50 protein-coding genes, 3 tRNA genes and 1 riboswitch (2 of these 54 only partly in view) are annotated in these 57,671 nt (G+C 57.9%); of the genes, 21 read left to right on the top strand and 32 right to left on the bottom strand.

The window, feature by feature from the left end; all coding sequences use genetic code 11:
• The 7 genes in view from ACRDT3_RS07525 to pknB are tightly spaced (at most 3 nt apart) and all read left to right on the top strand, a layout consistent with a single transcriptional unit that may run on beyond the window.
• Nucleotides 1-332, top strand: partial view of an FhaA domain-containing protein gene (locus ACRDT3_RS07525; RefSeq protein ID WP_431492388.1) — the 3' portion only. The gene continues 484 nt to the left of window position 1, outside the view; 332 of the gene's 816 nt are visible here — the last part of the coding sequence; its start codon lies off the left edge, out of view; its stop codon occupies nt 330-332.
• Complete coding sequence (locus tag ACRDT3_RS07530) at nt 329-808, top strand: FHA domain-containing protein FhaB/FipA (protein WP_105658670.1); 480 nt, start codon at nt 329-331, stop codon at nt 806-808. Before ACRDT3_RS07525 ends, ACRDT3_RS07530 begins: the two co-directional genes overlap by 4 nt.
• A 3-nt stretch (nt 809-811) precedes the next feature.
• Entirely contained in the window at nt 812-2,206 is a 1,395-nt protein-coding gene (locus ACRDT3_RS07535; RefSeq protein WP_431492389.1) for a PP2C family protein-serine/threonine phosphatase, read from the top strand.
• Complete coding sequence (locus ACRDT3_RS07540; RefSeq protein WP_431492390.1) at nt 2,203-3,600, top strand: FtsW/RodA/SpoVE family cell cycle protein; 1,398 nt, start codon at nt 2,203-2,205, stop codon at nt 3,598-3,600. The genes ACRDT3_RS07535 and ACRDT3_RS07540 overlap by 4 nt, the downstream gene beginning before the upstream one ends.
• Nucleotides 3,597-5,060: a peptidoglycan D,D-transpeptidase FtsI family protein gene (locus tag ACRDT3_RS07545; RefSeq protein ID WP_431492391.1), complete on the top strand. Its 1,464-nt coding sequence runs from the start codon at nt 3,597-3,599 to the stop codon at nt 5,058-5,060. The genes ACRDT3_RS07540 and ACRDT3_RS07545 overlap by 4 nt, the downstream gene beginning before the upstream one ends.
• Nucleotides 5,057-6,865, top strand: a complete 1,809-nt coding sequence (locus tag ACRDT3_RS07550) for a protein kinase domain-containing protein (RefSeq protein WP_431492392.1) — start codon at nt 5,057-5,059, stop codon at nt 6,863-6,865. The genes ACRDT3_RS07545 and ACRDT3_RS07550 overlap by 4 nt, the downstream gene beginning before the upstream one ends.
• Nucleotides 6,862-8,790, top strand: coding sequence for a Stk1 family PASTA domain-containing Ser/Thr kinase (gene pknB / locus ACRDT3_RS07555; protein WP_431492393.1), 1,929 nt, complete (start codon nt 6,862-6,864; stop codon nt 8,788-8,790). Before ACRDT3_RS07550 ends, pknB begins: the two co-directional genes overlap by 4 nt.
• Before the next feature lie 9 nt (nt 8,791-8,799).
• Here the strand turns inward: pknB and ACRDT3_RS07560 are convergent, their stop codons facing one another.
• Genes ACRDT3_RS07560 through ACRDT3_RS07570 form a run of 3 tightly spaced genes read right to left on the bottom strand, consistent with a single transcriptional unit; the run spans nt 8,800 to nt 10,393 of the window.
• Complete coding sequence (locus tag ACRDT3_RS07560) at nt 8,800-9,444, bottom strand: anthranilate synthase component II (RefSeq protein WP_431492394.1); 645 nt, start codon at nt 9,442-9,444, stop codon at nt 8,800-8,802.
• Nucleotides 9,441-9,611 (bottom strand): hypothetical protein, encoded by a 171-nt coding sequence (locus ACRDT3_RS07565; RefSeq protein WP_013347422.1) that lies wholly within the window; start codon nt 9,609-9,611, stop codon nt 9,441-9,443. The genes ACRDT3_RS07560 and ACRDT3_RS07565 overlap by 4 nt, the downstream gene beginning before the upstream one ends.
• An 8-nt stretch (nt 9,612-9,619) precedes the next feature.
• Complete coding sequence (locus ACRDT3_RS07570; protein WP_431492395.1) at nt 9,620-10,393, bottom strand: class E sortase; 774 nt, start codon at nt 10,391-10,393, stop codon at nt 9,620-9,622.
• Between the two features lie 221 nt (nt 10,394-10,614).
• On the opposite strand from ACRDT3_RS07570, the gene ACRDT3_RS07575 reads away from it, so the two are divergent.
• Nucleotides 10,615-10,872 (top strand): cell division protein CrgA, encoded by a 258-nt coding sequence (locus ACRDT3_RS07575; RefSeq protein ID WP_431492396.1) that lies wholly within the window; start codon nt 10,615-10,617, stop codon nt 10,870-10,872.
• Between the two features lie 61 nt (nt 10,873-10,933).
• On the opposite strand, the gene ACRDT3_RS07580 is transcribed toward ACRDT3_RS07575, so the two are convergent.
• Nucleotides 10,934-11,251: a DMT family transporter gene (locus tag ACRDT3_RS07580; RefSeq protein WP_431492397.1), complete on the bottom strand. Its 318-nt coding sequence runs from the start codon at nt 11,249-11,251 to the stop codon at nt 10,934-10,936.
• Between the two features lie 11 nt (nt 11,252-11,262).
• Nucleotides 11,263-11,328: riboswitch (guanidine-III (ykkC-III) riboswitch) on the bottom strand.
• Between the two features lie 5 nt (nt 11,329-11,333).
• Nucleotides 11,334-12,206, bottom strand: coding sequence for an ArgP/LysG family DNA-binding transcriptional regulator (locus tag ACRDT3_RS07585; protein ID WP_431492398.1), 873 nt, complete (start codon nt 12,204-12,206; stop codon nt 11,334-11,336).
• 97 nt (nt 12,207-12,303) lie between these two features.
• Here ACRDT3_RS07585 and ACRDT3_RS07590 point away from each other — a divergent pair, with 97 nt between their 5' ends.
• The gene (locus tag ACRDT3_RS07590) at nt 12,304-12,906 is read left to right on the top strand and encodes a LysE/ArgO family amino acid transporter (RefSeq protein WP_431492399.1); all 603 of its coding nucleotides are present in this window, start codon (nt 12,304-12,306) and stop codon (nt 12,904-12,906) included.
• Nucleotides 12,907-13,388: 482 nt separating this feature from the next.
• On the opposite strand, the gene ACRDT3_RS07595 is transcribed toward ACRDT3_RS07590, so the two are convergent.
• Together ACRDT3_RS07595 and ACRDT3_RS07600 are read right to left on the bottom strand one after the other, a co-directional pair.
• The gene (locus ACRDT3_RS07595) at nt 13,389-14,108 is read right to left on the bottom strand and encodes a rhomboid family intramembrane serine protease (protein WP_431492400.1); all 720 of its coding nucleotides are present in this window, start codon (nt 14,106-14,108) and stop codon (nt 13,389-13,391) included.
• A gap of 237 nt (nt 14,109-14,345) precedes the next feature.
• Nucleotides 14,346-14,891: a peptidylprolyl isomerase gene (locus tag ACRDT3_RS07600; RefSeq protein WP_105658683.1), complete on the bottom strand. Its 546-nt coding sequence runs from the start codon at nt 14,889-14,891 to the stop codon at nt 14,346-14,348.
• 170 nt (nt 14,892-15,061) lie between these two features.
• Between ACRDT3_RS07600 and ACRDT3_RS07605 the strand changes: the two genes are divergently transcribed.
• Entirely contained in the window at nt 15,062-15,268 is a 207-nt protein-coding gene (locus ACRDT3_RS07605) for a hypothetical protein (protein ID WP_431492401.1), read from the top strand.
• Nucleotides 15,269-15,274: 6 nt separating this feature from the next.
• Here ACRDT3_RS07605 and ACRDT3_RS07610 read toward each other — a convergent pair whose 3' ends face one another.
• Nucleotides 15,275-16,144, bottom strand: coding sequence for a DMT family transporter (locus tag ACRDT3_RS07610; protein ID WP_431492402.1), 870 nt, complete (start codon nt 16,142-16,144; stop codon nt 15,275-15,277).
• Nucleotides 16,145-16,274: 130 nt separating this feature from the next.
• Nucleotides 16,275-17,246 (bottom strand): bile acid:sodium symporter family protein, encoded by a 972-nt coding sequence (locus tag ACRDT3_RS07615; protein ID WP_431492403.1) that lies wholly within the window; start codon nt 17,244-17,246, stop codon nt 16,275-16,277.
• Between the two features lie 109 nt (nt 17,247-17,355).
• Between ACRDT3_RS07615 and ACRDT3_RS07620 the strand changes: the two genes are divergently transcribed.
• On the top strand, nt 17,356-18,498 hold the full coding sequence (locus ACRDT3_RS07620) for a glycosyltransferase family 4 protein (RefSeq protein WP_431492404.1): 1,143 nt from the start codon (nt 17,356-17,358) through the stop codon (nt 18,496-18,498).
• 68 nt (nt 18,499-18,566) lie between these two features.
• Here ACRDT3_RS07620 and ACRDT3_RS07625 read toward each other — a convergent pair.
• The 11 genes from ACRDT3_RS07625 to dnaA form a co-directional block, all read right to left on the bottom strand.
• A tRNA-Ala gene (locus ACRDT3_RS07625) sits at nt 18,567-18,639 on the bottom strand.
• 95 nt (nt 18,640-18,734) lie between these two features.
• Nucleotides 18,735-18,807: transfer RNA gene (locus ACRDT3_RS07630), tRNA-Ala, on the bottom strand.
• A 7-nt stretch (nt 18,808-18,814) separates the two neighbouring features.
• Nucleotides 18,815-18,934 carry a DLW-39 family protein gene (locus ACRDT3_RS07635; protein WP_211286071.1) on the bottom strand — a complete coding sequence of 40 codons (120 nt, stop codon included), beginning with the start codon at nt 18,932-18,934 and terminating at the stop codon, nt 18,815-18,817.
• A 31-nt stretch (nt 18,935-18,965) separates the two neighbouring features.
• Nucleotides 18,966-19,039: transfer RNA gene (locus tag ACRDT3_RS07640), tRNA-Ile, on the bottom strand.
• Between the two features lie 122 nt (nt 19,040-19,161).
• A complete protein-coding gene (locus tag ACRDT3_RS07645) occupies nt 19,162-19,770 on the bottom strand; it encodes a DUF3566 domain-containing protein (RefSeq protein WP_431492405.1) in 609 nt (202 codons plus the stop codon).
• Nucleotides 19,767-22,394: a DNA gyrase subunit A gene (gyrA, locus tag ACRDT3_RS07650; protein ID WP_431492406.1), complete on the bottom strand. Its 2,628-nt coding sequence runs from the start codon at nt 22,392-22,394 to the stop codon at nt 19,767-19,769. The genes ACRDT3_RS07645 and gyrA overlap by 4 nt, the downstream gene beginning before the upstream one ends.
• A 58-nt stretch (nt 22,395-22,452) precedes the next feature.
• Nucleotides 22,453-24,456 carry a DNA topoisomerase (ATP-hydrolyzing) subunit B gene (gyrB, locus tag ACRDT3_RS07655; RefSeq protein WP_431492431.1) on the bottom strand — a complete coding sequence of 668 codons (2,004 nt, stop codon included), beginning with the start codon at nt 24,454-24,456 and terminating at the stop codon, nt 22,453-22,455.
• Nucleotides 24,457-24,799: 343 nt separating this feature from the next.
• A complete protein-coding gene (locus ACRDT3_RS07660; protein WP_431492407.1) occupies nt 24,800-25,357 on the bottom strand; it encodes a DUF721 domain-containing protein in 558 nt (185 codons plus the stop codon).
• Entirely contained in the window at nt 25,350-26,513 is a 1,164-nt protein-coding gene (gene recF / locus ACRDT3_RS07665) for a DNA replication/repair protein RecF (RefSeq protein WP_431492432.1), read from the bottom strand. The genes ACRDT3_RS07660 and recF overlap by 8 nt, the downstream gene beginning before the upstream one ends.
• A gap of 58 nt (nt 26,514-26,571) precedes the next feature.
• Entirely contained in the window at nt 26,572-27,699 is a 1,128-nt protein-coding gene (gene dnaN, locus ACRDT3_RS07670) for a DNA polymerase III subunit beta (protein WP_431492408.1), read from the bottom strand.
• Between the two features lie 466 nt (nt 27,700-28,165).
• Complete coding sequence (gene dnaA, locus ACRDT3_RS07675) at nt 28,166-29,602, bottom strand: chromosomal replication initiator protein DnaA (protein ID WP_431492409.1); 1,437 nt, start codon at nt 29,600-29,602, stop codon at nt 28,166-28,168.
• A gap of 516 nt (nt 29,603-30,118) precedes the next feature.
• Here dnaA and rpmH point away from each other — a divergent pair.
• From rpmH to ACRDT3_RS07715, 8 genes are all read left to right on the top strand, one after another.
• Complete coding sequence (gene rpmH, locus ACRDT3_RS07680) at nt 30,119-30,256, top strand: 50S ribosomal protein L34 (protein WP_075972541.1); 138 nt, start codon at nt 30,119-30,121, stop codon at nt 30,254-30,256.
• 64 nt (nt 30,257-30,320) lie between these two features.
• Entirely contained in the window at nt 30,321-30,674 is a 354-nt protein-coding gene (gene rnpA, locus ACRDT3_RS07685; RefSeq protein WP_431492410.1) for a ribonuclease P protein component, read from the top strand.
• Entirely contained in the window at nt 30,674-31,051 is a 378-nt protein-coding gene (yidD, locus tag ACRDT3_RS07690) for a membrane protein insertion efficiency factor YidD (RefSeq protein WP_431492411.1), read from the top strand. The genes rnpA and yidD overlap by 1 nt, the downstream gene beginning before the upstream one ends.
• Nucleotides 31,051-32,025, top strand: a complete 975-nt coding sequence (yidC, locus tag ACRDT3_RS07695) for a membrane protein insertase YidC (protein ID WP_431492412.1) — start codon at nt 31,051-31,053, stop codon at nt 32,023-32,025. The genes yidD and yidC overlap by 1 nt, the downstream gene beginning before the upstream one ends.
• Nucleotides 32,026-32,027: 2 nt before the next feature.
• Nucleotides 32,028-32,555 (top strand): protein jag, encoded by a 528-nt coding sequence (locus tag ACRDT3_RS07700; RefSeq protein WP_431492413.1) that lies wholly within the window; start codon nt 32,028-32,030, stop codon nt 32,553-32,555.
• A gap of 46 nt (nt 32,556-32,601) precedes the next feature.
• Nucleotides 32,602-33,243, top strand: coding sequence for a 16S rRNA (guanine(527)-N(7))-methyltransferase RsmG (gene rsmG / locus ACRDT3_RS07705; RefSeq protein WP_431492414.1), 642 nt, complete (start codon nt 32,602-32,604; stop codon nt 33,241-33,243).
• A 177-nt stretch (nt 33,244-33,420) separates the two neighbouring features.
• Nucleotides 33,421-34,344, top strand: a complete 924-nt coding sequence (locus tag ACRDT3_RS07710; RefSeq protein WP_431492415.1) for a ParA family protein — start codon at nt 33,421-33,423, stop codon at nt 34,342-34,344.
• 198 nt (nt 34,345-34,542) lie between these two features.
• On the top strand, nt 34,543-35,736 hold the full coding sequence (locus tag ACRDT3_RS07715; protein ID WP_431492416.1) for a ParB/RepB/Spo0J family partition protein: 1,194 nt from the start codon (nt 34,543-34,545) through the stop codon (nt 35,734-35,736).
• 6,720 nt (nt 35,737-42,456) lie between these two features.
• Here ACRDT3_RS07715 and trxA read toward each other — a convergent pair.
• The 5 genes from trxA to ACRDT3_RS07740 all read right to left on the bottom strand — a co-directional run bounded on the left by trxA (nt 42,457) and on the right by ACRDT3_RS07740 (nt 47,871).
• Nucleotides 42,457-42,780: a thioredoxin gene (trxA, locus tag ACRDT3_RS07720; RefSeq protein WP_105656613.1), complete on the bottom strand. Its 324-nt coding sequence runs from the start codon at nt 42,778-42,780 to the stop codon at nt 42,457-42,459.
• A gap of 28 nt (nt 42,781-42,808) precedes the next feature.
• Nucleotides 42,809-43,774 carry a thioredoxin-disulfide reductase gene (trxB, locus tag ACRDT3_RS07725; protein ID WP_431492417.1) on the bottom strand — a complete coding sequence of 322 codons (966 nt, stop codon included), beginning with the start codon at nt 43,772-43,774 and terminating at the stop codon, nt 42,809-42,811.
• Nucleotides 43,775-43,874: 100 nt separating this feature from the next.
• Complete coding sequence (locus ACRDT3_RS07730; RefSeq protein WP_431492418.1) at nt 43,875-45,464, bottom strand: hypothetical protein; 1,590 nt, start codon at nt 45,462-45,464, stop codon at nt 43,875-43,877.
• 126 nt (nt 45,465-45,590) lie between these two features.
• A complete protein-coding gene (murJ, locus tag ACRDT3_RS07735; RefSeq protein ID WP_431492419.1) occupies nt 45,591-47,348 on the bottom strand; it encodes a murein biosynthesis integral membrane protein MurJ in 1,758 nt (585 codons plus the stop codon).
• Nucleotides 47,332-47,871 carry an NUDIX domain-containing protein gene (locus tag ACRDT3_RS07740; RefSeq protein WP_431492420.1) on the bottom strand — a complete coding sequence of 180 codons (540 nt, stop codon included), beginning with the start codon at nt 47,869-47,871 and terminating at the stop codon, nt 47,332-47,334. The genes murJ and ACRDT3_RS07740 overlap by 17 nt, the downstream gene beginning before the upstream one ends.
• A 124-nt stretch (nt 47,872-47,995) precedes the next feature.
• Here ACRDT3_RS07740 and ACRDT3_RS07745 point away from each other — a divergent pair, with 124 nt between their 5' ends.
• Nucleotides 47,996-49,447, top strand: a complete 1,452-nt coding sequence (locus ACRDT3_RS07745; RefSeq protein WP_431492421.1) for a CCA tRNA nucleotidyltransferase — start codon at nt 47,996-47,998, stop codon at nt 49,445-49,447.
• Between the two features lie 583 nt (nt 49,448-50,030).
• A complete protein-coding gene (locus ACRDT3_RS07750; RefSeq protein ID WP_255209577.1) occupies nt 50,031-50,153 on the top strand; it encodes a hypothetical protein in 123 nt (40 codons plus the stop codon).
• Between the two features lie 188 nt (nt 50,154-50,341).
• Here ACRDT3_RS07750 and ACRDT3_RS07755 read toward each other — a convergent pair whose 3' ends face one another.
• From ACRDT3_RS07755 to ACRDT3_RS07785, 7 genes are all read right to left on the bottom strand, one after another.
• Complete coding sequence (locus ACRDT3_RS07755) at nt 50,342-51,427, bottom strand: inositol-3-phosphate synthase (protein WP_431492422.1); 1,086 nt, start codon at nt 51,425-51,427, stop codon at nt 50,342-50,344.
• A 297-nt stretch (nt 51,428-51,724) separates the two neighbouring features.
• On the bottom strand, nt 51,725-52,957 hold the full coding sequence (locus ACRDT3_RS07760; RefSeq protein ID WP_431492423.1) for a DUF6716 putative glycosyltransferase: 1,233 nt from the start codon (nt 52,955-52,957) through the stop codon (nt 51,725-51,727).
• 8 nt (nt 52,958-52,965) lie between these two features.
• Complete coding sequence (locus ACRDT3_RS07765; protein WP_431492424.1) at nt 52,966-53,979, bottom strand: hypothetical protein; 1,014 nt, start codon at nt 53,977-53,979, stop codon at nt 52,966-52,968.
• A gap of 8 nt (nt 53,980-53,987) precedes the next feature.
• On the bottom strand, nt 53,988-55,331 hold the full coding sequence (locus ACRDT3_RS07770) for a polysialyltransferase family glycosyltransferase (RefSeq protein WP_431492425.1): 1,344 nt from the start codon (nt 55,329-55,331) through the stop codon (nt 53,988-53,990).
• Entirely contained in the window at nt 55,328-56,323 is a 996-nt protein-coding gene (locus ACRDT3_RS07775; RefSeq protein ID WP_431492426.1) for a glycosyltransferase family 2 protein, read from the bottom strand. Before ACRDT3_RS07775 ends, ACRDT3_RS07770 begins: the two co-directional genes overlap by 4 nt.
• 87 nt (nt 56,324-56,410) lie before the next feature.
• Nucleotides 56,411-57,304 carry an N-acetylneuraminate synthase family protein gene (locus ACRDT3_RS07780; protein WP_105656602.1) on the bottom strand — a complete coding sequence of 298 codons (894 nt, stop codon included), beginning with the start codon at nt 57,302-57,304 and terminating at the stop codon, nt 56,411-56,413.
• Between the two features lie 12 nt (nt 57,305-57,316).
• Nucleotides 57,317-57,671 carry the end of a cytidylyltransferase domain-containing protein gene (locus ACRDT3_RS07785; protein ID WP_431492427.1) on the bottom strand. The gene runs 830 nt beyond the window's last position, so the window shows 355 of its 1,185 coding nt (coding positions 831-1,185); its start codon lies beyond the right edge, outside the window; the stop codon is at nt 57,317-57,319.

Here is a 57,671-nt window from a genome sequence, read left to right on the forward strand (position 1 = left end):
CGGAGATCCCCAAGAAGCCCACGCAGAAGCAGGCGATTCTTGAGGTCGCCGGACAGCGCTACGCCCTGCATCACCACTCCATCGTGCTGGGCCGTTCGGCCAGCACCGATATTCCCGTGGATGATTCCGGTGTTTCCCGACAGCATGTGCGCGTCGAAACCCGTGGCAAAACCAGTTTCGTCGTCACCGATCTGGGTTCAACCAACGGAACTTACGTGGACGGCAAGAAGATTTCGGAAGAAACCCGTATATTTGACGGTTCGATCATTACTATCGGACAGACAAAAATCGTCTTTCGGCTGATTACCTCGAACAACGGAGGCCGCGCGTGAACGACCTGGTTCTAAGCTTGTTCCGATTGGGCTTTTTGGTCCTCATCTGGCTACTCGTATTAAGCGTCGTCGGATCGATGCGCCGCGACTTGGCCATCGGATCACGGGCCCGCACCGGCAAGCCCAGCGCTCGGGAACTGAAGAAGAACCCAGAGCTGGCGGAACCAGAAGTGCCTGCGCGCAAGGCCGCCACGTCATTGGAAGTTGTTGAGGGTCCACTGGCCGGCAGCAGCATTCCACTACGCGGCCAGCCGATCATGTTCGGCCGCGCCCAGGATGCCACCGTAGTTCTCGATGACGACTACGCTTCGGGACGCCATGCCCGCCTGTTCCCGCAAGGATCGCGCTGGTTCATTGAAGATCTCGGCTCGACCAACGGCACCTTCGTGGGTGACAACCAGCTCTCACGCGCCCAGGCAGTGGAGCCCGGCCAGCGAATCCGCATTGGAAAGACTGTCCTGGAATTGAAGCCCTAGCCTATGGCCCTCAAACTAAAATTTGCTGCGAAATCCGACGTGGGACGGGTTCGCAAGAAGAACGACGACTCCGCCTACGCCGGCGCGTACCTGGCAGTACTCGCCGATGGCATGGGCGGACACGTCGGCGGTGACGTTGCCTCGGCCTCCACCGTGCTTGATTTGGTGCATCTGGACCACGATGGCACCGCAGATCCGCAAAATGCGTTGCCAGATGAGATTCAGGCCGCCAATTTGGTGCTGAATGAACTCGTCGGCGCCAACCCGAAGCTTTCGGGCATGGGCACCACCGTCACTTCCCTGCTGCTGTCGGGCAACACCCTGCACATGGCGCACATTGGCGACTCCCGTGCCTACCGCTTGAAGCACGGCGTCTTCGAGCAGATCAGCAAAGACCACACCTTCGTCCAGCGGCTAGTCGACGAAGGCCGCATCAAGCCGGCCGAGGCCGAGGTCCACCCGCATAAGAACGTGCTCTTGCGCGTGCTGGGCGACTCGGATGCCTCCCCGGAACTTGATGTCGACCAGTTCGAGGCAGAGCCCGGCGAACGCTGGATGCTGTGTTCTGACGGGCTCACCGATGCGGTGCCAGTTCCCGTCATCGAGCAGATCATTCGCAATACCGCCGATATGGATGAAGCGGTCAATGACCTGGTCGCCATCACCTTGAAGAATGGTGCGCCGGATAATGTCACCGTGGTGATGTTCGAGGTTGTCGAAACCTCCGTCACCGAGGGCGAAGCACCCGCCGATCCGGAACCCGCACCGGATACCGGCCAGCTCACCATCGCCGCCGAAGGCGATGTCGAAGCCAGCGCTTCTTTGCTCCGCCACGAGATTTCCCAGCGCCCCCACCTGCTGGTGGGCGCCGCCCAACTCGCGACGCAGACCGGTCAGATCCCGGTAGTTACCCAGCACACCGGCGAACGCCGTGCAGCCGCATTGCTGACCCACCGTTCCCCTGCTGCCGGCGAAGTACTTGATCCACTGGATGCTCCGGTGCAGCAACGTCGTTGGATGATGCCGATCTTGCTTACCTTGACGGCCTTCTTCGTCATTGCCCTAGGCGTCTGGGGATACATGTGGACCCAGACCCAGTACTTCGTGGGCACCGTTGACGGCAAGGTCGCAATCTACAAGGGCGTTCCGCAGGAGCTTGGACCGATTTCGCTCTCGGAGGTCGACACAGTCAGCAAGGTGCCGCTGGAAGCCCTGCCGGAGTATTCACGCCACCGCGTTGAATCAACCATTTCGGCAGAGAACCAGCAACATGCCCAGATGATCATTCAGGAACTTCTGGTCACCGCGAAGCAGAACTGCCCGGTCACCGTCCCTGGATCCTCGGATTCCGCCAGCCAGACCGAACTGCCCGCCTACTGCCAGGAGATAATGCAATGACCGAAGTGCAAACCGCACCGGTGCCTCGGCGCAATCTCGAGCTGCTGCTGGTACTTCTGGCCCTGTGTGTCGGCGGTGCCGCGTTCTACCTGGTGGGCAGCTCCACCGAGGATGTCGACAACACCGATTTCTACGTGCAGATGAGCATCCTGGCGGTGCTGTCCCTCACGGTTCACGTGCTGCTGCGCATCTTTGCCAAATATGCCGATCCGGTAATACTTCCGATTACGATTGCGTTGAACTCCCTTGGCTTAGCCATGATTCACCGCATTGACTTGGCAAAAGGAACTTCCCAGTCGGCGCGTCAGTTGCTCTGGACCGCCATTGCTATCGTCATTGCCTCGGTAGTTCTCTGGGCAATCAAGGACCACCGCCTGCTGCGTCGGTTTACCTATATTGCACTGCTGCTCTCGGTCGTCTTGCTCTTGCTCCCGCTGATCCCCGGGCTCGGCGTCACCATTAACGGTGCCCGCATTTGGATCCGCATGGGAATGTTCTCGCTGCAGCCAGGCGAACTCGCAAAGATCACCTTGTCCATCTTCTTCGCTGGATATCTCTCGTCGAACCGTGACCTGATCCTGATGGCTGGCCGCAAGTTCGGACCGCTGCAGCTGCCCCGCCTGCGCGATATGGCTCCGATGGTTATCGCTTGGCTGCTCTCCATCGGCGTGCTCGTGGTGCAGCGCGACCTCGGTTCCGCGATCCTCTTCTTCGGCCTGTTCATCGTGATGATCTATGTGGCTACCGCGCGTATTTCCTGGGTGATCATTGGCGCCTTGATGGTCGTCGCCGGCGGCATCGTCGCCGGACTGACCATGGACCACGTGACCCGCCGCCTGGATGTTTGGCTCAACGCCTTTGACCCAACGATCTACCAGGCCAAGGGTGGCAGCATGCAGATCGTCGAAGGCTTATTCGGCATGGCTGACGGCGGCTTGTTCGGTACCGGTCTGGGCGCTGGTTCTCCCTACCGTGTTCCGCTGGCCAACTCAGACATGATCATTGCCTCCTTCGGCGAAGAAATTGGCCTGATCGGCCTGGCCGCCATCATCCTGCTCTACATGCTGCTGATCTCCCGCGGCCTGCGTGCCGCCTTGGGCTCTGCCGATACCTTCGGCAAGCTACTGGCTGCAGGCTTGTCCTTTACCCTGGGCCTGCAGTGCATCGTGATCATCGGTGGCGTCACCCGGCTGATCCCGCTGACCGGCCTGGCTACGCCATTTATGGCCGCTGGCGGCTCCTCGCTGCTGGCGAACTGGATCATCATCTCGTTGCTGCTTCTGATCTCCCACAACTCGCGCCGCCCGAAGACTGGCGGCGTAGGACCAACCGATGAATTTGCAACTGCCAGCACGACTCTTACTTCCAGCACCAAGGCGGTGACGAAAAAGTGAATCATGCAATCAAACGCGTTTGGGTTGCACTAACCGTCCTGTTCGTCATCTGCCTGGGTGGACTGAGCTACATCCAGTTCTTCGACGCCAAGTCGCTCTCGGAGAACGCACTGAACAAGCGCGAACTCTACCGCGAGTTCGATCTGCCCCGCGGCGCGATCCTGGTTGACGGCAAGCCGATTGCCGAATCGGTTCCGACCGATGATGGCCAATTCGAATTCCAGCGTGTCTACAACGACGCGAAAACCTACGCCCACCTGACTGGTTACTATTCGCTAGCGAATGGCACCACCCAGCTCGAATCGCAGTTGAACGACTGGCTGACCGGCACGAGCTCGGATCTGCTCTTCGACCGCTTGTCGGCCATGTTCACCGGCACCCGTTCCGAAGGCGCCTCGGTTGAGCTGACCATTGACGGGCAATTGCAGAAGACCGCCTTCGATGCGATTCCTGATGACTTGAAGGCCACCATCATCGTGACCAATCCGAAGACCGGTGACATCCTGGCGATGGCTTCCAAGCCGAGCTACAACACCAACCTGCTGGCGGTGCACTCGACCGCCCAGGCGGCCGAGAACCTGAAGGAGATCAGCAACACCGACGGCCTGAGCCCCTACCGGAATCCGGCCATCAGCAGCTTGGTGACTCCCGGGTCCTCGTTCAAGATCCTCAGCACCGTCGCGGCCCTGGAGTCCGGCAAGTTCGACTTGGACACCCCGATCGACAACCCGGTGGCGGTGAATTATCCGCATTCGACTAGGCAGATGAACAACTTCAGTGAGGGCATCTGCGCGCGCGATACCCGGGCAAGGCTCGAGTTCATCTTTGCCCAGAGCTGCAACACCCCGTTCATGGAAATCAGCCAAACCGTCGGGAAGGATGCCTTCACCGAGGTTGCCGAACGCTTCGGCTACGGGCAGCAGCTGAGCATCCCGCAGAATGTTGTTCCAAGCGAGTTCCCTTCGGCTGAGGCGAATGAAGCGCAGATGGCGCAGATGGCCATCGGCGAATGGGAAAACAAGGCCACCCCGTTGCAGATGAACATGGCCGCAATGGCCATCGCCAATGACGGCGTGATCATGAAGCCGAATTTGATCGACAAGGTCATTGCGCCGGATCTTCGAGTTATCGAGGATCCGAAGCCGGAGAAGTTCTCCACGGCCACCACCCCGGAGGTTGCCGAACAGCTCACCGAGCTGATGGAAGGCCCGGTTCTGCGCGGTACTGCCATGAATGCCCGCGTTCCCGGCGTGGATTTCCGAGCCAAGACCGGCACCTCGCAGCGGCCATCGGAAGAGGGCGGCCCCCGCATGGTGAACTCCTGGATGACCGGTTTCGCGCCGGCCGATGATCCGCAGGTAGCCATCACGGTCAATATTCAAGACGTAGATTACAACACTGGCCACAACACGGCCGGTGCACTTATGAAGACGATGTTAGAGGCGGTGTTCAACAAGTGAGGCCAGTAACCGGCACCACCTTGGGCGGTCGTTACAAGCTGACCGACCGCATTGCGATCGGTGGCATGGGCGAAGTTTGGAAGGCACGAGACCAGGTCCTAGGACGTCTGGTAGCGATCAAGATCCTCAAAGAGGAATACACCGATAACGAGAGCTTCCTGACGCGTTTCCGCGTGGAAGCACGCCACACCGCGCTGCTGAACCACCCTGGCATCGCTGGCGTCTTCGACTACGGCGAGGAACAGGGCTCCGCCTATCTGGTGATGGAACTGGTTCCCGGCCCGCCGCTGTCCACCATTATCGAACGCGAGCGCAAGCTCGACGTGGACCGTACGCTCTCGCTGATCGCGCAGACCGCCCGCGCGCTGGCAGCAGCCCACGAACACGGTCTGGTGCACCGCGATGTGAAGCCGGGCAACATCCTGGTGATGCCTTCGGGCGTCGTGAAGATCACCGACTTCGGCATTGCCCGCCTTGCAGACCAGGTTCCGCTGACCGCCACCGGACAGGTAATGGGTACCGCCCAGTACCTGGCCCCGGAACAGGCCACCGGGCAGATCGCTACCGGCAGCTCCGACATCTACGCCTTGGGCGTGATTGGCTATGAGTGCCTGGCAGGACGCCGCCCGTTCACCGGCGAATCACAGATCGCTATTGCCCTGGCGCAGGTCAACGATGCGCCTCCGGCCCTGCCGGACACCATCCCGGCACCGGTACGCCAGCTGATCATGTCGATGCTGGCCAAGAACCCGTCGGATCGCCCGAAGGACGCAACGGCGCTGGCGAAGGCCGCCGATGCACTGCGCTCCGGTGATACCAATACCGCTACCCTGGCCGTTCCCGGCATGCTCGCAACCGGTATCGCCACCGACGCAACCCAAGTGGTCAACCTGGATCAGGATGCCACCCAGGTGGTGCCGCGTGCTGATTCCGCGCCAACAATGACCAATGCCATGCCAACCGTGGTGGAACCTGCCCGCACGACCAGCGGTTTCTCCGGGTCCAGTGCCGCCGCCGGCGGATTCGATGATGAGGACGTGGATACCCAGGATCCGGCTGTCCAGGCCGGAACCAAGCGCAGCCCTTGGCTGATCCCGCTGATCGTGATCATCGCGCTGGCTGCCGTGATTGCCTTGCTGGCATGGCTGATCCCTGCCATGAACAGCGACAAGGACAACCAGCCTACCGCTTCGGTTACGCAGAGCACCGATGCTTCCCAATCCCCTTCTCCAACCGAGGAATCCACCGATCCTTCGGAAGAAACCACCGAAGCGTCGGAGACTTCCGAGTCGTCTTCCCCGACCCCGAGTGAAACCGTGACCTACGTAGAGGTTCCGGCTTCGCTGGTTGGCCAGGATATCGACACCGTGACAGCTGAGCTTGAGGGCAAGGGCCTGGTCGTTGATGCGACCCCGCAGGAGACCAATGAGTATGAGCCACGCGAAGTCATTTCGCTGAACCCGACCGGCAGTGTCGAAAAAGGCGAAACCATTTCGATTACCTACGCCATGGCTCCTGAAACAGTTGGCGTTCCCTCGGTGACCGGCATGGGCTTTGAAGCTGCGCAGAAGCGCATCCAGGACGCTGGCCTGGCCGTGGCCAAGGGCGAGGAACGCCATGACCCTTCGGTTGCTGGCACCGTGCTTGCGCAGGACGTTCCAGCCGGCAGCGAAGTAGAGCCAGGCACCACGGTGACCCTGGATATTTCCATGGGCCCAGAAGAAGCCGAAGCAACCGAGTCCGCCACCCCGTCGGCATCTGAATCCCCAGAAGCTGCAGAGCCGGATCAAAGCGAAGCGCCATGAGTGAAGTCGAGGCCTTGCCCCCTGGCTTGCCACGGCTGATCAACGATCGCTATGAGATCGAATCGCTGATTGGCCGCGGCGGCATGGCGGATGTTTACCTCGCCACCGACCACGTGCTCTCGCGCAAGGTCGCGGTCAAGGTGCTGCGCCCGGATACCGCCAGCAACCCAATGGTGGTCAATCGATTCCGCCGTGAAGCCAAGGCCGTCGCGGGCCTGAGCCACCCGAATATCGTTGCCGTCTACGACACCGGCGAGCTGCCAGCTACCGACTTCAGCCGTGAACGCTTGCCATTTATGGTCATGGAATACGTGACCGGCCGGACCTTGAAGCAGGTTATCGCTTCGGGCGATGTCGACGCCTCCTTTGCAGTGCACGTCACCCGCGGCGTATGCGATGCCCTGGATCATTCGCACAATAACAATGTCGTGCACCGCGACATCAAGCCAGCCAACGTGATGGTGACCGATGCCGGCCACGTGAAGCTGATGGACTTCGGCATTGCCCGTGCCTTGGATACGTCGGCAACCATGACGCAGACCGCCGCAGTGGTGGGGACCGCCCAGTATTTCTCGCCTGAGCAGGCACGCGGTGAACAGGTCGATTTCCGTTCGGATATCTACTCTGTTGGCTGCTTGTTCTACGAGCTGATGACGCAGCAGCCTCCGTTCACCGGTGATTCGCCGGTTTCGGTCGCATACCAGCACGTTGGCGAGATTCCATCGGCCCCCAGCGAGGTCAACCACGATGTTGACCCGATCTTCGACCCGATTGTTTCCAAGGTTCTCTCCAAGGAACGCGATGAACGTTTCCAGAGCGCTGGCGCTTTTGCTGCGGCGTTGGAAGGTGCGCTGAACGGCGTTGAATTCCATGAGGACGAACCAGCACCGTCCACCTACACCTTGCCGATTTATGGCACGCACAGCGAGACTGAAACCGGCTTCATCGCACAGTCAGCGCCACGCACCAGCCAGCACCCGGTCTTCGCCGAAGATGCGGCTCCCGAAGCTCCATCACGCCACAAGTCCAACCGCGGCCTGATCGTCTTGCTGACCATCATTGCCCTGATCGCTGTGGGTATCGCCAGTTTCCTGGTGATTCGCTCTATCCAGGCCGAGGCTGAAAAGCGTGCCCCTGTTGCTGTACCCAAGGTCCTGGAGATGTCCGAAGACGACGCACGGGAATTGCTTCGTGATGCCACCTTCCAGGTGCGTGTAGAACGGGAATTCAGTGATGAAGTAGAGCAGGGCAAAGCGACCCGGACCGATCCGGCAGAAGGGTCCATGGTTTCCAAGGAATCCACGGTGGCCCTGTACATTTCCGACGGTTCAGAACAGCGCACGATTCCCAAGGACCTTGCGAACCAGTCCGAGACGGCTGCCCGCGATGCCCTGCGTGAAGCTGGCCTGGAAGTTGGCGAAGTCAGCCGGGAGAACTCTGCAACCGTTCCGACCGACTGGGTTATTGGCACCAGCCCTGAACAAGGTTCCAAGGTGAAGGCCGGGAGCGAAGTTGATCTGATCTTGTCAACTGGCGAAATTCCCGTGCCAGATTTAGTCGGAATGACAGTTGAAGAAGCGAATGCCCTATTTAAGGACCAGGGCTTAGAGAAATTGTCACTCGATTCTAGTGCGCCACATGAAGAATCTACCAAGTATCCTCCTGAAACCATCATCCGACAGACGCCTGGATCTCCCGACACCATCGAACAAGGCGGCACCGTCGCGGTAGTTCTGGCCAAGGCTCCGCCGGCGCCAGAGCCAACCGAGGAACCACCGCCAAGCGAGAGCGAATCTCCAGATTCAGCAGAATCCGATGATCCGACCGAAGATGCTTCGCCAACCAGTGACGCCCCGGCTCCTCCCAGCGGGAACGGCCCGCCAGATCGGACGAACCCGCCACGGGAAAACGGACGCGGCCAATAGGCTGCTGGGTTATTCTCCGCTGAAGAGCGGGCTCAGGGTCGTGGCCTTCTTGGCTGCCCCCTGGAGTCCCACGAACTCCAACCAGTTGCCCAGCATCTGGTAACCCTGCTCGGTCAACACCGACTCTGGGTGGTACTGCAGGCCCCATAGTGGTGCATCGCGGTGCGCCAACCCCATAATGACTCCCCCGGCGGTAGCCGCGATGATTTCAAGCTCAGCGGGGATGCTCTCGCGTACCGCTGCCAGGGAGTGGTAGCGCGTTGCGGTGAACGGGTTGGCTACCTGGTTGAAGACCGGGTGGTTCTCATGGTTCACCAGCGAGGTCTTTCCGTGCATTAGTTCTTCGGCGTGCGTGACCGTTCCGCCATAGGCTTCAGCGAGCGCCTGGTGCCCAAGGCAGACACCGAGCATCGGCTTGCGCTGCTCCCCGCACCACTTGATCAGATCGATACTGACGCCCGCTCCTGCAGGCTCGCCTGGACCTGGGGAGATCAGCACACCGTCGTATTCCGCGGCCAGCTTGGCCGCTTCTTCAACGCTCAAATCGTCGTTGCGGTAAACGGTGGTTTCCGCGCCCAGCTCCTGCAGGTAACCCACGAGGGTGTACACAAAGCTGTCGTAATTATCGATCACAAGGATCTTGGTGCTGCTCACGGGGTGCTCTGGCCAATCGTTGAATCGGTGAATGGGCTGATGTACTGGTTCAGCCATGGGAAAACGTACATCATCAGTAATAGCACGATCGCGGCAATGAGAATCAATGCTTCAAAAATACGAAGCCACAAAGGGCCGGGCAGATTTCTAAATATCCAGGCGTACATCTCGTCTCCTAGCTCGTTGCGTCGATGACCATGTCACGGATTTCCTTCGGCGGACCGGCATCCAAAGGGCGCCAATCGGTGAGTTCCGAATACGCGATCATGCGTTGCTGGGTCGTGTACTTCGGATGGCAGGTGGTCATGGTCAAGATGGACTTCGTTGGTTCCACTCCCCACTGGTGCGGGGTGGGCAGCAGGACATCGCCATTGGATGGAGCCACAATCTCGGTGGCGTACCAGGTATAGGTGTAATACCCCTGTGCGGTCTGCAGATAGATCTTGTCGCCGTCTTGCAGCTTGTCGATATCCCAGAAGACTTGGCCATGGGTCTGGCGGTGGGCCGCAACGGCGAAGTTCCCCAGCTCCCCCGGTTGCTGCGTGGTCGGGTAATAGCCAATGCCTAGGTTATCGATCACGCGGTCTTCCACTCCGTAGGTCACCGGGTGGTGCGAGCCGCTAGCGCCGAAGCGCGGGAAATACATGATGCCGAAGGTTTCCCCGGGAGCCAGTTCCGTGACCGGAGCCGGACCGTAGTCCTTCTCCTCTTCTTCCTCGTTGCTTTCCGGCACCACGACCTCGCCAAGTTCTTGCACGAGGTTTGCGGTGACTTCCTTCTGGGCCTGCGCCGAGTCGATATTAGTCCACCACAGTTCCCACACCACATAGAGCATCAGCAGGATGCCAAGGGTAATCAGCAGTTCGCCAAAGAATCCGACAATACGGTTTCCTGCCGACGGTTGTCGGCGCTGCATGCGACGTCCCTGCGCAGTGGCGGATCGGTTCACGGCTGTCTGGCTCCTTAGGGCAAAGAAATGCGCGAAATAGGTCAACGAACGTGGGCCGATGCTGGCCAAAACCCAGAGTTCCAGCGGGTAACGGCTAGTATGGAAGCTACGTAGGAATGCACTAAGCAGTTCTCAGCATTCTTGCACCCAAGCCTACCGGGAAGACCTGAGGGTCACCCACATTTACTACATTAAGCAGATGAAGCCGAGGGAGCATTCGAGTGCCGGAGTCAAAGCCACGACGCAAGAAGAATTCACAGCCGCAGGAGACGCGTCAGAGCGCCCATGCCATCGATAAGCCGATGCCGGGCTGGTACAAGCCCGTCATGTTCGGCCTGATGCTTCTGGGCCTGGTGTGGATCATCGTATATTACGTTTCACAGACCCTGTACCCGATTCCGAATATCGGCGGATGGAACATCGTCGTCGGCTTCGGAATCGCGATGGTCGGTTTCTTCATGACAACGGGCTGGAAATAGCCGTATCGCCGGTCCCCTACTGAGAGGGGCCGGCGAAGTTGTTTAACGGCGGCTTTTGATATTAGTGGCTGACGGCTTTCAGGCCGATGATGCAGCCAACCAGGCCGAGAATAAAGACCATCTTCAGGACGCTGAAAGCTTCCTGTCCGGTTGCCATCGAATAAATGACGGCAAGCGAGGCACCTATGCCAACCCAGATGGCATACGCGGTGCCCACAGGAATTTCTTTCATGGCATAGGCCAGTCCCCCCATTGAGACAGCCAGCGCAGCGAAGAAGACGATGGTCGGAACGAGTTTGGAGAAACCCTCGCTCATGCCAAGAGCGATGGCCCATACCGCTTCAAACAATCCGGAAACGATCAAAACTCCCCAATGCATGCCAGATACTTTCTGGCCGTCTTGTCGCGCTCCGGGTACGGCTCCCTCGTCCGGGTCCAAGCAATTATTGCTGGTGACCACCTCAGGCTAGCAAATGCAGGCCATGCTGTCTCGCGGCTGTGACCAAAATTCCACCTATCCGACTGAGGATCCGTGAGTCCACAGCCCAGCGCTGAAAATACAGTGGAACATCGATAAACCATTGCTCGTTGAGTACCTGCAGCCCGTTGGCTTTCTGCAGCTGCGGTTCTGGAACCATCCCCCACCCCATCCCTGCTTCTATGGCCGCAACGAACTGCATGGAGTCTGGAACATGGTGGACCTGACCTGCCGGACGCGCTTTAGCCCCGGCAACCCGCTTGAGCATGTCGTACTGCAAGGGGTCCTCACGATCGAAGACCACCATAGGGGTGCGAACGAGCTCTTCGGCGGTTCCGGTAGGTACATGATGTTGGACCATCGAAGCTTGCGCTGCCGCGCGATAGCGCATGGCACCCAGTTTGTCGCTGATGCATCCTTGGATGTTCTCTTCCGCATTGGTGACCACGGCGCTGACGCGGCCGGTTCGAAGTAGCTCCAGTCCCCTGTTTTCATCGGTACGCACGATTTCACAGGAGAGATCATCAAATTTGGCGAGCTCGGCGAATACCGGGCCGAACCATGTGGAAAGCGAATCTGCGTTGACTCCAATGGCGATCGGGATTGGTTTTTCGGAGGCGATCTCCCGGGCGAACTCTGCACTGAGCAGTGACATCTGTCGCGCATAGCGCAGAACTTTCATTCCGTGCTCGGTGGGAAGAACCGGGCGGCTGCGCACCAGCAGGACTGCACCCAGCCGGTTCTCCAGTGCCTTGATGCGCTGGCTAACGGCCGAGGCCGTTACTCCCAGATCAATTGAGGCATCGTCGAAGCTTCCTGCATCAACTACTGCCAGCAGGGTTTCGAGGTGTTCCACATCCATATTCACATTAGGAACTCTAATCTAGATTCAGAAACTTAAGTTCGACGCGGATTAGCCAATCTCTTACAGTTTTTACATGCTCTATGGATCCTTGTTCTTCGGCTTTACCACTGGCTTGTCCCTGATCGTCGCCATTGGTGCACAAAATGCGTTTGTGCTGCGCCAAGGAATCAGGAAAGAGCATGTTTTCATCACCGCTTTGGTGTGCTCAGTATCAGACGCGATCCTGATCAGCGCCGGAGCCGGAGGCATGGGAGCACTTGTCGAGCGAGCACCCTGGCTATTGGCGATTGCACGAATTGGCGGTTTCATCTTCATGGCAAGCTACGCGATTTTCGCCTTCCGCCGAGCACTGAAGCCCGAGGCGCTGAAAGTCTCAGGACTCCCCGGTGCTACAACAACGGTTTCGATTATCGGAACGACATTAGCCCTCACCTGGCTGAATCCACATGTCTATATCGATACGGTGCTGCTTCTTGGTTCAATTGCTACTTCCCAAGCCGCAGGCGCACCTTATTTCACCACTGGTGCAATTGTTGCCAGCTTCACTTGGTTCTTCGCACTCGCCTACGCAGCGCGTTTCCTCGCCCCGCTCTTCGCCAACCCCAGGGCATGGCAGGTACTCGATGTACTTATTGGATTTGTCATGCTCATCTTTGCCAGCATGCTGATCCTGCCAGTTTTCACCAAGTAATCCACAGGCAAACACGCTTATCCACAGTCACTGTGAACAACTTTTATAAACAGTTGTTCACAAAGTTATCAACAACTGGGGAAAACTTCGGTAGAGTCGAGTGTATTTCGATAAAAATACAGGTCAGTTGGGATATTACAAATCGAAATGACATGCTTGTAAGTTATTAACACTATGGATTTCGACTGTGGATAAGAGACGAATTCACTAATTGAACCGCAATTCACACGATTCGGTTAAACTTTCGAACCCGAAGTTATTAACAGTCGGTGGATTCGTATATGCACTATCTACAGGGGTTGTTAAAAAGTTATCCACAGCTGGGGACAAAGTTGTGAGTATTGAGTACTCGAAGGCGAATATCCCTGGTATCACGGGGGAGCGGGGGCTGTTAATAACCCCTAGGCATCGATAGTTACACGCTTGTAAGTTATTAACAGTGTGGATAAGCAGTGTGGATAACCGCGTTGCCTCTTTTCGAACTATCCCAAGGGCCACTTCACAGCTTCAGTGGAGATGTAAACCGCAGCCAACAACGCAATCGACAAGGCAGTAAGCAAAAGTATCTGGGTACGCGCACGTTGTGGATTACTTCGCGGGATAAGCACAATGCAGCAGGCTGCGAGGATACCCAATATCGCTCCGCCCAGATGCCCCTGCCACGAAATGCTAGGAATAACGAAGCCGAGTACCACGTTCAGGGCAAGGATGATTCCCATAGAGCGAAGTGCCTGCTTGTTGGAACGGAACACTACGAAAGTTGCCAGGAACAGGCCTGCCAGTGCACCCGAAGCGCCGAGCGTGGCGCTCAGCGGGTTGCTCAGCAAGAGAACGCCCAGTGAGCCGCCAAAAGCGCTGAGCAGGTATAGCCAGGTGAAGCGTAGCCGTCCCATCCTCGGTTCGAGCATGGTGCCGAAGATGTAGACGCCGTACATGTTCATGGCTAGGTGCAGGAAGGAGCTCGTGGAGTGGGCAAAGGCGCTGGTGATCAGGCGCCATGGCTCATAGGCGGCCAGAGCGGGCGCAAGTACAAGCTGATTGGTGAATCCAGGGATGATCCACTGCAGCAGATACACCAGCACATTTATACCGATGAAAGTGTAGGTAATAACGGGAGCGCCGGAACGAGCCTGGCCACCGAATTGGGTCTTCTGCCGAGGCAGGTTCTTATTGGCTTGCGCGACGCAGTCTACGCATTGCACACCTACAGGTGCAGAGACCTGGCACTGCGGGCAGACCGGACGTCCACAGCGGTTACATGAAACATAGGACACCGTCTGCGGGTGTCGAAAGCACGTCGGAGTAGCTTGGCCCTCTGGGAAAACCTGTCCAAAGGACATCGGTACCTGCCTTGCGTTGGGGGAGAAGGATTAAATACTCGAGGCCCCGACAATGCCGCTAGGGAATCGTCGGAGCCTCGGGTTGGTGCGCCTGTGCTGTTACAGCGTCTCGATGTCGACCGAGTTGATAACGACGTCTTCCAGTGGCTTGTCACGGCCATCGGTAGCAACGGCGTTCAGTGCGTCAACGATCTTGCGCGAGTCAGCGTCAAGAACTTCACCGAAGATGGTGTGCTTGCCCTGCAGCCAGGTGGTAGGGACGGTGGTGATGAAGAACTGCGAACCGTTGGTTCCACGGCCCATGCGGATGCCCGCGTTGGCCATGGCCAGCTTGTAAGGCTCGTTGAAGTTCAGTTCTGGGTGGATCTCATCATCGAACTGGTAGCCTGGGCCGCCGAAGCCCTGCCCCAGTGGGTCGCCACCCTGAATCATGAAATCAGAAATGATGCGGTGGAAGATGGTTCCGCTGTACAGCGGGGTGTTGGTCTTCTTGTCACCGGATTCTGGGTGTACCCACTCCTGCTCACCGGTCGAGAGGCCAACGAAGTTCTTTACGGTCTTTGGTGCGTGGTTGCCGAAGAGATCGACAACGATATCGCCCAAAGTAGTGTGAATCGTGGCTTTATGAGTTGCGTTTGCGGTCATGCCTTCATTCTTCCATGATCTATGCTCGACCCGCTAAATGCTGACGTACGCGTTGAGAGAAAATTTGGACCATTATTTGGTTCCTTGTCCGATACTGCTGGCCACTGGGCATAGAACTGCCTAGTCTTGAACTGTCGGTTAGCGTGAATTTTTTGGATCGGGAGCAATGCATGAGCAAGAAGAGCAAAGCAGGAAAAGTACTAGCCGTTGGCTTGATTGCGGGACTTGTCGCAGTGCTGGTAGCCGTATGGAAGGCTTCGAAGCCAATTGAGGATCCATGGGAAAACGAACCACTTCCTGCACAGCCGCACCAGCCTGTTGATTCGCGAGAAGCCAGCGTGGAAGAAATCCGCGAAATCCTTGAAGATGACAAATAAAGCTGTTTAGACTTCAGCTTTTGGTTGGGCTTGCCCTCGGATCACGAGGGCAAGCCCAACGAGTATCACGGCCAATCCGGCATAGGTAGCGATAGAAACTACCTGCCCCAAGAACAATGCCGCCAGAATTGCGGCGCCAGGGATCTCGAGCAAAATCAGCGTCGAAACCGTGAGCGGACCGAGCACGCTGAGCAGATGATTCATGGCGGTATGGCCAAAGATCTGCGCGCAAAGCGTCAGCAGAATGATCGCCATCCAACCTCGAGCGTCGAAACCCCAAATCGGCGTTCCAGTCAGGAAACACAGAATCAACAACACTGCGGCGGTAATCGCATAGCAGCTCGAGGCATAAGTTGTTGTTCCCAGAGTCCTGCGAGCCACGGATCCGGCCAGCGTGTACACCGCGGCCAAGACGCCGCCGGCTAGCGCCAAGAGATCGCCAATGATGGCATCACGTCCCAGTCCCATATCGAATCCCGTGATGATAATGGCGCCAAGCAGCGCAATGCCCATGCCAAGGAAAACCTGCGTTCGATATTTGGTTCCGCGAAGAACCTGGTAAATCGCGATCCAGACACCTTGGATGCACACCAGCGCCGTTCCAGCAGCCACACTGGTCAGTCGCATCGAATACATGAAGCACACGAAATGCAATGCGAGAGCTACGCCGGCAACCCCGGTGAAGAACCATTCTCGCCCGGTCATCTGCAGATAGGCTCTGGAGTTCTTTCGCAGTGCCGGTGCGCTAAGCGCGGCCGCCGCAGCTCCATTGCGCCAAAAGGCCATAGAGAGAACCGGGACACCTGGGAAGGCGGCAATAATGGGGCCAGATGCCGAAATCCCGAGGATTCCGACCAAGGCAAGCAAGATGGTCACCAATCAAGATTACAGTTTTCCTGCACGTGGACTTCATTCGAACTTCGAAAGTGCACGATCCGGCGATCCCTTGGGGGAATCAATATATTCTCATATTGGAATATCTTCATCCATACCCCGTATTCGCGGGTTACTTCGCCTCTTTCCTCCGCCAATATGCGGCAATCAATGCCCCGGACAAATTATGCCAAACAGAGAATATAGCTCCCGGCAGCGCTGCTTCAGGCGAGAAGTATTGCTTGGCCAAGCCGCCGGCAAGACCCGAGTTCTGCATGCCGACTTCGATGGCAACTGTGCGTCGGGAATCTTCGGGGACGCGCAACAGGACACCGATGGCATATCCCAATGCCAGGCCCAGTGCATTATGCAAAACGACCGCGACCAGGACCAGCAGACCAGCGGTCAATATAGTCTGTGCACTGCCCGCTACGATGACCATCACCACGAAGGTAATGGCCAGCACCGACAGCCATGGCAGCACACCACCGATCTTGGCCACGAACCGGTTGAACAGCATGCGCAGCACGATGCCTAGGACTACAGGGATCAATACGATCTTGACGACGCTGACGGCCATGGAACCAGCATCGACCGGCATGTACTGGCCGGCCAGCCACAAGGCCAGTGCTGGGGTCAGCAGCGGTGCAAGCAAGGTCGACACCGAAGTCATGGCAACGGACAAGGCGACATTGCCTCGAGCCAGGTAGGAAACCACATTGGATGCAGTACCTCCCGGTGCACAGCCAACCAGGATCAGGCCGGCAGCCAAAGCCGGTTCAAGCTGCAGCAGGGTGGCCACCAGCCAACCCATTAATGGCATCACGATGAACTGCGCTGCGACACCGCCTAGCACCGGCAACGGGTTCTTGAACACCATGGCGAAGTCCGGCAAGGTCAGCGTCAGCCCCATGCAGAACATGATCACCATCAGCAGGGGATTTATCCATCCGGAAAGCCCCAAGAACGCCTGGGGAATGAACATTCCGCACAATCCGCCCAGCAAAATCAGTACAGGGAAGAGCAGCACCGCGACGCGGGAGTCTTTTTCGGTCTTATCGATGTTTGCCTCCACGGCGGAGGGGCGGGATTGTTCATATGGCACCTAGGTATTTTGCCACTAAATAGTTGCGCCCACAACGAGACAGCTGAAGTTAATCCACTGCCCCAGTCATATTTACTTCCGTGTCATTGACGCTAGGCATGCTGAAGATGTGAAGGTAGCAATTGTAGCTGAATCGTTCCTTCCCCATTTCAATGGGGTCACCAACTCAATCCTCAAAACGCTGGATCACCTAAGGCAGACTGGCCAGGAGGCCGTGGTCATTACCCCTGCAGGCTCGCTGGCAGGGGAACTGTCGGGCCATGGTGTGCCAAAGGTCTACCAGGGCTTCAAGATCCTCACGGTTCCTTCCATGCCTTTGGCAAGCTATCCCGAGGTTCGGGTAGCTACCACCAGCGTGAGCCGCCTGCGCAAAATGCTAGCTCGAGAGCAAGTCGACGTAGTGCATCTGGCTAGCCCGTTCATTCTTGGCTGGCAGGCGCTGCGCGCTGCGCAGGAGCTCGATTTGCCCACCGTGGCGCTGTACCAGACCGAAGTTCCCAGCTACGCGGCACGCTACAAGATGCCGTGGCTTACGCAAAGGCTCTGGGAGCACGTCAGAGCGATCCACACGGGTGCGGACCTGACTCTGGTTCCAAGTACGTTTTCCTACCGCCAGCTCGAATCTCTGGGCGTTCCGCGCCTTGCCATTTCAGGCAGGGGAGTAGACACAGCTCAGTTCACGCCAAGACGGCGCAGCGAGCAGTTCAGGCAAGCGGTCGCCCCGAATGACGAGGTGGTCATTGGCTACGTCGGCCGGCTGGCAGCAGAGAAGCAGGTCGCCGACCTGCAGGCCCTGGCAAGCCTTGAGAATACTCGGCTGGTGATTGTCGGATCCGGTCCGCTCGAGGACGAACTGCGTAGCCTGTTGCCCAACGCCCACTTCACCGGTTTCCTTTCCGGGGAACGCCTGGCCGAGGTGATGGCCTCCATGGATATTTTTGTGCATCCTGGCGCTTCAGAGACCTTCTGCCAGACCATTCAGGAGGCTATGGCCTCTGGTGTGCCCGTCGTGGCCGTAGGCCGTGGGGGACCGCTGGATCTGGTGGATTCCTCGCGCACGGGCTGGCTCTATCAGCCAGGCAACCTTGGAGAATTGCGCAGTCGCGTCAGCGACTTGGCCTATGACGATGCGAAGCGGTTGGCTTTTGCCAGCGCTGCGCATAGCAGTGTCCAGGATCGATCCTGGCACAGCATTGGCGAGCAGCTTCTTGGTCACTACGAGAATGCCCGGATGGCCCGTATCCGGCACTAGCGAAAATAGAATTTTCTTCTGGGTACGCAAAAGGCGGAAAGTTTTCACTTTCCGCCTATTGGCAAATGTGGAGCCTAGGAGAATCGAACTCCTGACATTCTGCTTGCAAAGCAGACGCTCTACCAACTGAGCTAAGGCCCCGTATTCAATTTTGAAGCTTTCACCCCAAGATCGATTCATCCGAATCAATCAAAAAGAATTAGCGGAAAGTTTTCACTTTCCGCCACTTTCTTTTGTGGAGCCTAGGAGAATCGAACTCCTGACATTCTGCTTGCAAAGCAGACGCTCTACCAACTGAGCTAAGGCCCCAAAAGCTTTAGGAAACTTTATCGGCTACCTGATGCCAGGTTTCCTTTGTTTCCGACGAAGCCTTCGCCTTCTTGACCAAGACTACTGCAGCAGTCGCGATCGATGCGAGAACCAGGAACTTTTTCATTACTCCCTCTTTCTCTCCAGCAAGGTTTCCGTGGGCGTACCAAGACTTGAACTTGGGACCTCTTCGTTATCAGCGAAGCGCTCTAACCGCCTGAGCTATACGCCCTTGCTTTTGTTTTTGTTCCCTTCGGAACGAAATAAAACTTTACCGGTGTTCTCCCAAAGATACAAATCGAGCCCGGGTGTCATGCATCACAGCATGAATCCCGGGCTCGACTTGGGGTGTTCTTAGTCGTCGGTGAGCGTCACTCCGGCTCCGCCAACCAGCGAAGCCGCAATGTTGTACAGCACCGCGCCAAGCATGGAGACCACGGAAATCACCACTACATTCACCACTGCGATGATCGTCGCGTAGGAAGCAACCTGGCCCAGCGACATGGTGTCGCGCAGATCGAAGTTGCCGTCGGCGCCGATAGCCTCGCGCATCAGCTGGTTGAACGCATCGAAGGTTCCGGTCAGGTCCAGTACAGCCCAGATACCCACGGCGGCAACCACGGTGATCACACCGAAAGCGACCGAGAGCAGGAAGGCCAGCTTCAAGACCGAGAAGGGCTCCACCTTGGAAACCAGCAGGCGGGCCTTGCGGACCTTCGCCTTAGGCGCTGGACGAACCAGGCGTTCCTGGCCATTGGCCGGACGCTGCTGGCTGGTCGGGCGCTGCGGCGCTCCAGTTGGGCGCTGGCCCGCTGGACGTGCCTGGCCTGCTGCTGGTCGTGCGCCGGCGCTAGCCGGGCGGGCGCCAGTACCGGTCGGAGCCGGACGCTTTACCTGGGTAGGTCGCGGCGCTGCGCTCTTCGGGGCACTGCCGCTGGGGCGTGGCGTCGAGGGCGTGCTCATGCGTTACCTCCGTTAGTGTTGTCATCGTTTTCAGCGCCGGAATCGGTCTCTGGCGCAGCCGATGACTCGTCGATCGTGTTTTCTGCGTCCAACGTTACGGCATTTTCCTCCAAGTTCTCCTCGAGCTCGGTCTCAGAGTTCTTGGCAACCGCAAGGATGCGGTCCTTCTTATCCGGCTTGGCGAAGATGACGCCCATCGTGTCGCGGCCCTTGGAAGGAACCTGCGAAACGGCCGAGCGGACAACCTTGCCCGAGCCCATCACTACCAAGACCTCATCGGTCTCGTCGACGATCAGTGCGCCTACCAGCTCACCGCGTTCCTCGTTGAGCTTGGCCACCTTAATGCCCAAACCACCGCGGGATTGCACACGGTATTCCTCGACGGTGGTGCGCTTGGCGTAGCCCTCGTTGGTCACGGTGAAGACGTAGGAGCCCTCGCGGACCACGTCGGCTGCCAGCAGCTCATCGTCCTCGCGGAACTTCATGCCGGTCACGCCGGAGGTTGCACGGCCCATGGGGCGCAGTGCGGTATCGGTGGCGGTAAAGCGCACCGACTGGCCCTTGCGTGAGACGAGCATCACGTCATCGGATTCGCTGACCAGCTGCGCGGAGACAAGTTCATCGCCGTCACGGAGGTTGATCGCGATGACGCCGGCGGTGCGGTTGGTGTCGTAGTCCTCCAGTCGGGTCTTCTTCACCAAACCGTTGCGGGTAGCCAGCATCAGGTAGGCCGCATCCTGGTAGGTGCGCAGGTCCAGCACCTGGGCGATGTGCTCATCTGGCTGGAAGGCCATCACGTTGGCTACGTGCTGCCCCTTGGCGTCGCGGCCGGCCTCGGCCAGCTCGTAGCACTTGGTGCGGTACACACGGCCGTGGTTGGTGAAGAACAGCAGCCAGTTGTGGGTCGAGGTGACGAAGAAGTGCTCCACCACGTCATCCCCGCGCAGGTTCGCGCCCTTGATGCCCTTGCCGCCGCGTGCCTGCGAACGGTAGTTGTCGATGCGGGTGCGCTTCACGTAGCCGCCGCGGGTGATGGTGACAACCATTTCCTCTTCAGGAATCAGGTCTTCGACGCTCATGTCGCCGTCGTAGCCCATCAGCACCTTGGTACGGCGGTCGTCGCCGTGCTTGTCGACAATCTCGCTGAGTTCTTCGGAGACGATCTGGCGCTGGCGTGCCGGATCGGCAATAATCGCCTGGAATTCGGCGATCATGCGCTCGAGCTCGGCGTGGCGGTCCTGGATCTTCTGGCGCTCCAGGGCGGCCAGGCGGCGCAGCTGCATATCGAGGATGGCGCGAGCCTGGTTCTCGTCGATGTCCAGCAGCTCCATCAGCCCGTCACGCGCCGCTTCGGTGGTAGCCGAACGGCGAATCAGGGCGATGACCTCGTCCAACGCATCCAGGGCCTTGAGCAGGCCACGCAGGATATGGGCTTCTTCCTCGGCCTTCTTCAGGCGGTATTCGGTGCGGCGGACGATCACTTCGATCTGGTGGGTGACCCAGTGGCGGATGAACCCATCCAGCGGCAGGGTGCGCGGCACGCCATCGACGATCGCGAGCATATTTGCCGAGAAGTTCGACTGCAGCTCGGTGTGCTTGTACAGGTTGTTCAGCACGACCTTGGCCACGGCATCGCGCTTGAGCACGATGACCAGGCGCTGGCCGGTGCGGCCCGAGGTCTCATCTCGCATGTCCGCGATGCCGGCGATCTTGCCGTCGCGCACCAGTTCGGCGATCTTCACCGCGAGGTTATCCGGGTTGGCCATGTATGGCAGCTCGGTGACCACCAGGCAGGTGCGTCCCTGGATTTCCTCCACGTTGACCACCGCACGCATGGTGATCGAGCCGCGGCCGGTGCGGTAGGCGTCGGCGATGCCCTTGGTGCCCAGGATCATGGCGCCGGTCGGGAAATCCGGGCCCTTCACGCGCAGCATCAGCTCGGCGAGCAGCTCCTCGCGCGTAACTTCAGGGTTCTGCAGGTACCACTGCACGCCTTCGGCGACTTCGCGCAGGTTGTGCGGCGGGATGTTGGTGGCCATGCCCACGGCAATGCCGGAGGAGCCGTTGACCAGCAGGTTCGGGAAACGAGCCGGCAGAACGGTTGGTTCCTGGTTCTTGCCGTCGTAGTTGTCCTGGAAATCAACGGTGTTCTCGTTGATGTCGCGGACCATTTCCATGGCCAGCGGCGCCATCTTGGTTTCCGTGTAACGCTGGGCGGCGGCGCCATCGTTGCCCGGGGAGCCGAAGTTGCCCTGGCCCAAGGCCAGCGGGTAGCGCATGACCCAGTCCTGGATCAGGCGAACCAGCGCATCGTAGATCGCGGTGTCGCCGTGCGGGTGGTACTGGCCCATGACTTCGCCGACCACGCGGGCGCACTTGTTGTACGAGCGCTCAGGGCGGTAGCCGCCGTCGTACATTGCGTACAGCACGCGGCGGTGCACCGGCTTCAGGCCATCGCGCACATCCGGCAGCGCACGGCCGACAATGACGGCCATGGCGTAGTCAAGGTAGGAACGCTGCATTTCGGTCTGCAGGTCGATCTGGTCGATGCGACCACCTTCATGGATCGGCTCGATGATCTCGCCGTCCATTGGTGCGTTCTCAGGGGTTTGCTCGTCGCTCAATTTCTTCCCTTACAAGTCAAAAAAGTCTTCGGTGGATATCTTCGGTGGCTGTGGCCGGCTAGATATCCAGGAAGCGCACGTCCTTGGCGTTCTGCTGGATGAAGTTTCGTCGGGATTCGACATCCTCGCCCATCAGCACGGAGAAAACCTCGTCCGCGGCTGCCGCGTCGTCCATGGTGACCTGGCGCAGCGTGCGGTGCTCCGGATCCATGGTGGTGTCCCACAGTTCCGAGTAGTCCATCTCGCCCAGGCCCTTGTAGCGCTGGATGCCGTTGTCCTTGGGCAGGCGCTTGTTGGAGGCCTGGCCGGCAAGAAGTGCCGCGTCGCGTTCCTTATCGGAGAACACGTAGTCATGGGCGGCGTTGGACCACTTGATGCGGTACAGCGGAGGGGCTGCCAGGTAGACGTAGCCGTGCTCGATCAGGGGGCGCATGAAGCGGAAGATCAGGGTCAGCAGCAGCGTGGTGATGTGCTGGCCGTCCACGTCCGCATCGGCCATCAGCACGATCTTGTGGTAGCGCAGCTTGGCCATGTCGAACTCTTCGCCGATGCCGGTGCCGAAGGCAGTGATCATCGCCTGCACTTCGGCGTTGCCCAGCGCGCGGTCCAGGCGGGCACGCTCCACGTTCAGGATCTTGCCGCGCAGCGGCAGGATGGCCTGGGTGTGCGGGTCGCGTCCGCGCTTGGCCGAGCCGCCTGCCGAGTCGCCCTCCACGATGAATACTTCGCACTCGGAAGGGTTCTTCGAGGAGCAGTCCGAGAGCTTGCCCGGCATGCCGAAGGATTCCATGGGCGACTTTCGGCGGGCATTGTCGCGGGCCTTGCGGGCGGCCATGCGGGCCTGCGAAGCCAGCTGGGCCTTGCGGATGATGTCGCGGGCCACGTTCGGGTTGCGCTCGAACCAGTCGCCCAGTTCCTCGTTGACCACTCCCTGGACGAAGCCGCGGGCCATCGAGTTGCCCAGCTTGGTCTTGGTCTGGCCCTCGAACTGGGGCTCGGAGAGCTTGACCGAGATAACTGCGGTCAGGCCTTCGCGGGCGTCCTCGCCGGTGAGGTTGTCGTCCTTCTCGCGCAGGATCTTGTTATCGCGTGCGTAGCGGTTGAGCAGGCCGGTCAGTGCCGCGCGGAAGCCCTCTTCGTGGGTGCCGCCTTCATGGGTGTTGATGGTGTTCGCGTAGGTGTGCACGGATTCGGCGTAGGCGTTGGTCCACTGCATCGCGATTTCCAGGCTGATGCCGCGGGTAGCATCCTCGGATTCGAAGGCGATGACCTCGTCGTGAACGAGTTCGATCTTCTTGGCGGCGTTCAGGTGCTTGACGTAGTCCAGCAGGCCGTCCTTGTACAGGTAGTCCACGGTGCGCGGCTTGACTACCTGGTTCTCGATTTCCTCCTCGACCTCGGCCTCAGGCTCTTCGTTGTCCTGGGCGCGCTCATCGGTGAGGGTGATGCGCAGGCCCTTGTTCAAGAAGGCCATCTGCTGGAAGCGGGCGCGCAGCGTCTCGAAATCGAATTCGGTGGTCTCGAAGATCTCCGGATCCGGGTAGAAGGTCTGGCTGGTGCCGGTCAGCTCGGTTTCTTCGCCCTTGGTCAGCTCCTGGACGGTGTGGCCGCCGTTGCCGAAGCCGATGCGCCAAGCATGGCCCTGGCGGCGCACGATGGTGTTGACCTTCTCGGACAGCGCGTTCACCACGGAGATGCCCACACCGTGCAGGCCACCGGAGACCGCGTAGCCGCCGCCGCCGAACTTGCCGCCTGCGTGCAGGATGGTCATGACAACCTCTACGGTTGGCTTGCCCTCGGTTGGGTGGATATCTACCGGAATGCCGCGGCCGTTATCTTCACAGCGCACGCCGCCATCGGCCTGCAGCGTGACGTTGATGGTGTCGCAGTAGCCAGCCAGCGCCTCATCGACGGAGTTGTCGACGACTTCGTAGACCAAGTGGTGCAGGCCTCGAGGGCCGGTGGAACCGATGTACATGCCCGGGCGTTTGCGTACCGCTTCGAGTCCTTCGAGGACGGTAATATCCTGGGCGCCGTAAGTGTGTTCGACTTTGGAAGTCATCGATTCCGCGGGGGCTTGGCTTTCAGCCGGTTCCTGCGGTGAAGCATTTTCGGTAGACACGGGTGCTACGAACTCCTCGGATTTGGCGCGCGATTGCCCTCTGCGATGGATTCAGCGCGTCAAGCAATCATGGTCTGGAGGGACTCCGACGCGGGGCTAGCCCGCAGCGGAGTCATTTCACTACCTCTAATTCTACCGCGTAGACCAAAATAAACGGTGACTTTGAGGCCTAAATCGCCCACCAAAAGCTGGTAATTGACGTTCTGAGGCAGTTGTGGCGTTCAAGTGTGGGGGGATCCAGCTTCCGGGTCCGTGAGTGCGCCATATGCCGTGCCAGCATTTTCTACCCGTAGGTGTCGCGAGGACCCCGGCCGGCCACCGAACGCATGCCGTGGCGCCAGGAGGGAGCGTTAGGTCCCAGCACCTTGAGCACGGTGACGATCCCGGGGCCCAATTCGGCATCAAATTTCTTCAGGATATCGTGGCTGAGCAGGCGCATCTGCGCAGCTCTCGCTGTCGTATCGCAGCGCATCACCACTACCGTGTCTTCAAAAGATTCCGGTTTGCAGTGGCTCGCGTTCTCCACACCAATGATGTCGGCCCAGCGTCCGAGTACCGATCCGACCGCGACCTGGGTGTTCCAGCCACGGGATTTGGACAAGCGGGAGACGACTTCGCCAATAGCGCGCGGATCGCGAATCGCGCCTTCGGCGGATTCCGGCTTTTCCGCGGCGAATCCGCGGCGGGCGGCCTTTCGCTTGCGCACTTTGTCCATGCGCGCCGCATCTATGCGCTTCTCGCCACGTTCTTCGGCGAGCTTTCGCATGCGGTTGAGCAGTGCCTTGGCCGCATCGATCTCTGGATCGAAGCGGTGTTCATCTCGTTCTGATGGCTCATGCATCGACAACCTGGCCAGGGGAGACCTGGAAGAAATGCCCCTTCAGTGCTTCTGGAACGTCTTCCACAACGGCGGCGGTCACCAGTACCTGCTCGGCTCCGGCAACGATATGCGCCAAACGATCACGACGGGTGGTGTCCAGCTCGGCAAAAACATCATCCAAGATCAGGATGGGGCCGGAACCTGGGCGCGGATCATCATCACCGAAAACACGGTAGGCCGCAAGGCGCAGGGCCAGGGCAAAGGACCAGGTTTCCCCATGCGAGGCGTAGCCCTTGGCAGGGGTAGGTCCAAGGATCAGGGTCAGATCGTCGCGGTGCGGTCCAAAGAGCGAAATTCCGCGGTCGACTTCACGTCCGCGGTTAGCTTCAATGGCGTTCAGCAGCAGTTCCTGGATTTCTTCTTGTTCCAAGGACTCAAGATCTTCTGCCGGCAGGCTGTTTTCATCGAGTTCGCCCTCGAGCGAGGAACGGTAGACAGCGCGCGCTTCCTTGGCGCCATCGGCCAAATCCGCGTAGGCGGCCTGCATATACGGGCGAATCAAGGCCAGAACGTCAAGGCGTCCGCGAATCAATCGAGCGCCCGTCAAGGCCAGCTGCAGATCCCAGGCCTTGAGGGTGTTCTCCTGCGAGGTGCTCAGCTTGGACTTGCCGCGAATCGATTTGAGCAGGGCATTGCGTTGCTTCACGATGCGGTCGTAGTCGTTTTTAGTGCCCGCTTCTACCGGGCGCAGGGCTACCAGAAGCTCGTCCAAGAACTTGCGGCGGTTGGACGGATCGCCCTTGATCAGCGCCATGTCCTCCGGCGCGAACAGCACGGTGCGCACCATCCCCAGGATCTCCCGAGCACGAACCGGGTTAGCCCGGTTGATGCGGGCACGGTTGATCTTGCCGCTGGTGATTTCGACCTCGAGCACCGTGGTTTGCGGGCCACGATGCACGGTGCCGCGGATCAGCGCGCGCTCAGCACCGAAATGCAGCAAGGGCGCATCATTGCTGACGCGATGCGAAGAGAGATTGGCCAGATAGCCAACGGACTCAACGATATTGGTTTTGCCGACGCCGTTGGGGCCGATCAGGACGTTGATCCCAGGGGCCAGGTGCACGTCGGCCTGCGCATACGAGCGGAAGCCCGTGAGTGAAAGCTGCGAGATATACACCGAGGTCCTGACAGAGACGAGGTGGTGGATGGCCGAAGCCATCCACCACGAAATTGGCTTAGTTCGAGTTAGGCAACCGAACCGGCATCACGAGGTAGCGATACTGGTCCTGGTCATCCTCATCCAGCTTCTTCTGTCCGGTCAGCATGGCCGGCTTAGGCGCGCTGGTGAAGGAGAAGCGCACGAAATCGGTGTTGAAGGAGTTCAAGCCCTCGGACAAGAAGGTTGGGTTGAAGGCAACTACGATGTCTTCACCGCGAAGAGATGCAACGATAGCTTCTTCAGCCTGCGCGTCTTCGCCGGTGCCTGCATCCAAGGTCAGCTGGCCATCGGTGAAAGCCATGCGAACTGGGGTATTGCGCTCGGCAACTACCGATACACGACGCACAGCTTCCATCAGCTCGCTGGTGCGAACGGTGGCATGGATTGGGGTGTCGCTTGGGAACAGCGAGCGGATCTTTGGGTATTCGCCATTGATCAGCAGCGAAGTGGTGCGACGGTTGGAGCTTTCGAAGCCAACCATTTCGCCATTCTCGCTCATTGCCAGCTTGAGTTCACCGGAGCTGGAGAGGGTCTTGGCGACTTCGCTGAGGGTCTTCGCCTTGATCAGGAAGGAGGTCGAGATTTCTGCCTGGTTTGGAGTCCAGTTGAGTTCACGCAAAGCCAGACGGTAGCGGTCCGTGGCCAAGAAGGTGATCAGATCATTTTCGATTTCAACCTTGATGCCGGTGAGCACTGGCAAGGTGTCGTCCTTGGAAGCTGCAACGATAACCTGCGAAACCGCTTCGGAGAATGCTTGGCCATCGATAGTGCCGGCGATAGCTGGAAGTTCAGGCAGGGTCGGGTATTCATCTACTGGCATGGTGGCCAGGTGGAAACGTGAACGGCCACAGGTCAGCGAGATCTTCGAACCATCGGTCTCCAAGGTGACCGTCGAGTTGGGCAGCGATCGGGTGATCTCAGCCAAGAGCTTGCCGGAAACCAAGATCGAACCCTGCTCCGAAATATCTGCGGGAATCTCAATATGCGAGGAAATCTCATAGTCGAATCCCTCGAGGCGAACCAGGCCTTCATGGGTGGTGATGAGGATGCCAGCCAAAACAGGTGATGGTGGCCGCTGCGCCAGGGACCGGGCAGTCCAGGATACGGCGTCTGCCAATACATCCTTTTCAACGCTGAACTTCACGAAAAATCCGCCTTTCGGAACCCATAAGTCTTAAGTCAGGCCAAGAAGGTAGTTCCCTCGCCAAGTTCTTAAGCATAGAGCAGGTAGTTGCACGTTTTATCCATCTAATCTTGCCACGCCCTGATAGCGCAACGTCAGTTCAGTGAACGAAGTGTGGACGATGCAACAAAAAATCTGTTCTGCACAGGATTTGGCTCGAGGGTGTGGAGTGGACTCGTTATTTGGATGATTAAGGGTTTAAAGGAGAAGTGTTAATAACCCTTGTGGATACTGTGGATAAGGCCTGTAACCCCAGACCCGCCCACGATTGTGCATGTGAACAATCTGTGGTTGAACATGAGACTCAGTTCCACCATCCTGTTGATACTCAGTTCCACGATTTTTAACGTCCACATGGATTGCGCACTTATCCGCAGGTCGTCACCAGATCATCCACAGTTTTATCCACACCTGTGATTTCTCGTGCTTAGTGCTCCCGCTGGCTCTGCTTAATCCGGTTAGTTAGCTCGGTGACCTGATTAAAGATCGCTCGGCGCTCAGCCATGAGCTCACGGATCTTACGATCTGCGTGAATCACAGTGGTGTGGTCGCGGCCGCCAAGTTCGGCACCAATCTTCGGCAGCGACATGTCGGTAAGCTCACGCAGCAAGTACATGGCGATCTGGCGCGCGGTGACCAGGGTGCGAGTACGCGACTTGCTATTCAGCTCATCAATACTCAGTCCGAAGTACTCTGCAGTCTGCTTGATGATGGTCGACGGCGTAATTTCTTGGGCCCCGTCTTCGCTGATCAAGTCCTTGAGCACGGTCTCGGCCAAGGCAAGGTCCACTGGCTGGTTATTCAGCGACGCGAAAGCGGTGACACGGATCAGCGCACCTTCAAGTTCGCGGATATTCGTGGAAATACGCGAAGCGATGTACTCCATGACGTCGCTTGGAGCTGAAAGATTTTCAGCGTCGGCCTTTTTCCGCAAAATTGCGATACGGGTCTCCAGCTCTGGTGGCTGAATATCGGTCAGCAAGCCCCATTCGAAGCGCGAACGCATGCGATCTTCGAAGCCCTGCAGCTGCTTGGGAGGCAGATCCGAGGTGATGACAACCTGCTTGTTGTGGTTGTGCAGCGCATTGAACGTATGGAAGAACTCTTCCTGGGTAGCATCCTTGTTGGCCAAGAACTGGATGTCGTCAATGAGCAGGATGTCGACGTTGCGGTAGGTCTGCTTGAAGCTTGCACCCTCGTCGTCGCGGATCGAGTTGATGAAATCATTGGTGAATTCTTCGGAGTTCACGTAGCGCACGCGGATGCCCTTGTAGAGATGGCGTGCGTAGTGGCCAATGGCGTGCAGCAAGTGAGTCTTGCCTAGACCTGAATCACCGTAGATAAACAGCGGGTTATAGGCCTTGGCTGGCGCTTCAGCAACAGCAACGGCTGCGGCGTGCGCAAAACGGTTCGATGAGCCGATCACGAAGGTGTCGAAGATGTACTTCGGGTTCAGACGGCCGAACTCCTGCGAATTCGAAGGCGGAGTTGGCTGTGGTGCCGGCTGCGGGCGTGGACCAGGAGTCTCAACAACCGCTGGAGCCGACGGCGCAGCAGGCTTAGCCTCAGGTTCATCTTCTTCCAGCTCATCCGAGAGCGAGAGATCAACACTGACAGCGCAACGGATTTCGTCCTGGAAGACTTCTCGCAGTGCTTCATCCAGCGGCTCGCGCAGCTGGGTCTGCAAAATATCTCGGGTGAGGTCATTGGGTACTGCAACTAGGAGCGTCGTACCGATGAGTCCCTGTGGTTTTGCCAGCGATACGAAGGCACGGTAACGCGCCTTGACACGATCATCATCCTCGATCTTCCGGATGACTTGGCGCCAAGAGCTACCAATGCTATTGGTTTCGTCGCTGCTCACTAAGGGCGCCCCGCTTCCGTTTAAATGCAATCTTGGTCACAAGAATCCCGTTTCCAGGCTTCTAAAACGTCGTTTTTTGGACCACGTCTGCATTGATTCTATCCATCATCCACACAGTTATGCACAGCTGCGTGGAAAAACAGGGTGTTATTACTGTGGAAAACGGGTTTTCCCTTGAAATCAAGCGTTTTTCGCTGCGAGATGACTAGCTGTTTTGTGGAAACATGTGAATTTTCTTTCGTTATGCACAGCCGTAATCCACAACTTTGGGGTAGATTATTCACAGGCCGACTCTTGAAGCAGGGAGCTTGGGCAGAACTCGTGCGCCAATTTGACCTGGGGCGCATATTTTTCTATTGTTGTTCAGTCCTATGCGCATCTTTTTGCGACTTGCTCATTTTTGGAAGAGCCCGCGAAAAAAGCGCATTTTATAAAAAGCACGAGCGTCATCCTGTTGTTATCCAGCTAGCTAGTAACGGGTAGTACGCATCATCTAAAACGTTTTGGAGTGTCACCGTGAGCAAGCGGACTTTTCAGCCTAACAACCGTCGTCGTTCGAAGAAGCATGGCTTCCGCCTTCGTATGCGTACCCGTGCAGGTCGTGCCATCCTTTCGGCACGTCGCGGCAAGGGTCGCACCGAGCTGTCCGCATAAATTTGCGAAACAGCTCTTGGCAGCATGATTTCAACGAGCTCAGCTAAAGAGCAACCCGAAACCGATGTTGCCTAAGAATCAGCGACTGCGCCTAGCGCAAGACCTTACAGCCACTGTACGTTCCGGCGTCCGAAGCGGACGCCGGAACGTCGTGCTATATGCACGACACCGAGAAACCGAAGAGTTCCTTGGCGACAGGTTTGGATTCATTGTTTCCAAGGCTGTAGGTATTGCCGTTAAAAGGAACCTCACTAAACGACGAATGCGAGAGATCGCCCACGAGCTGCGGCGCGTGGACGGCGACGTCGATTTTGTCGTCCGTGCACTTCCTGGCGCCGCCGAACTCTCCTGGGAAGAACTCAACTCCCAGGTCAATTCAGCCTTCTCTGCTGTTTTGCGCAAGATTGAGGCGCGCTGATGCGTAAGGACTTAGCTCCGCGTACCGGTTTGCTGTGGTTCATCATCGATATCCCACGCAACATCGTTATCGGGTCGCTCAAGACTTACCGAAAACTCATCTCGCCACTATATGGCGATGTATGCCGATACTTTCCTAGCTGTTCTGCCTATGGGCTCGAAGCAGTGACTCAGCACGGCGTTGTCAAAGGCGCCGGATTGACCACTTGGCGGATCCTCCGGTGCAATCCGTGGTCCCACGGAGGCGTCGACCACGTTCCTGAAGGACCGAGGATTTGGCCAGAAGGCAAACTGCCGAGGATCATAGTTCTGAATCATCCTGTGATTCCCGACGATGAAGACGCCGCGGATAGCGGCCGCAAGGAGCTCGACCACTGATGAACAACTTCCTAGACACGATACTGACTCCGTTTACATACGTAGTCTCGTGGGTTCTGTGGGCATTCCACGAACTGTTCACCACGATTGGAATGAACGCGGATTCGGGTGTTACCTGGACCTTGTCGATCATCTTCCTCGTGCTGCTGATCCGTACTTTGCTGATTCCAGTCTTCGTCAAGCAGATCAAGTCCCAGCGCGCGATGCAGGCACTGCAGCCTGATCTGCGCAAGCTGCAGGCCAAGTACAAGGGCAAGACCGACCAGATGTCGCGTCAGGCTATGGTTCAGGAGCAGCAGGCGCTGTTCAAGAAGCATAAGACCAACCCGCTGTCTTCCTGCCTGCCTCTGCTCGTGCAGATGCCATTCTTCTTCGCGCTGTTCCGCGTTCTGAACGAAGCTTCCCGCGCCAGCGATGACGGGCGTTCGATTGGCGCACTGTCCGCAGAGCACATCCGCAGCTTCGACAATTCCTCGATCCTGGGCGCACCACTGTCCGAGACCTTCTTGGGCACCATCAACTCCGGTGCCATCAACTGGGCCGTGATCATCGTTGCGGTGGTTATGATCCTTGCGATGACCGCATCGCAGTTCTTCACCCAGCGCCAGCTGATGACCAAGAACATGAGCAAGGAGGCCCTAGAAGGCCCGTTCATGCAGCAGCAGAAGATGATGCTGTACATCCTGCCTCTGGTCTTCGGCATCGGTGGTATCAACTTCCCAATCGGTGTGCTGATTTACTGGACCGCTTCGAACCTGTGGACCCTGGGCCAGCAGTTCTGGGTTATCCGCAACAACCCGACCCCGGGCTCGGAAGCAGAGCGCGAACTTAACGCCCGCCGTGCCGCCAAGGGCCTGCCTCCAGTAGGCGTGAAGAAGGAAGACGCTGATGCCGCTGCAGCCGCCGCAGCAGAGCAGCAGGCCAAGGGCCAGCGAGAACAGCCGCAGCGCAAGAACCGTCGAAAGAAGAAGTAGCCATGACTGCAACTGAGAACATCGACGCACCGGACCTGGAAAGCCAGATCGAAGACGATCAGGAAGTTCTGGACGAGGGCGACGTCGCTGCCGATTACCTCGAAGAGCTTCTGGACATTGCTGATCTGGACGGCGATATTGACATCGAAATCCGTGGCGGCCGCACTTACATCTCGATCCTTACCGAGGATGAAGACACCTCGTTGGAGAGCCTCGTTGGCAAGGACGGCGAAGTCCTCGATGCCCTGCAGGAACTAACCCGACTGGCAGTACTGACTGCTACCGGTGAGCGGTCGCGCTTGATCCTGGACATTGCCGGCTACCGCACTGATCGCGCAGAGCTGCTGCGCAAGATCGCTGAAGACGCTATTGCCTCGGTACGCGAAACCGGCGAGAAGATTCACTTGGATCCAATGAGCGCCTACGAGCGCAAGCTCGTGCACGACGTGATCGCCGATGCAGGACTGAACTCGGAATCCGAGGGCGAATCGACCCGACGCCATATCGTTATTTCGGTACTGGACAGCTAAGAACCATCACGCGAGAGCGTGCTGATCGACCTAAGGACCAACGACCATGACTGAGGACCTCAGCCTTACTGCAGAAGAGACCCTGGCTGCCGAAAAGATCTTCGGTGACCGCTTGGATCTTGCCAAGCGCTATGTGGAGCATTTGGCAACCTCGGGCATTGAGCGCGGGCTGCTTGGCCCTCGAGAAGTACCCCGCTTGTGGTCCCGTCACGTGCTCAACTGCGCCGTGATCGAAGAGGTTATGGAGAAGGACGCCGAGGTAGCCGACGTAGGCTCCGGTGCAGGCCTTCCAGGGCTCTGCTTGGCAATTGCCCGTGCGGACCTCAAACTGACGCTGATTGAGCCTCTGGAGCGCCGCTGCATCTGGCTCTCCGAGGTTATCGACGACCTGGGTCTGGACAACGTCACCGTGATGCGTGGCCGCGCGGAGCAGATGGTTGACGTCGTCAACGCACGCTATGTCACAGCACGTGCAGTATCTGCACTGACCAACTTGGCCGGACTGACCATTCCACTGCTACACGGCCAGGGCGAGCTCATTGCCATCAAGGGCCGCTCCGCTGTCGAAGAGATCGCTAAGGCAACCAAGGCTATCCGCAAGCTTGGCGGCAGGGAAACCGAAGTGCTCACTGTGGGCGAAACCATCCTTGCAGAACCAACAACGGTGGTTCGCATCAAGGTTGGCTAAGGTTGACGCGATAGTCTGTTAAATAGTTATAGAAGCGAAATGGCTTTCATCCTCATAGGTTTCGAGGGTGAAGCCATTTCGCAATCTGCATGACTTGTTTTGAATGTTTCACGTGAAACATTATCGGTGCACGCCATGAGCATTAGGTGCATCAATTCACGAGGAGGAGTTTTACCTTTGTCTAAGACTAAGGATTCATCGGATAGCGCGTTTGATTTCAACGACTCGTCCTCGCCTTTGGCTACTCAGATAGCTAGTGAACATCGTCGTCGCGAAGCTTTGGAGGCCCGTAAGGTGCCAATGCCTGAGAAGACCCGCTATTTCACCATTTCCAACCAGAAGGGTGGCGTAGGCAAAACGACGACCACCGTCAACCTTGCCGCCGCGCTAGCCAAGGGCGGACTAAACGTCCTGGTCATTGATATCGACCCGCAGGGCAACGCTTCTACTGCACTGGGCATTGAGCACCACGCTGAAGTAGACAGCATTTACGATGTGCTAATCAACGATCTTCCGTTGTCTGATGTTGTGGCTACTTGCCCAGACTTGCCAACCTTGCAGGTCGCTCCTGCAACCATCCACCTGGCTGGCGCTGAAATCGAGCTGGTTTCGTTGGTAGCCCGCGAGCAGCGGCTGCAACGCGCCCTGGATGACTACGCGCGTACCCGCCAGCGCAAGGGCCTGCCTCGCTTGGACTACGTGTTCATCGACTGCCCACCTAGCCTAGGCCTGCTGACCGTTAATGCTTTCGTTGCCGCTCGTGAAGTTCTCATCCCAATCCAGTGCGAGTACTACGCACTTGAAGGCCTGAGCCAGCTACTGAAGAATATTGAAATGATTCAGAAGCATTTGAACTCCAAGCTGACGGTTTCGACGATACTGCTGACCATGTACGACGGTCGCACGAATTTGGCTGCGCAGGTTGCCAACGAAGTTCGTGAGCACTTCCCAGAGCAGGTACTCAAGGCTGTCATCCCTCGTTCGGTGCGAATCTCTGAAGCGCCGAGCTACCAGCAGACCGTGATTACCTATGATCCTAATTCGACTGGTGCGCTGTCGTACTCCGAAGCAGCCGTAGAGATGGCTGAACGAGGCGCGTAAGACCTTAGAAACGCGTTTCACGCTGGATAACCTGTTTTTCTTATATTTTAGTTTGTTTTGTCAGATTAAACTGATGCGGATGCGAGATCCGCACGGTGAAAACCACGGCTGACGCACTGTGCGCATCCCCGGTTCAATGCCAATAAACAGTAGACTAGTCTCGGGCTGAAATTTCGGATGAAAGGGCGTGCGAAGAACATGGCAGAGAAGAAGCGGGGCTTGGGCAGGGGACTGGGTGCCCTTATTTCCAGCTCGCCGGCGACGGCTGCTCCTGAGGAAAACCACAATGTTTCACGTGAAACAACGCCAGTGGAGCCAGTTGCGGAAGCGCCGAAGTCACGCGCTGCACGTCCCGTCGATATGTTCTTCGAACCAGGACGCAAGTCCTCGCCACCTAAGGCTCCAACCACTCCCGCCAAGCCGGCAAAGCGCGCTCGCGCAACCATGCCTGGCTTGAACACGACTCTTGGGGCAAAGAATCCTCCTGCACCTCAGGAAGACGCTCCGGCTGAAAAACCAGCACCTAAGAAGACCGAGCAGCAGCCTGCAAAGTCAGACTCTCCTGATCTTGTTGAGGTTCCTGGCGCACAGTTCGCTGAACTCGATGTCAAGCTGATTCACCCCAATCGCAAGCAGCCGCGTACCAACTTCGATCAGGAACACATGGATGAACTCATCCATTCGATCCGCGAAATTGGACTGCTTCAACCTATCGTGGTCCGTCCTTCCCGCGAGAAGGATGACGCCCCGTACGAGCTGGTCATGGGTGAACGTCGTTGGCGTGCAACACAGGCGGCCGGCCTAGCGACCATCCCGGCGATTATCCGGGACACGCATGACACTGATCTGTTGCGCGACGCCTTGCTTGAGAACTTGCATCGCTCGCAGCTCAATCCACTGGAAGAGGCTGCTGCTTACCAGCAGCTTCTAGAAGAGTTCAATTGCACGCAGGAAGTGCTTTCTGAAAGAATCGGACGATCCCGTTCGCAGATTTCCAACACGATCCGCTTGATGAAGCTACCTCCGCTCGTGCAGCGGCGTGTTGCAGCTGGCGTCCTGTCGGCCGGCCATGCGCGAGCATTGCTCGGACTGTCCAACAACGAAGTCATTGAGCAGCTGGCGCAGCGGATCATCAATGAGGGCCTGTCCGTGCGAGCGACCGAAGAAGCAGTGGCACTGAGTGACGACAAGCCACGCAAGCCAGCAAAGAAGGCGCGAGAGACCCAGCGCAATGAACGACTGGACTTCCTGGCAACTTCGCTCGCGGACCGCTTGGATACTAACGTCAAGATCCAGCTTGGCAGCCGCAAGGGTAAGGTCAGCATCGAGTTCGCTTCGGTCGATGATCTAAACCGCATCATGCAGGTTATCGATCCGACGATGAACTCATAATTTCATAGACCGGCGCATGTTTCACGTGAAACATGCGCCTTTCTTGTACCTAAGACACTGTTTCACGTGAAACAAGTATTGGAGGGGTGTTTATGCGCTTGCCAAGAATGAAGGCAGCGAATCGAAGTGAATAGTTGTTGGGTAGGCGAAACGCTGCGAATTCCAGACGGGCATTGAGGGGTGCCCGCATGAAGTATCACCATCAGCTGCCCTCTGAGTCAAAGTAACCGTGGAACTAATTACCGACATCCGCTGTTGGGCCACCAAATTGGAGTACGTTCACGTCGGTGGCAGGCGGATGGTGTACCCACGACGCTGTCCGGAGAAGGGGAAAGCGCTGACTATACGACATCGAGTTCAGGCTTGGCCCTGCATCGGTTCTGGCATCGCTGAGTCGAGTGCTGACCATCGTTGCATAACCATTCTCCGGTGCCTGTTCCCGAGGATCTGCAAGCCATTCAGCCTATGGACACCACCACCGCCACTTCATGAATTGCCCAGGGAACGAGAAGATAACAGCACGCATGATTCAGCACTTCTCAATACTTGTCTGACTGAGAGCAAGGAATCGCCCCATCGCGACGCGGATTTGGATAACCAATATTCTGCGTTGGTACGGCATCCGGTTCGCTGAACGCCGGATTTGTTGCACCTTATTCCGGCTGCCTTCCTATGCGAATGAGAAAATGAACTGCAGTAAGCCGAGTTGTTGATGGCTTTCGCAGAGAATACCTGGGTGCCCCTACTCCATCTAATAAGCAATGGATTGTGTCAGTCATGTATGGCTTCCTCGAAAACCGGCGCGCAAGGGGACAGGAGACTATCCGCAATCAGTTGGTTCCGTCTAGTAGGATGCTGAACCCAACTCCGGAAAAGTTGGCCCCAAAAACTAGATGTGGAGGGTTCGAAGGTACGGTTCATCATTCCCGCTTCGGATAGCGACGCAACAGGTCAGAGCACGGACTGCATATAGCATGGTCGAGAACAGCAAAATCAGATAACCAGACAAGCCTCGACAGCTCTGCGAGCAGCAGGCGGGGCGTATAGCGGCGGCGGGAGAGCCGGGATGTCCGGTTAGGGGTTGGAAGCGCGTAGACAGGCCGAGAAGCTCCAGGACAGCCGCGAGGGCCTTATGACATGATGCCGGCAGGGGCATGTTCGAAAGCGGCCCACTAAAACGTGCTGGACAACTCCAGATACTCAAATGCAGCGGCACAACCTAGGCCCAGGCAAGTACGACAATTACGGGATCCGGGCACACAGCCAGGGGAGTGGCTATCGGAAGACTGAGGCTGATTGCCTGATTGCATAGTACTCAGAGGATGACGTCGAATACTCCGTAGGTGAATAGGAACAGTAACTATGAGGATTCAATTCTTAGGGCTGATCGCTCGGCAGATTCTTGACACGCAGTCGGCCCAGATTTTCACGAGTTGTTGCTGGAGTTATTTTTGATACGTAAAACAATCCAGTATTGAGCTTGTCAGCGTGCTGTCCGGAGAGCGGTTAGTGCAGGAAGACAATGGTCCCACCGCAAATACACAGACATTCAGAACCCTCCCACGTTGATGGATAGGGAGGGAACTTCTATGTCTGGACCTGTACTTCATCGGGTGCAGGTAATGTGAGTATTCGACGCCTTGGGGACCACCCAATATTGCCGTTGGGTGCCACTGATATTGCAGTTGGGGACCAGTACCTCCCGCGTGGAAGCCACCGGCCTCCAGCGGGTGCCACCTGATTCTGTACGGCGCCGATTTCCTCGCGTCACGTGTGTCTTCCTGCTCAGTGCCGGCTAGTGCGGTGGATGTTCCGGTCCATGACCATCCTCTGCATGGCCGCCGGAGCCGCCCCTTCTGCAGACACCGCGTGCAGGACACGCAGGACCGGGCCGCGGTGGCGTTCCCTGGGCACGGGCCGCCTACGGAGACGCTTCCCGTCAGGTTCCCCGGACAATGGCTCCGCTATCGCCGGCAGGATGTAGTCCGCCGTGCACGTCTCATCGTTGGCAGTGCCCGGCAGCCTGCAGGGGCGATCGATCGGAACCGGACCTGCTCACATAGTTGCACCCGCCAGACCACTGGCAAAGCGGCTCCCCGCAATGCCACTGGTGGCTCCCACGGACAATATTCAGATTTTCCCTGGGTGGTCCCCACATGCAATATTGCTGGCCCCCAAACAGTCAATTATCCAAATGCACGAGCGGGATCTCATGGGGAACTCACATTCGCCGTAGCAGAATATCGAATTAGGCCTGCAACCTGTGAGATATGTACCGTCGTGATTACATCAAATCCCCAATGGAGTGTCCACGGTAACGCCCTGGGTTGCAACTTGAGAGCTATCGAGGGGATGAACGTGGAGCGGTTGTTGGTGAGACAGGACGAATTAAAGGCCATGAGGTAAATGGGGATGAATGAGGATGACTTGCCACGGGAAGGGCCGACGAGATCAACGCCTGGGTCCATGTGTCGAGTAGCGATCAGATGGTGGCAGCTCCAGCACAGGCGAACCAGACGGCATCGGATATAAATGGGCATGCGCGGTCCAGATTATTCCATTCCACCAAAGAACACCGTTTTCGTTTTCCGGATCAGATACGAACCAGGAACTGCCTAAGCACTCCTCGACGGTCAACGGCAATTGACTCACCAGAGCGTCGATACGAAGTGTTCCAAGGGCCGCTTGTGAATAAATCTCGGAGTCCAGATCCTGACTCAGTGAGCAGATTCTATCGATGACGATTCTCTTTGCAATCGACCTGTAGATCATGGGTTCATACGTACTCTTGGAGATGACCATTAAAGATAGATTTTGTGCTCGAAACCGAACGATCGAGAGAACCAACAACGACTGATCAAGGCAGATAGACTGACGTTCCACATACTCACGTCGGTCAGGCGACACGAGGGTTCGAGCTTGCTTCAAAGGAGAGCGAATACTCTCGAGGTATCAAGCTGCCCTCGGAGTTCTCTATGGCTCGAGGTTGGACTACGTGCTCCAGGGCGGGACTCGCTGCCTGTCCTACACGGTGTGAGACAGTGACTATGCAATTTCAATGCTAGATATCATGTGGAGCCCGGGAGGTTCTTGGGCTAAGCAACAGATGTCAGGAGTCTTCTGTTCGCGCTTTCCGAGAGTTGCCGTGGAAGGTCTAGGCAATCGTGACAGTATCGAATCTGGTTATTGCTCGCGGACCGGAACAGTATCGCGGTTCCCAGCAACCAGGATTATTACCAAGAGGCGGATTACCCCTTAGGCACTCCCTGGCCTGGACCAAAGGTCATTGCTGCGCTGAAGGGACTTGAGAATTCGTATCTCAAACTCTGGGGCTGGAAAAGCGTTGAGGTGACGGAGTTCTGGAGTCGAAGATGCAGCGGTGCAGGGAGTGGATTTCTGATGCAGGGAAGGTGGCATTCCGCGGCCGCCATCACCATAGGCCGACTGGACGCGTAGGCTGAAAGTAAGTCGCTAGTTCCCGAACGGATTCAAGGCCGACGAGCAGCCATATAAGGCGCTGTGGAGGGCATCAGGGATCCGAATCTTTCACGGAAGTGGTCGTCACGAATTCGCATTGGCAGGAACTTGTGACCAACGTTTCACGTGAAACATTGGCCTACTGGAAAACTGATCGATCGCGAGGACTACAGCCAGGAAGGTCCCAGAAGAGCGTAGTGAGCAGTCACTCTACCGCACCTGTGATTGGGCTGCAGTACCCGATACGAAAGAGAAGTGGAGCCTCCGCGGCCCTTCAAGGATTACCGAGGAATCCGTCCTGCTTCTTGGATGATCGAGATTGGGAGGAACATTAGCTCGACCAGCAAAGCAGTTCTGGTCTCGGGAAAATTCTCCACTGAGCACGCGGATACGGGCTGTCCGCTCCGACCGGTCCCTTGCTTCAGCCTCCACTAAGTGGGGCGAATCTAGAGTTGAAGAATCCTTGATGGATCTGAAGCCTCGGCAGGCGCCCATATGCAATGACGGATGAATTCACCAGGACGTGAAGTTCATTCGCCAGGGTTGCAGGCATGAGCAGATCCCCTTATACCGATGCACCATGCGGTGCGATGGGGGGAGTGGCACTAGTCCATCCCGTAACCATAACGCGCACTCTGAGCCAGAGCAGGCTGCCGGGAATCAACTACTATATCAAGATTCTTGACGCTGATTCAGGACTCACATTGGTGCGCACCTCGGCTGAAGCGACAACCTGAGCTCGATGGATCCGAAGTGTAGCTGTCATGGATTCTTGTCGTTCCCTCTTGAATGTCCATTCTTGACGACAGCGGCCAGTAGCCGCGAACCGTAATAAGGATGCCGAAGGCATCTCCCTTAATGCAACGTTTCACGTGAAACATAAACTAGACCACCCTTCGCCCTCCTGGAGTCAATGATGGGAATCGTGTTTCACGCGAAACAACCAGAACGATCTGGAAGCACATGCAGCTCCTTTGCCGCACACAAAAAAGTGACCACGCAGGACGTGGGTACCCCGACCCCGCGGCGAATAGCGAATAATCGTATACCGACTGCCATCAGGCTGACGGCCTATCCTGGGTCCGAGACATAGAAGCTTGCTGATTGTATTAGTAGGCCTCTACGGGCATCGGGGAAGGTCTGCCTAGCGTCACCTCCATGAGCAGACAATGTTCCGTCTATGGCGTGCGACTTGGCCGTAAGGACGTCCGCCCCGGCGCTAAATCCCAGCTAGCACGCACTGCATGTAGGAAGCGAAGAGCATCGTGCGATGCCGAGGAATAGCGTGGCCTTTGGTCCCATACGCGCGGAAGGCGAACACGGGATGTGGCCGTCGAGCCACTTCGGCATAGCAGAGGACAGCCAGAATCGACGCAGAGGCCCGTGGGGTGATACTTCCAGTCAACAGATCCAGATAGCCATAGGATCGATTCATGAGGCCACAGAAGCACGTCCGAGCCGGAGATATGGGTCTTCAGAGACCATAGGGGATAGATAGGCCCGGCAACGCTCCAGATCGTGCCTATAAGCCAGTTGAGCGAATGGAAATCCAAGACGTTCTCAACAGGTAATCCACGCGACGAGGGGTTATCGGCCAAATAGGTTCACGAGAATCTCCGCGGGGCTGACTCAATCCATTCCTGCCTTCGTCCAAGTTCAGAGGAAGCGTTCAGTAAAGAGAAACGCACCGGGTTTTTGGCGCGGGAATTCGAACCAAGCTATCCCTGCACCAGCTTCGCAACAGGTACACACGATGCTTTGGAGTAAGAAGCTCTATGTACCAAAGCCCGAAGTAGTGAGCACCCTAAAGTTCAAAGGAACAGTTAATAGGGCTAAGGACACCACTAATTGAAAGCCACAAGAACCTGCAGGAGGAGACCACGCGAGGGAAAGTACCGGTACGTTGCGTTAGTACTGGCCCTCACGAAAGATGCCTTCCCGAAAGATGGGCAACGCGTCGTTCAGAATCTGTTTATTGCTCTAGGAGCTATTGCAGACTCACATCAAGATGAGCAGCGCGAAGACCACGCTGGCCACAAGCAGGTTGGGATTTCGGGCATTACCTTCGGGAATCAACAGCAGGGCTACCAGCATGAGCCTAAGGCGTTCATCCTTGGTGCAGGTTCTTGCCGCAGGGCTCAGATGCTTGGGTATGGACGGACAGATCTCCAAAGATGATGCGGCGCAGTCTCTCCACGGCAATCGACCTCAGATTCAAGCCATCACCGTCAGGTCGTACCCCATCAATACTCAACAGCCCATGTCCCAGATATGCAGAGGGCGACTACATATCGGCAAGAAACATGCCCTGGGGCCGAAGCCGCAGTCTTACGACATCAAATCACAGGCCGAAGGATTCTGCTCTGTTCACTGCGTACAACTTTCACCAGAGACCGTCCCCTGGAACTCTTGTCGGACCATTCGAACTTTGAAAGAGAGGGCAGCATGGGCTGCCGATGAGGGGCGTCAAAGCAGAAAGCTCGGCGAGCAAGCAGTGGGTATGTGGAAGGGGAGTGCTCCGTTAATTCTCAGGGACTGCGTTGCCACAATAGGTAGACACTGCGTGCTGACCCCACCCAAATACCGAAGACTAAGAGATGCTGGTGCAGCTAGAAAGCGCGTGGAACTGAGTATCGCGGCCATGCGGGGATAGCGCAATCGGCTTGACCCGGATTATCCATGGACAGGACTTGTCGCAGGTTTGATTGAGCTCGGATAGCCCCATGAAGAATGGGTTTGGGTGTACCTCAAAAACCACATCCAACTTGTTAGCCTGTGCGTCGTATCCAGATGCTTTTCTGCGGCCCTTCGCAGTGCCGTCTGGCATTGTGGACCGAAATCGAGGGGTTAGGAAATGAGGAAATTGCGGATCGCTGCATTTCGCATAGAGCATCTAGTTTCAAAATTCGGAACCAAACAAGGTGGCCTGAAACGCCCAGAAGCGAACCCGACCTCCTAGGGCCGATGGCCGAGCAGAAAATGCGCGTCCGAACTGAGGGAACCAAATGGGATGCGAAAACTTTCAGAACATGGCCGTATTTTCTAAAAACAATGAATATGCTTTGGATAAGCGCCGTGACTTCTCTAAAGCGCCTTCAAATCAGGTGACGGGCCAACCTGAGCTGGGGTAAGGGCTGGTTATCGCTAAAACAGGGAATCAAGTGAAGTCGCCACGGGGCCTTGGTTAAAACAGAAGCGGGGACCAACCTTGCGGTTGATCCCCACTTCAATCATGTTCTTGACTTACAGGTATTCTGCGAAGTCCTTCTCGATGACAGCCTTCGGCTTGGCACCGATGGAAGTAGCGACATGCTCGCCGCCCTTGAAGACGTATACGGCTGGGATGCTGGTGATGCCGTACTTCGCGGCAATTGCCTGGTTCTCATCGACGTTGACCTTCACGACGTCGACCTTCGCAGCGTGCTCCTCTGCGATCTGATCCAGGATTGGACCGAGCTGGCGGCAAGGGCCGCACCATTCAGCCCAGAAATCGACGATCACTGGCTTGTCGGCATCCAGGACATCGGCCTGGAAGGTTGCTTCAGTTACTGCTTTTGCGTTGCTCATGAGAGACAACCCCTTTCTGAGAAAACTATTAGGCGGTAGCGAGGGTTTCGGACACGTTGGCCAGGTAGTGCTCCACGTCCTGGGCTGCGGCGCAGCCCGAGCCGGCCGCGGTGATGGCCTGGCGGTAGGTGGAATCGATGACGTCGCCGGCAGCGAAGACACCTGGCAGCGAGGTCTTGGATGTGCGGCCTTCAACGGCGATGGTGCCTTCCGCGGTTAGCTGCAGCTGGTCCTTGACCAGATCCACGCGTGGGTCGTTGCCGATGGCTACGAAGATACCGGTGACATCCACGGTGGATTCTTCGCCGCTGGTGCGGTTCTTCACGACCAGGCCGTCGACCTTGTCGGCACCGTTGATGCCGATGACTTCGGAGTCCCAGATGAATTCGATCTTCTCGTGGGCCAGGGCGCGGTCGGCCATGATCTTCGAAGCGCGCAGCTCGTGGCGGCGGTGCACGACGATGACCTTGGCGGCGAACTTGGTCAGGAACAGTGCTTCTTCCATGGCGGAGTCGCCACCGCCGATCACGGCGATTCTCTGGTCACGGAAGAAGAATCCGTCGCAAGTGGCGCACCAGGAGACGCCATGGCCGGAGAGGCGCTTTTCGTCTTGCAGGCCCAGCTCGCGGTAGGCGGAGCCGGTGGAGACGATGACAGCACGGGCACGGTAGATGGTGCCGTCAGCCAGGGATAGCGTCTTGATGTCGCCTTCGAGGTTCATTTCGGTGACGTCGTCGAAGAGGATCTCGGCGCCGAAGCGTTCGGCCTGCTTCTGCATGTTGTCCATCAGGTCCGGGCCCATGATGCCCTCGGGGAAGCCGGGGAAGTTTTCCACGTCGGTGGTGTTCATCAGTTCGCCGCCGGCAGTGACCGAGCCGGCGATGACTAGTGGGTTCAAATTCGCACGGGCGGTGTAAACCGCGGCGGTGTAACCGGCCGGACCGGAGCCGACAATAATGACGTCGCGGATTTCGTCGTTCTGTGCTGAAGTCACGGGGGTAGAACCCTTTCGTTCTAATAATGCGAGGTGGATAGCAAGGTCTAACCTCACTATCCACCTCAACGCATTGCTTTCGTAAAAAATTCCGCTTCTATTACTTGGCGGAGAATTCACCGATCTGGAGACCGAATGGGCGTGAATCATTGCCGCCGGATGCCTTGCGAGGCAGGTCGGTGATGTCCAGGAATACGTGGGTTCCTTCCATGTAGTCCTTGTCGTCGCCCTTGGCAGTTACCGATACCGAAGGACCGGAGAACGAACCCTTGGCTACTGACGTGGCATCGCCCAGATCTTCGGATTCGCCTACGAGGATTTCGTAGTTGCCGCCGGTGCCGTTCAGGCCCTCGAGGTTGACCTCGGAGATCTTGGACTTCTCGTCCAGTTCCAGTATGAAGACCATGTTGGAAGCGAAGCCACCGAAATCAGCCGTGGTGTAGGAGTACGTTGCGTAGGTGCTCGAGGCGTTGCCGTCGATCATCTGGCCCAGCTTGCCATCGGTTTCGGAGTTCAGCTGCTGATTGCCGGGAACCAGACGGGATACGTCGTCGATCTTCGGAGCTGGCAAGGAATCCTCGGTTGAGTCCTTTTCCTTCTCGGTCTCGGATGGCTTTTCCGGGGACTCCACGGCCGTTGGCTGCTCGCCATCGGCGGTGGTGTTCTTGTCGCCACCAAGGAAGTTGAAAGCGAAGACCACTGCAACAATCAGCACGATGAGCAATACGGCGCCAACCAGCAGGCGCGTTCCCTTAGAACCGCCTTCTTCCTCATCCTGCTCGTCGGCCTGCGGGTCTTGGGCAGGAGCATTCTTGGCGGCTGCCGGGAAGGTCGAGGCCTTTGGAGCGGCGGCAGCGGCGACACCCGCAGCGGCGCCTGCGCCGGCTACGGTCCCGGCTGCTGCAGCGTTCTTCTTCTTTGCCGGCTTCTCTTCTTCCGCGGCAGGCTCCTGGGTAGGGTTGGCCGGGGTTTTGCCCTTGGACTGCGCAGCGGCAGCCAGGGCTGCGGTTGCGGTGACATTAGGCTCGTCTTCGTCTTCCAGGCGGGAGACCTTTGGCTTGTCTTCGGCCGCTGGCTTTTCAGTTGGCGCAACCGGGGTAGCCATGGTGGCAGGAACATGCTCATTAGGCGCAGTCTGGTCGAACTGTTCCTCTTCAGGCTGCTCCTGGTTCTTCTTGCCGAAGCGGTTCTTCAGTCCGGCGAAGCCGCCAGCCAAGGCGGAACCGATCTTGCCCTGCTGCTCTGGTTCGTCCTCGTACTGCAGCTGGTCGTAGTACTCGTTGTCGTCTTCATAGGTCTCTGGGACGGCCTGGCGGGACTCGCCGAAGATTTCGGTGCCCAGGGTGTCGGTGAAGAACGGCTCAACGTATGGAGCGTCGTCGGTTTCCAAAACCAGGTCCAGCAGGTCCGAGGAACGCGCGGTGTTGGCGACGAGGTAGGTCTGGTTGGCATCGGTGATGCCCAGATCCAGCACCTGAACGTTCGAAGCGCGCTCGCCCATGGCGATTTCGCGTGCGCTCGTTGCCAACTGCGAGGAATTCTCCACGGAAGCCACCATGATGCTGACCGAGCGGTTCAGTACCTGGTCTACGCCACCGAGTACCAAGTCTCCTTCAGCTGAGGAAAGGACACTCTCGGTTACTTGGTAGCGACCGCTGAGGACAGAGCCGACATCGATTGGCTGCGACACGTGCATCTCCAAGGGGTTGATTTTGGTTCGGTGGCGGTCCACAGACCACCACCTGTCATGTTACCGGTCAGATCAAGCTATTTGGTGCCTATTTGCCCAGAATCACTAGCAAGTTTCAGCGGACCATCAGCGATTGAGTCCCGGGATTCTGCGAAGGATCGGGCCGAGGAACGACTGGAGCTCTGGGACCTTGGTTTTGTATAGCAAACCAATGAAGACGATACCCATCACCAGAGCGACAATAGCCACCGAAATCAGGGCGCTGAATACGGAGTCGTAGGCGAATCCGAAACTGAATCCACCCAGCAGCCAGAGCGCTATGCAGCCAATAATGGCGGAGAGCGTAGCCATCCACCCGACTCGAATGTAGGTGTCGATAACCGAGGAAACACCGTAGTTGCCGTAGCGGCGCTTGATCAGATAGTGGGTGCCGATGCAGGTCAGTACGTTGGTCAAGCCGTAGATGAAGGCAATCGCGGCGGCGATATGCAGCGGATCGACCACGGCGGCAGCAGCGAACGCCAAGATCAATCCGACCCCGGCGGTGGCCGACTGGATCAGCATCGGGGTGCGGGTATCTTCCTCTGCGTAGAAGACACGCAGCATGAAGAACTGCAAGGACTTGAACGGCAGGCCAAGCGCGGTGAGCACCAGCAGCTGCCCGAGAGCGCCCGCGGCCTGCGCCGCATTCTCGGAGTTACCGGCAAACAGCCTGCCCAGAGGACCGGCCAGCACGATGAAGACCAGCGTGCAGAACACGATGGGGATGGCGGTGGAGCGCATGCCCTGATTCAGCAGCTTGCCAACGTCCTTGCGGCGGTTCTCGGTGAAAGCCCGGGCGAAGTCGTTGAACAGCACGGTGGCAACGGTCAGCGCGAACAACGAGTGCGGCAGCACGGTGATCAGCTGCGATGTGTTCAACGCGTACTCGCCAGCTACCGAGGCGGCCTGTTCGGAAGGCAGCTGCGCTCGAGCTGCGGTAGCTCCCGACACGATCTTGGAGTACACCAGCGAGGAGAGGTTGCCGATCACCATGGCCGCTAGGGTCCAGATCGCCAGCTTGCCCACGTGGCGCAGGCCCATGCCACGCCATTGGAAGTCCAGGGTCAGTTTCAGCCCGGTCTTCTTCAATGGCCAGAACAGCGCCACCGACTGCAAGACGATACCCAAGGTGGCACCGCCGGCCAGCCACATGGTCTTGACGCTGCTCCAATCCTGCATCGGGTCGCCCGAAGAATAGGCGCCGAAGGTCAGGATGAAAGCGCCAATGACGATCAGCTGAATGATGTTGTTGACCGCAGGAGCCCACATGAATGCGGCAAATCGGCCATTGGCGTTCAGTACCTGGCCCAGGACCGCATAGAGCCCATAGAAGAAAATCTGCGGCAGCGACCAGTAGGCAAAGGCCGTCCCCAACGCGATCATCGGTTCGGTCCAGTTACTGGTGAGCACCGTGATCAATGGCCTGGCGCAGAGCGTGAGGATCAGAGTCAGGATCCCCATGCCCACGATGGTCAGCGTCACCAATTTTGAGGTGTACGCGGCGCCGCGGTCCTTGGCCTTGGCGGCCTTGATCAGCTGCGGGATGAGCACGACGTTGAAAATGCCGCCGGCCAGCAGCATGTAGATGATGGTCGGGATGATATTGGCTTTTTCAAAGATGTCCGCCACCGAGGTGACCGAACCAATGGCCATCGCCAGCAAGGCCGTGCGCACGAAGCCCAGCAAGCGGGATACCATCGTGCCGGAGGCCATCAGGGCATAGATCTTGGAGCGCGAGCCAGCCGGTTGAGCTGTCTGCTGCTGGGGAGGTCCGGCGATTACGTCCATGGCTCCGGTGTGTGCCTGATCGGCGCCGACAGATGGATTAGGAACCTGAGACATGCTTTGTAAGGACCTCGCGTGCCAGATCAGCGATCCGGCGCTCATTAGGGAAGGACAGGCGCTTGCCCAGGGAACCCAGGGGGACCCAGGCAACATCGACGGCTTCATGATCGGGATCATTCTCGATCGTCAGATGCCCGCCGGTAGCTTCCAGCAGAAAATGGTGCACGGTCTTGTGCACACGGTAATTCGTCACGGTGAACCAGTAGTCGACTGAACCCAGCGGGGCGAGGATGCGTCCGGCAATGCCGGTCTCTTCCTCGATTTCGCGGATAGCCGCTTCCTCATTGGTTTCCGCACCCTCCGGGTGGCCCTTGGGCAGGCACCATTCCAGTCGTCCGCCGCGGTTGTACCGGGCAATGATTGCCACTGGGAAGTTGGGGTCGTTGAAGTCGATCACGATGCCTCCGGAAGAGACTTCTTCCACTGTCGGCAGGCTCGTGTGACCGCCAGTTGCCTGCGCACGAGCCATTGACGCAGTCAATGGGGTGCGCTTTGGGGCAGACGGGATCGGTCGGTTCATGGAACCACTCTATCGAGAAAGTACCGTTCGCCGCCTGATCGACGTGGACAAGTAAGTTATCTCGCAGGCAAATTCGCTGAAATTTCAAGCATTCTTCCTGGATTTCTGGCACGCTTAAGTAACTATGCATGCACTTCCCTCGCCTGACGCGCTGCGTCAAATCCTGCCCTCGGTCATTTTCGACTTGGCCGACCGTTTTGTTCGGGCGGGCCATGAATTGTCGCTGGTAGGTGGGCCGGTTCGCGACCTTTACTTGGGACGCGTATCCCCGGACCTCGACTTCACCACCAGCGCTCGCCCGGATGAAACTATCAAGGTGATTTCCGGTTGGGCCGATAACGTCTGGGATGTGGGACGCGAGTTTGGAACAATTGCCTTTAAAAAGGGCGAATACACGCTAGAAGTAACGACCTACCGCGCAGATGCCTATGACAAAGAGTCGCGTAAGCCGATCGTTGCATTTGGCGATAACCTGCACGACGATCTCTTCCGTCGCGACTTCACCATGAACTCGATGGCACTGCGCTTGCCACAGCTCGAGCTGGTGGATCCTTTCGACGGCGTGAGCTCCCTGGAAGATGGATCCATCCGCACCCCTGGTGCTCCGGATATCTCTTTCTCTGACGATCCGCTGCGCATGATGCGCGCTGCCCGTTTTGCTTCGCAGTTGAAGATCGAAGTCAGTCCAGAGGTTCGCCAAGCCATGAGCGAAATGACCGATCGGATCGACATCATTTCCGCCGAGCGAGTCCGCGACGAGCTGGTCAAGCTGATCAACGGTGCTGACCCGCGGGCGGGCATCGACCTTCTGGTGGAAACCGGCCTGGCCGATAAGGTACTGCCCGAAGTCTCGGCACTGCGCCTGGAGATTGACGAGCACCATCGCCACAAGGATGTCTACCAGCATTCGCTGACCGTGCTTGAGCAGGCCATGGCGTTGGAAACCAATGAAGAAGGACCTGTTCCCGGCCCGAACTTCGTGTTGCGCTTCGCGGCACTGATGCACGACATCGGCAAGCCGGCGACCCGCAAGTTCGAACCAAGCGGCGCCGTATCCTTCCGCCACCATGACATGGTGGGTTCCAAGCTCGTCAAGGTGCGTATGCGCGCCCTACGGTTCGACAAGGAGACCACCAAGTCGGTTGCCCGGCTGGTCGAGCTGCATATGCGCTTCTATGGCTACGGCGAGGCCGGATGGACCGACTCGGCGGTGCGCCGTTATGTTACCGATGCTGGAGACCTGCTCGAGCATCTGCACCGCCTGACCCGTTCGGACGTCACCACGCGCAATCGCAAGAAGGCTGACCGCCTGGGATTTGCCTACGATGACCTCGAGGCGCGCATCGCGCAGATTGCCGAGCAAGAGGAGCTGCAGTCAATCCGCCCGGATCTCGATGGAGAACAGATTATGCGCCTGTTGGAGATCAAGCCGAGTAAGGTCGTTGGCCGAGCGTACAAGTTCCTGTTGGAACTGCGGTTGGATGAGGGTCCACTGGGTGAGGAAATCGCCACCGAGCGCCTGCGCGCTTGGTGGGAAGAGCAGCCTGAAGCCCAGGATTCGGCTACCGAGAGGTAACCTCTGACCTGAATATCAATGCAAAAGCACCTGAAATCCGCATGGATCCGGGTGCTTTTGCCGTCCCCGGGAAAGTGCTTAAAGTTTTTGCTTTAATTTGTAGCGCGTCGGGGTTAATCCATGTATGCTGAATACTGTGATTGGGAAGTCTCAATGAGACTTGCGGATCGAGAAAACTTTTCAAACAGGCCCCATGGTATCCATGGCTGGCTGAGAGCAGATTTTAGGAGGTGGCGAAATGATTAATACCAATTGGTACACAGAGACTCATCGCGGAGCGCGATTTATTGGCGGCTCTCCAATGTCTCGTCTGTGCAAGCGCATTTCCCCAACCTCCGGACAAGCGGATTTCTAACTCACGGTAAATCCCGCCTAAGTTCCTGAGGTTGCAGGTCAGTAATCGACTCTCACCCTTAGGAACTTTTTTCATGCCTAGTCCACTGTTCTCCTCATCCGCTCAACGGGCAGTTCGCACCTCGGAATTAATCTTCGCAGGACCAGAAAGCCTGAAAGCTCGCGCAATTTCAACCACGCGCCAAGATCTTCCCTCCCCTTCGACTTTGACCGAAGGGAGGGACAGCAAATGAAAAAGCGTCAAGATAAGCGCAAGTTCACCAACCTTGATAGCACCGAGTTCAACCGCCGCATGCGTCAGCGTGAGCTGAAGAACCACGTGCCACCAGAAATGTACCTACGAATTCGCTAAGCCCGGCAACGCCATTACCGTTGCCAGCTAACAAGAATCCGAGGTACCAGTGATGAACTCGCAAGGCATCGCCAAGAGGCCCGCCGGCCTGCAAGCCGGCGGGCTTCTCCGCATCCAATGCACTTTCGAATACAGCAATGGCCAGGACCGAAAGGTCCTGGCCATTGCTTTTCCGCTACCGCGGAGGGTTAGCGCTCGATGTCGCCGCGAATGAAGGCTTCCACCTTGCTACGTGCGGTCTCATCGTCGTACTGCTCTGGTGGCGACTTCATGAAGTAGCTCGAAGCTGACAGGATCGGGCCGCCGATGCCGCGGTCCAGGGCGATCTTCGCTGCGCGTACAGCATCGATGATCACACCGGCCGAGTTTGGCGAGTCCCATACTTCCAGCTTGTACTCCAGGTTAACTGGAGCATCGCCGAAGTTGCGGCCCTCGAGGCGGACGAACGCCCACTTGCGGTCATCAAGCCATGCAACGTAGTCGCTTGGGCCGATGTGCACGTCGTCTTCGCCCAGGGCTGCGGAGGTGTTCGAGGTGACTGCCTGGGTCTTGGAGATCTTCTTGGATTCCAGACGCTCGCGCTCGAGCATGTTCTTGAAGTCCATGTTGCCGCCAACGTTCAGCTGGTAGGTGCGGTCCAGAACCACGCCGCGGTCTTCGAACAACTTGGCCATCACGCGGTGGGTGATGGTTGCGCCGATCTGGCTCTTGATATCGTCGCCAACGATTGGCACACCGGCGTCAGTGAACTTCTGCGCCCACTCTGGGGTGCCGGCGATGAATACTGGCAGGGCATTGACGAATGCAACGCCTGCGTCAATGGCGCACTGTGCGTAGAACTTGGCGGCCTGCTCGGAACCAACTGGCAGGTAGCAAACCAGGACATCGACCTTGTTGTCCTTCAGGGACTGGACGATGTCTACTGGCTCCGCTGCAGACTCTTCGATGGTCTCCCGGTAGTACTTGCCCAGGCCGTCCAGGGTGTGGCCGCGCTGAACGGTCACTCCGGTGGTTGGAACGTCGGCAATCTTGATGGTGTTGTTCTCGCTGGCCAGAATGGCTTCCGAGAGGTCGAGGCCGACCTTCTTGGCGTCGACATCGAAGGCAGCAACGAACTGAACGTCGCCAACGTGGTACTGGCCGAACTGAACATGCATGAGACCGGGAACGGTGGAATCAGCATCGGCGTCTCGGTAGTACTCAACACCTTGGATAAGGGAAGTGGCGCAGTTGCCTACGCCTACGATGGCAACGCGAATCGGGTTCGCCGACACATGAACTCCTTATTGAAATGTATAAAACCTTTGGGCAATAGGGCGCGCAGAAGCGCATCGCGCAAATTGACCCATAATGATCTTAAGTCTTAATGGAGCGCAAACATTCCCAATCGTGCCCGTTATCACCGAATAACTATTGGGGAGCCGTTTCTGGGCTAGCGATGCCGAGTGAATAACTGCACTGTCTCCGCGAAGAAATGCCAAGAACTAGTAAAGCACCTAAGGCTGGAACACTCCTGACGAATCCTATGGATTCAGTCCATGTGTTGAGTTCATGAGCAAAGAATGTTTAGCTCATGACCAAGAATTGGCGCCATTTCTGCGGGTTTGCCCGAAGTGGTGTCGCAACTTCACCAAAACTCTGACTAGCGGTGCTGGCAACGTGGTTCTGAGGCGATGGCGCAATGGCTGGCGGCGAATATGCGCCAGCATCTCCGGATCAGTGCGCAGCTTTCCAGCTCGAGCTCGCTGCGCGAGAACCTCGAGAGACTGAACGAAACTGTGGTCCACCCGGTGGAAGTAGTTTTCCCGCAACCAGGCTTTGGTTGGTTCACCGAAGCTCAAACCGGCCACATCATCCAACGTGCCAATCACGCCGGAGGAGACAAAGACTGTGTTGATCATCTGCGCACTGACGCCAAAGTCGGAGAGGACCAGCGTTGGCAAGCCGCGATCAAGAGATTCCAAGGCAGCAGTCGAAGACACCGTTACCAAGGCGCTGCCATCGGCCAACGCTTCACTCATCGATCCGGTATCGAAGCGAAGCCGCGAATCGGTGCCGATTCGCAGCTCGGACTGCAACTTCTTGAACAGCGAGTCGTAAGGGAACGCCTCGAGATGCGTCTGCGGCTCACCGGCCTTGGCTCGCAGCTTGACGATCACCTCAAGCTCGGGATTCATCCTGCTGGCCTGCTCTAGAGCCAGCAGGATCGACTCGCGTTCGCGCTCTTGGGTAGGCACCTTCGCTTGCGGCGCGAATACCAGGCGTTCGACAACCTGCTTTTGCGCTGGTGGGAAACCTGCAGACTGCAAGAACGGCAGCTTGCTGACCATTACGGTCGGCTGATGCCCGGCCTGGCCTTCGATCATGAAGGAGAAATCACGGGCTTCTGCATGCGAATGGCAGATAAACGCATCGCCGGCTCGTCGATAGTTCCACCCCTTCTGCGTGGCGGGGAAGGCCACTCCGGGCAGGGCAGAAACCAGTGCGGTGCACCGGCCCTCAGTCGGTTCGGTGCGAAGCATGCGAGAGTAAATCTCGGCAACTACCGGTCCTGTGGCCGAAGCGAAAACAATATCCTCATCTACGGTGTCGGCTTCCAATTGCGATACGGAAATCACCTGCAGAATATCCGGATCCAGATCCGTGCCTTCAAAGGCGGCCGCGATCTGCTCGGCAGTGGGCATCACCGGGGTCCGCGCCAAATACACCTTGCGATCCCATGCCGGACCTAGGCGGTTAAGGAAGCTCGTGGCCAACTTCAGATAGGAATCCGAGTCGGCAATGGCCAGTATTGATGGCTTCATCGGCTGATTCACACCTTCAATGAACTAGATAGGTGCTCGCGCAACTCGAATGGGGTACTAGGGGTCCACCAGCTATCAAGCACGGCTTGCGGATATAGGCAACGGGCCTCAGGACCCAGCAACAGGCGTAGGGATGGAATCACCGTGGAGGGCAAGGCTCGGATCTCCTGGCCCGGTCGCAGGACTCGCAAACGCATTTCGATAGGAACGGTGTGCTCCTTGAGCACCACCTGATCAATCTTGGAGATCTTCTCCAGCATTTCGGGAGTTTCACGGCGATGCGGGAAGTACGCGACCGGCCCTTCGGAAGCGATCTCTTCAATCCAGCGCAAGTACGGCTGCTCATGAATCAGCTCATCGGCGACCATCGCCGAACCAATCAGCAGGGTAGGCTCAGTGAACTGCTCGGCCACCGGCTGCGTAGCCAGCCACTCAAACTTATGCTGCGCAAATTTGATCCCCAGATCAGCCATCTTCTGACGAGATACCGGGTCGACAAACAGCGCAGAAACGATCAGCAAGCGATCTTCACGGGCCAGCTGGCGCAAACGATGCCAGGTCGCCAATCCCATTGCGACGCGTGCCGCAGAGTTCCTGGTCCGGGCGCGCACCAACGGGGTGGGATCATCAGAAATCAGCTGCTTGATCAGGGCCAGCGTAGCCATGCCATCATCGATGATCACGATTTCCTTGGCCCGCACGCCTGCTAGCAACGTGCGCTGGATCTTGCCCGAATAGGCGTCGCCGGTGACATAGCGATCGGCAGGGCCCTTTGGCTGCGGAGGTTTACGCGCCGCCGGTTCAAAATGTACCCCTGCAGGGGCATGATTCAGCATTGCCTGCGTCGTGGCTTCCAGGGGCATTCCCTGACGTGGGATGATTCGAATGTCTGTGCCCAGCATCCCCGCGGCATGCGTTTCTACCGCGGAAAGCAGCTGCAGTGGCGACTCCACCCAAACGTGCGCCGTGCCGAAACGGGGGCGCGGCACCTCGTGGGTGTCATGTTGAGTCAGTTTCATCATGGTGAGGGTCATTTTGCCAGTCGGCTCAGGGATTTGGAAAGCGTATCGAGCTGCCTGGAACCATTGCGCAGTACACGGCGCGACGCCCCGCGGACTTTCGAAGGCAGCGAGCGGCGCGAGCTGATGTGAGCCCAGCGTGGAGGCAGCTCCAGCTTGGTGATGCGGCGACGCTTGAAATGAGCCGAGAACTCCGGGTAGTGCGCGGTCAAGAATGACTCTGCCTGCTCGCGCAGGTGAGGCAGCTGGGCGGACTGCATGCAGTAAGCCACGGCAATCAGCAGTTCGGTGAGGCGATCGCTGTCGCCGCCGTGCGCTGGAACCGGCAGGTCCTGGACGAACAAGGCATGAATGATGGACAACGGGATGCGGTTGGAATTCTCGTAGGGAGCCAGCGCCTGGAGCAGTCTGCCGGTGCCCACAGCGTAGACCTCGGTATCCAGGATGTACTTGGCGGTGGCCAAGCCCGTGGAGAAGCAAGAGATCACCACAGATGGACGTACCGCTGCGATGACGGTTTCGGCCAGGTGATCGGTATTGACCAGCCGAAAATCCAACCCCATGTCCTTGGCAGCCGCAGCCAAGCGGGCCGCTGAGGTGGCGCTGGCCGACGGGTGCGCCTTGAACAGGACGGTGGAAATCTCCCGGCGGGTTACCTCGTTGAGCATCTCCAGATGCAGCTCGAATTCTTCCTCGGCATCCATCAAGCCCAGGGAACCCAGATACTGCCCGAGGATCAGTGCACTGCCGGTTGGCAAATCGAATTCTGCTCCCTGAGCCAGTTCGCCAAAGACGGCAGCCAAGTCGCCGGTGGCCAAGACCTCGCGCTGCGGCTCGAGCTCTGCGAGCAGGTGAGGCTGCAGTCCTGGAACCAGGTCCACATGGATGGTGCCCATGACGCGCTGGCGCAGCGGCATTGGCAACCGATTGCGGGTTGGGCCATAGGACATCAAGCCGTCGGAGTGGATCCACAGCTGGGCATCAAAGAAAATACGCGCCAGCGCACGCGCGGGATTGACCTGGATGGATTCCAGAACCAAGGTCAAGGGTTCATTGCCTAGATCCCAGGCGCTGCGCAGGAGGCATTCGAAAATATGCAGTTCGTCCTCACGCGGGCTGAACTGTGCCGGGCGACGCGGGGAGGTGAGCGCAGCGTAATCCACCACGCGGTCAAAGCGGGCGGCAAGCTTCTCAAAGCCCGGAACTTCGTCCAACGCAGTAGTCAGTTCCGGAACCTGCGAGCCGTTAGCCAAGACGAGAATGCGTTCATCTGCTTCGGGGAGCAGTCCTGCATCGGCCATCGCGGCCAGAGAAGCAAGCTGGAAGTAGCTGCTGGCTTCAATCAGTGCGATCACTTGGCGGCCCCGATCTGACCTGGCTGGAGGAAGGAGAGAATATGGCGGCGGCGGGCAACGTCCATCTCGAGGGCGACCTGGCGGGCCATCGGCGCATCAACGGTGGTGAATACCTGGCGCAGTTTCTGCTTCATCTCCAAGCGGACTTCCGGCGGGTAGTTCTTCGCGCGCTTTTCGTGGTGGCACACGATGGCGAAGAACTGGCGCATTGCCTTGGGCAGGTGGCGATCCGCGTCCGGATGCAGGCGCACCTCGGTCAGGATCTGCGAGTAGGCCGGAATGAAGCCGAGCTGACGGTGGTCGAAGACCTGGGTCAGCGAGCCGGGCAGGCCCCGGCGGTAGAACACCCCAGGGGAGGAAACGACGGAGTAGCGCTCGGTATTCAGATGCAGCTTCCACAGCCAGAGGCGGTCCTCGGCGCTGTGCAACTGCGCGTCGAAGTACATCAGTTCGCGGGTGCGCATCAGGTCGGTGCGGTACATGCCCGCCCACACAAAGGCGTAGTCCACCATGGACGGCGAATCGATCGGTTCAATGTCATCGGCCGGGTTCAGCGGCATGCCGCGCAACGCCTGCGGGGCCCGGTGGATGACGCGATTGGTGCCGGTGACACGCACATGATCGCAACGCACGAAGTCCACATGCAGCTCGGTCAAGGATTCCGCCAGGGCTTCCAAGTGCTCGGGGGAGTACCAGTCGTCGGGGTCGAGGAAGGTGAAGTATTCGCCGGTGACCTGTTCCAACCCGGCATTGCGGGCAGCAGACACTCCGGCATTCTCAGGCAGTGAAATCAGTTTCAGGCCAGGCAACTGGTCTTGGTAGCTGTGTACCAGGGCAGCAGTCTGGTCATCGGAAGCGTCATCAACCACGAGCACTTCCAGCTCCCAGCGTCCCAGCTTCTGCCGGACCAGGGATGACAAGGCATCGCAAATATATGCTTCTTGGTTATAGGCGGGGATAACCACGGAAATGCGCCCGGGGATCAAACTCATCTGTGCTTCTAGGCCTTCCTCATGCAGACAAAAATAAACGGCGGTTGGACCCGTCGGTGAGTCCAACCGCCGGATACGTTGGCGTGCTTAGGCGTCGACGCGGCGCAGGCGCGAGAGCGGTGCCAGCTCGCCTGGGAAGACCTTCTTCACGCCGTCACCCATGGCCTGCTCGAGGATGCGGATGTCGCGGATCAGCGACTCGAAGCCCTTTGGCTCCAGCGACGAGGCCTGGTCCGAACCCCACATGGTGCGGTCCAAGGTGATGTGGCGCTCGACGGTCACTGCGCCCAGTGCGACAGCGGCCAGCGAGATCTGCAGGCCGCGCTCGTGGCCCGAGTAGCCGACTGGGACCTGGTAGCGGTCGCGCAGGGTCTCGATCATGCGCAGGTTGGCCTCTTCAGGAGGCAGCGGGTAGGTGGAAGTAGCGTGCATCATGACCAGGTTCGAGGTGCCCAGGGTCTCGACGGCCTTGTCGATCTGCTCGATGGTGGACATGCCGGTGGACAGGATGATCGGCTTGCCGGTCTGTGCCAGCGCCTTGAGCAGCTCGATGTCGGTGACCGATGCGGAAGCTACCTTGTGGGTGACTGCACCCTGCTCTTCCATGAACTCAACCGATGGAACGTCCCATGGCGAAGCGAAGGCGTGCAGGCCCTTGGAGGCTGCGTAGGAGATGAGTTCCTTGTACTGAGCCTGGTCGAATTCAACGCGGTAGCGGTAGTCCAGGTAGGTCATGTCGCCCCATGGGGTGGAGCGGATCTTGTCGCGCATGTCCATCGGGGTGGAGATGTCCGGGGTGCGCTTCTGGAACTTCACTGCGTTGGCACCGGCTTCAGCGGAGATATCGATCAGCTGCTTGGCGATCTCGATGTCGCCGTTGTGGTTGATGCCGATCTCGCCGATGACGTAGACCTGCTGGCCTGCGCCAACCTGGACGTCGCCGATAGCAACTGGCTTGATGTCAGTAGTCATGGAAGTCATGGGTATTGCCTTTCAGTGGGTGAAACTTGGAGAACTCTTGGTGGCGGTGCGTGCGGCGAGAACCAGTTCGGCTAGTTCCCGTACCGCTCCGTGCCCGCCCTTGCGGGTCAGTTTGTGCCGTGCTGCCAGGTGCACATCTTCCTGGGCGTCGGCCACGGTGATCGGCCAGCCGACCAATGCCATCGCGCCCAGATCGTTGATGTCGTTGCCCACGTAGGCAACACGAGCCGGATTGATGGATTCGTCAGCCAACCAGCGGGCCAGGTATTCGGCCTTGTTGTCGATTCCGTGGGCCACTTCGACCTTCAGCTTGGCGGCGCGGGCGGCGACAACAGGGTTGGTTTCCTTGGAGAGAATAAGGAACTTC

It is taken from the genome of Glutamicibacter sp., assembly GCF_050701915.1.
Taxonomy (GTDB): domain Bacteria; phylum Actinomycetota; class Actinomycetes; order Actinomycetales; family Micrococcaceae; genus Glutamicibacter.

Coding starts and splice junctions, on each gene's coding strand:
- ACRDT3_RS07540 (WP_431492390.1), top strand. CDS start 2,203: ATGACCGAAGTGCAAACCGCACCGGTGCCTCGGCGCAATCTCGAGCTG.
- ACRDT3_RS07635 (WP_211286071.1), bottom strand. CDS start 18,934: ATGAAAAAGTTCCTGGTTCTCGCATCGATCGCGACTGCTGCAGTAGTC.
- ACRDT3_RS07535 (WP_431492389.1), top strand. CDS start 812: ATGGCCCTCAAACTAAAATTTGCTGCGAAATCCGACGTGGGACGGGTT.
- rnpA (WP_431492410.1), top strand. CDS start 30,321: ATGTTGCCTAAGAATCAGCGACTGCGCCTAGCGCAAGACCTTACAGCC.
- ACRDT3_RS07565 (WP_013347422.1), bottom strand. CDS start 9,611: ATGTACGCCTGGATATTTAGAAATCTGCCCGGCCCTTTGTGGCTTCGT.
- trxA (WP_105656613.1), bottom strand. CDS start 42,780: ATGAGCAACGCAAAAGCAGTAACTGAAGCAACCTTCCAGGCCGATGTC.
- ACRDT3_RS07580 (WP_431492397.1), bottom strand. CDS start 11,251: ATGCATTGGGGAGTTTTGATCGTTTCCGGATTGTTTGAAGCGGTATGG.
- rsmG (WP_431492414.1), top strand. CDS start 32,602: ATGACTGAGGACCTCAGCCTTACTGCAGAAGAGACCCTGGCTGCCGAA.
- ACRDT3_RS07660 (WP_431492407.1), bottom strand. CDS start 25,357: ATGCATGAGCCATCAGAACGAGATGAACACCGCTTCGATCCAGAGATC.
- ACRDT3_RS07765 (WP_431492424.1), bottom strand. CDS start 53,979: ATGATGAAACTGACTCAACATGACACCCACGAGGTGCCGCGCCCCCGT.
- pknB (WP_431492393.1), top strand. CDS start 6,862: ATGAGTGAAGTCGAGGCCTTGCCCCCTGGCTTGCCACGGCTGATCAAC.
- yidD (WP_431492411.1), top strand. CDS start 30,674: ATGCGTAAGGACTTAGCTCCGCGTACCGGTTTGCTGTGGTTCATCATC.
- ACRDT3_RS07600 (WP_105658683.1), bottom strand. CDS start 14,891: ATGACCGCAAACGCAACTCATAAAGCCACGATTCACACTACTTTGGGC.
- ACRDT3_RS07745 (WP_431492421.1), top strand. CDS start 47,996: ATGCATGCACTTCCCTCGCCTGACGCGCTGCGTCAAATCCTGCCCTCG.
- gyrB (WP_431492431.1), bottom strand. CDS start 24,456: ATGACTTCCAAAGTCGAACACACTTACGGCGCCCAGGATATTACCGTC.
- ACRDT3_RS07740 (WP_431492420.1), bottom strand. CDS start 47,871: ATGAACCGACCGATCCCGTCTGCCCCAAAGCGCACCCCATTGACTGCG.
- ACRDT3_RS07780 (WP_105656602.1), bottom strand. CDS start 57,304: ATGACTTCCATGACTACTGACATCAAGCCAGTTGCTATCGGCGACGTC.
- ACRDT3_RS07700 (WP_431492413.1), top strand. CDS start 32,028: ATGACTGCAACTGAGAACATCGACGCACCGGACCTGGAAAGCCAGATC.
- yidC (WP_431492412.1), top strand. CDS start 31,051: ATGAACAACTTCCTAGACACGATACTGACTCCGTTTACATACGTAGTC.
- ACRDT3_RS07775 (WP_431492426.1), bottom strand. CDS start 56,323: ATGAGTTTGATCCCCGGGCGCATTTCCGTGGTTATCCCCGCCTATAAC.
- ACRDT3_RS07750 (WP_255209577.1), top strand. CDS start 50,031: ATGAAAAAGCGTCAAGATAAGCGCAAGTTCACCAACCTTGATAGCACC.
- ACRDT3_RS07760 (WP_431492423.1), bottom strand. CDS start 52,957: ATGAAGCCATCAATACTGGCCATTGCCGACTCGGATTCCTATCTGAAG.
- ACRDT3_RS07645 (WP_431492405.1), bottom strand. CDS start 19,770: ATGAGCACGCCCTCGACGCCACGCCCCAGCGGCAGTGCCCCGAAGAGC.
- murJ (WP_431492419.1), bottom strand. CDS start 47,348: ATGTCTCAGGTTCCTAATCCATCTGTCGGCGCCGATCAGGCACACACC.
- ACRDT3_RS07715 (WP_431492416.1), top strand. CDS start 34,543: ATGGCAGAGAAGAAGCGGGGCTTGGGCAGGGGACTGGGTGCCCTTATT.
- ACRDT3_RS07605 (WP_431492401.1), top strand. CDS start 15,062: ATGAGCAAGAAGAGCAAAGCAGGAAAAGTACTAGCCGTTGGCTTGATT.